Here is a 57,671-nt window from a genome sequence, read left to right on the forward strand (position 1 = left end):
CGCCGGATAGCACGCTGCGCGCCTTGTGGTTCGCCGCCACCGGCAGCCCGCGCTCGGCCACAGCTGCGGCCCTTGGCGAGCTGCCCTCGCTGGCGCACAACCATGCACATGCGCTGGAACATTTCGTCACGCGCCGGCTCGCTGGCGAACCGCTGGCCCACATCACCGGCCGCCAGCATTTCATGGGGCTGGAAATGCTGAGCTCGCCGCAGGCGCTGATACCGCGTGCGGAAACCGAGCAGCTTGCCGGCGCCAGCATCGACCTGCTGCGGTCCTCGACCTCGCCCCGTCCCGCACGAGTCGTCGACGTCTGCACCGGCAGCGGCAACCTGGCGTTCGCCATTGCCCACCACGTGGCCTATGCGGAGGTGTTCGGCAGCGACCTCAGCGCAGAAGCGATCGACTTCGCGCAGCGCAACGGACGCCACCTGGGGCTAGCGTCGCGCGTGCAGTTCCGCACCGGTGATCTGCTGGCTCCGTTCGAGACGGCGAACTTCATCGATCACACCGACCTGATCGTCTGCGCGCCGCCGTATATCCGCAGCACCAAGGTCGAGCAGATGGCCACCGAGATCGCCGGTCACGAACCACGCCTGGCCTTCGACGGCGGTCCGTTCGGCGTCACCATCTTGATGCGATTGATCGAAGATGCGCCGCGCTTTCTGCGCCACGGCGGCTGGCTGACGCTGGAAGTCGGCCTTGGCCAGGGGCCCGCATTGACCAAACGGCTGCAACGTGACGGGAACTGGCAGGAGGTCCGTGCGCTGGCCGATGCCAACGGCGACACGCGCGTACTGCTGGCCTGCCGAAGCTGAGAACCGGGCGGCAACGCCCGGCAAGAACCACTGTGGTCAAGGGGAAATCCGTGGATGAATTGAACTGGGGTGTGCTCGATCTCGACTACGCGCAGGAAGCCGAACGCATCGCCGCCCGCCTGCGTGAAGCCACCGCGCGCACGCTGCACAAGCGCGGCCTGGTGGTGGCGATTTCCGGCGGCGTGGACAGCTCGGTCTGCGCTGCACTCGCGGTCAAGGCGCTCGGTGTCGAACGCGTCTACACGCTGATCCTGCCCGAGCGCGATTCGGCCGACGCCAGCGCCGACAACGCGCACATCCTTGCCGAACACCTCGGTGTGCGCGCGGAAACCTTCGACATCGCCCCCGCGCTGGCCGCCATCGGCTGCTACCGCGCACGCGACGAAGCGGTGCGCCGCGTGCTGCCCGAGTACGCCGACGACTGGCGCATGAAGATCGCCATCGCCGGCGGACTGGATGGCCGCATCAACCATTTCAACCTGATTGCGCAGGCACCCGACGGCACGCTGCACGAAAAGCCACTGGGCCTGTCCGAATACCTGCAGATCGTGGCCGCCACCAGCTTCAAGCAACGCCTGCGCAAGACACTGGAGTACTACCACGCGGATCGCCTGAACTATGCCGTTGTCGGCACCCCCAACAGACTGGAATACGACCAGGGCTTTTTCGTGAAGAACGGTGACGGCTCCGCCGACATCAAGCCGATCGCGCACCTCTACAAAACCCAGGTCTACGGCATGGCCCGCTACCTTGCCCTACCCGAATGCGTCGCCACCGCCGCGCCCACCACCGATACCTACAGCCTTGCGCAAGGCCAGGACGAGTTCTATTTCGCCCTGCCATGGCAATCGATGGACCTGGCGTTGTGGGCGCTGGAGCAGCAGTTGCCATCCGCCAGGCTGGCGCACGCCCTGGATATTTCTCCGGCTGCCGCCGAGGCGGTATACGCCGACATTCAAAACAAGCGGCGCAGCACGCGTTACCTGCATCAGGCGCCCATCCTGCTGGACGAAGGAATGGGAGCCGCGGCGCCGTGACTGACGACACGCCCCAGGGCTCTCGCGATTACGTCGTTCACGCGGGCGACGTCACGCGCGAACGCGATGCCGTTATCGAGGTGTGGCACGGAAATCTGGGCACATCCGGCCGTCACGCGCCCAAGTTCGACTGGTTCTATCTCCACTGCCCCTATGGCGAACCCTTGGTGAAGCTGCTTCGCCACCAGCCATCCTCGCGTTGGGTGGGCGCCTGTGCCGCCGGCCCGCGCCGCATGGAGTGGCGGAGGCGTGAGCTTCGCGCCGGTGTACTGGTGGACATGGCCGTCGATGCACAGCACCGGACGCTGGGGCCGGCCATGATGCTGCAGGCCGAGCTCATCGAGACGGCGAGGGGGAAGTTCGAGTTGCTTTATGGCTTCCCCAATCGCAAGTCGTTGCCGGTCGTCAAACGGCTCGGTTACGACGTGTTGGGATACATCCCCCGCTTCTCTCGCGTGTTGCGGCACGCCCCGTACCTCGAACGGCATCTGCCGCCCTGGTTGGCACGATCGACGGGATGGTTGCTCGACACCTTTCGCGACATGTGGCGTGCACTGAGCAGGCCACATGGTGCACATCCCTCGGCCGTCTGGTCCGACCAGGTCGACCCGCGCATGGACGAGCTCTGGCAGCAGTCCAGCCACGGCGACGGGCCGATCACGGTGCGCGACACCACCTTCCTGCGTTGGCGATTCGACCAATCACCCGCGGCGGCGACGACCTATCTGCTGCTTGGCGACCAACCCGATGGCTCCTTGCAGGCCTGGTTCGCCTGTCAGGTCGACGGCGACACGCTGAGGGTGCGCGATTTCTGGTCGATGGATGCCAGCGTGGGTGTCGGACGCCGGTGGATCGAGGCATTGATCCGGTGCGCGCGACGCGATGGGCATTCCGCCGTTGCACTCGAATACGCGGCCTCTGCACGAAATCTTACCCACTGGCTCGATGCCGGCTTCAGCGAACGCGAAAGGCGACCGATCATCGGAAAATGGATGCGGGACCTACCCACCGATACGCCCGGTGCCATCGAGTGGCATCTGACGGCAGCGGACGAAGACGAGTGACTGTGCGTGCTGGCGTGCTGGCGTGCTGGCGGGTGGCGGGTGACGGGTGACGGGTGACGGGTGACGGGTGACGGAAGCTTGCTGTGCTATCGCGTCGAAGCTGCCGACCCGCCGCTCATTCGGGAAGCCGCGGCGTGCAGCCCATTGCCGAACCGAAATCGCAGTTGGCGATCATCTTCTGGCACGCCAGGTTGTCGGCCGAGGTGTCGATGTAGAACGTCGACAGCCCACGCCCGATCAGCTCGTTGATGGCGCGCTGGGTGGCGTACTTGGCCAGGCCCTGCCCCCGCGTGCCCGGGGCCGACCAGATCGGCCCGATCACCACGTCGCCCGGGCCCACCTTGTAATGGTTGCAGAACGACACGCTTACCCAGCCGCGGTGCAGGATCACCCCATCACGAAGCAGACAATAGAACATGCGCCCGCCCACGTTGATGCGAACCAGCGACTTTACCCACTCTGAGGTGGTCACCACGCGCCGCAACGGCAACGCCAGCGGCAGCAATTGCGGCAGACTGGAGACAAACCGGAACTCGACATCATCCCTGGCGGGGGCGTCGAACAGTGCAGTTCGATGCATCCGGTAAATCAACTGATACGGCAGGTTCGCGGGAATCCGCAATTCAACCAGGCGATCGGCCATGCTGGCGGCAACAGAGTTGGACAAGATCAATCTCCCAGTATCCAGCGAGCCCGATGGGGCATGAAACCGAACTTCCGCTTGAAGCGCTGCATCGTTTCGGTGGCGCCGAAATACGTACCGTATGAATAATATTTGACGTCGGGGTGATGCTTGATGACCCACTCGGCCATATCGATGATCATCATCGGCACGATGCCATCGGCCTGATGATCGGCGTGACCATAGATGGTCTCGATCGAACACAGTTCGCCCGCGATCAGGCAGCTGGCAAACGCATAAAGGTGTCCATCGCGAAGGATGCCGAAGTAAGGATAATCATGCAGCGCGGACGTGGATGGCGGATCGTTGGAAGCCACCGTCTCGCGGGTGAACAGCGCCGCCGGCATGGGTCGGCCCTGCCGCACCCGGGTCGAGCGCAGGATGGTCGTGATGTCGTCCAGATGATTGTTGTAGTCGATGCGGTCGAAGCTGTAACCCAGCCGCAGGGACTTCTTGTAGTTGCGCCGCGCCGCGCTCTCGATCGACTTGAAATAATCATTGAAGTCGTGCGTGAGGTGGCAGGCGGTGACGCCGTACTGGTAATTGCGCACCAGCGGAAACTTGCGATGGCGGCGCATCGCGTCACGATAGAACTTGCGCACGATACGCTCAAAAAAGGGATCGTTTCCGGCCGTTTCCGCACAACGAAGGTTGACCTCCAGCGGTGGCAATGCACGCAATTCGGAGATCAGTTTCGTAACGCGGTTGAACACAGTGCGATTTCCATGGGTGGTTTTGGGTACGTCCGCCTGGCTCGGCGGCCTGACGCACAAGATGGCGACCCCCTGCTCGGCACATGGTTCAAGGCTTGTAGCCCCGCGGATAGCCTTTCACCGGAAGTGAACTCACCGGTAGTCCGGTGTCGCCGCCCTCGGTAACGGTGCCGCTGGCATCCACATAAAAGTTGAGCACGCCCTGCGCGCTGCTTACGTAGGTGCCACCCGGGCTGATGCTTACGGTCTGCCCGGTGCCACCCGTGACGGTAATGTTGTAACCGGTGGCCTTGGCCAGCTCGGTAACGACATGGTGTGCCGGTCCCGGCACGGTGTATGCCACCGTGCCGCTGATCGCAGTACCCGCCGCCCCGGTACTGTTGATCACCACGCTGTCGCCGTCACTGCCGGCAATCCATGCCCCAACGACGCTTCCCTGGGTGATCGTGACCGGGCTGATCGCCGCCACATCCGACGCCTGGCTCGAAAGATCGAAAACCGTCATCCAGCGCTGGCTGACACTGGTGGTGGACGGGCGCACCTGCACCTGCCAGACCTTGGTGGTACTGCTGCTCGGATACAGCGGCACCGTGGTGATGGTTGTGTTCGCGGGCAGCAACGTGGTCATGGCACCGGCATACTGTCCGTTGTAGCTCACGTCGAGTCGCTTCTGGCCCGCAGCGGCCACGCCCGCGACCGGATTGGCGGGAAAATGCCAGGCCATGTACTGGTCGTACGAGGCGCTACCCGACGTGGTGCGGTCATAAACCACGAAGCGGTTCGGTCGCAGATAGACGATCTGTCGCGACCATGCCGCCACACCCGGGCCAGCGGAAAATTTGCGGTACATGTCCTCGAGATTGGTCGACTGCACGTAGACGTAATCGCCGCCGTCTTCGAATGCCGACACCTTCGTGCGAACGTTGTCGTCCTCGGTCGTGTAGGCGGCCTGGCCAAAACGATCGACTACCGTGCTGCCGCTCATGTTGCGCACGTAGAACACGTTGTACATCTGCCGATTGCCCAGGTACAGCGTGTTGTTGAACGAGCCGAACAGATCGCTGTACAACAGGTTTTCGTCGGCCGAACCATTCGGTTCGTGCGCCATCCAGCCAAAGGTGTTGACCAGCAACGGCACATTGCCGCGCACCAGGGCGAGGCTGCCCTGATCGAAGCCTTCCTCGCCCTGAGCCGGATTGTTGACGTAAGCGGCGGCCCGGAACGACATCCAGCTGGCGCCTGTCGTCCAGTTCGAGCGCGCGGCGACCGCACCCAAACCCTTCGCCAGGTAGGAGCGCGGCATGGTGCCTACCTCGACGGTGGGCGCCGAAGGATAGGACTGCAGGAACAGCAACCATGGCGCCGCCGGGTTGTAGCCGGAGGTCGCCGCACTGACCTCGTTGAGATACTGATGAAACACGCCGACGCGTGGCGAGCCCCAATAGTTCAGCGCGCCAAACAGCTGTTCGTACATGCCCACCGGGGTCGTCCCCACGGGAGGGTTCGCCGTGCCGCTGGCGTGGTTGGTATCGCGATCATCGAAATAGGCACGGGAAGGCCAGGTGAAGTGCATCGCGTAATCAGCGCTTTCCAGCGGGAAGCTGTACGGTGCCGCGGCGTGCACCAGATCCACGCCCGTCGCCGTTTTCACCTCACGCGCTGGCAGGCTCATGTTGAGGATGGCCAGCGGCGCGTAGTTGCCATAGCCCTCGGGCCAGCCGCCGCCGCTCAGGTGCAGCGCAAAATACGGCTGCACCCGCTGGCTGAACTGGTTGCCGTACCAATCTTCCCATTGCGCGGCGGCGCTGGAATTTTCGCCATAGGTTGCCAGCGCGATCGCCGCCTTCGCATGGAAGTAACCGGCAAAGTAATTGCTGTGCGGATGCACGTACTCGAAATTCGCACAGGCCGACGGACTGGGGTCTTCCCATGCGGTCAACCATGCATTTGCGGCGGTATAGACCTGCGTCCGCTGGGATGAGTTCAGCAGCTCATACACCCAGTCGTAGCCGAGCCCGTAACCGACACCGAAGAAGCGGATGCCGTAGCCGTTGTCCGTGCAGGGATTCTGCCCCTGGCTGCCGCTGCCGGTGTACGGCGCGGACATCTTCATCAGGATATCCACCGCCTTGGCACCATAAGGTGCTGCCGCGGCGGGGTTGCTCGATTTCAGGACCTGGTAGCACATGCCCTCGGACAGCAGGGCCGGAAGATACGACTCTCCCTGATAACCCGAACCCAGGTTGGGGAGGTTCGGATAGCCGCTCTCACTTGGATAATTGACCGTGCCGCCAATGAAGGAATCGCAGGTGCTTTTCAGCAGTTGCCATTCCGCCGTATTGGCGGCGGCATGCGCGCGCATGTCACTCAGCGTTGCGCTGTCCAGAATAAGGCGCGGGTGGGCCGCCGTGATCGCGGGCGCAACAGCGGCAGCCCGAACCGGAAGGGCGACCATCGCGTTCGCATCCAGTACCCGGCTCGGACGCGATCCGACGCTGGCGATCGGACCGGATTTCATCGGGCTTGCCCCGATCGGGCTCGCTCCGAGCGAACCGGCTTCAGTGGACGCAGGCGTTGCGCCCGCAGGGGCCGAGGCTGACAGGAACACGCCAAAGCCGGGCGTCTGGGCCCGATAGCTGCCTGCGCGTGGTGACAACGGCGTATCGGATTTTTCTTGCGAAACCGATGTGTCGGCGTTGGACGATGACGCCATCTCGGTGATGACCAACGGCGACGGCGACTCAGCAATGGAAGATGACGGGGACGGTGCCGACGAGGCCGACGCCAACCCGGCAGACGCGGAAGAAACGGGTGTGCTCACCGAAGAGACCGGCGAGCTTGACTGCGCCGCAGCCTCGGGTGCCTGAGATGGTGCCTGCAAAGCCAATGACGATGGCGTTGGCTCGATGACCTGTGCCATCGCGAATGCACCCAGCAGACAGGCTATGCCGACCATGGCGAGACGCTTGTGCAAGCTGTAGCGCGCACGTTTCGCGGGCACGCCAACGATGACATGATCGACCGTTGAACGATCATCACGCTTCAAATGTGGGTCATGGATGGGCACGTGGAGCTCTCCTGCATTGCCACGCCGGCTATCGCCGACCGACCAGTCTTCCATCAGGGACGCGAGCTTGATGCCCGCCTGAACCAAAGTTTGCAGCCAACGCATTTCCGCCGGCCCGGCCCCCACACTTCACGCCGAAGGCCTATCGGGCACCGCGACTGAACAACACGACCTCGATTGTCTGAATGAGTATCAGCAGATCGAATAACAGGTTGTGGTTTTTTACGTAGTACAAGTCGTATTTCAATTTTTCGGCGGCATCTTCATCCGATGCGCCGTAGGGGTAACGTAGTTGCGCCCAACCGGCCAAACCCGGTTTCAGGCAGTGGCGCAGGTTGTAATAGCGAATCTTGGTAGCCAGGTCGGCCACGAATTGCGGGCGTTCGGGGCGCGGACCGATAAAGCTCATTTCGCCCTTGAGCACGTTCCACAACTGCGGCAACTCGTCCAGCCGCACCTTGCGGATGAAGCGGCCGACCCGGGTCACCCGGTCGTCGTTCTTGCTGGCCCAGCGCGCCACGCCATCGATTTCCGCATCGGTGCGCATGCTGCGGAACTTGGCCAGGCGAAAGCTCTTGCCGCGCACGCCAACGCGCTCCTGGAGGTAGAAAATGGGTTGTCCGGCACCCGACTCGATGCGGATCGCCAGCGCCACCAGCAACATGAAGGGCCAGGTCAGCAAGAGCACCAGTGTGGCGATACCCAGATCGAAACAGCGCTTGCTCAACTGACGCAGCGGCGTGACGTTGAAGCCGCCGGAAAACACCAGCCATGACGGGTCGGTGAGCGAAAGTTGCACGCGACCGGACTCGCGCTCGAAAAAGGTGGTGAGATCGGTAACCGCCACGCCATGCTGGCGGCATTCCAGCAACTCTTCCATCGGCAGGCCGCCACGACGGTCGTCGACGCCCACCACGACTTCGTCGACCTGTTCGCGCTCCACCAGTTCAAACAGCGTGTCCGCCGTCAGCACCTGCTCGACAGGCACCACCAGCTGCTCGCCCGGGCGCGGCACGAAACCGACCACGGTAAACCCGCGCCGGTCGGAACGCCGACGCATGCGGCTATGGATTTGCGAGGCACGCACGCCGGCGCCGAGAATCAGTACGCGCCGCTTGAACGATTCCACTTCCACCAGGCGCAGGAACAACGCGCGCAATGCGGTCACCGCGATGAAACCGATCACCAACGCGATACCCAGCACCCCGCGTCCCACGTACGCTTGCGGTACCACGTAATACGCCACGACCAGGCCCAGACCGCCCAGCACGAATCCCACGCCCTGACGCGCAAGCAGGCCGAACCAGGTCGCCCGCATATGGGTTTGATATTGACCCAGCGCAGCCAGGCCAAGAAGCAGCATCACCGCGAAAACCAGCGAACGCTCCGGCATGTGGCGGGAGAATTCCTCCAGTTGATCCGGATACCGGAAATAACGCAGATACGTGGCCACGTTCAAGGACGCGGCCAACAGCAATGCCTCGCCCAGGCCCAGCAAAAGGAGCCAGCGCATGGCCTGCTTATGCAAAAAACGAAACATCCCTATCCCCTGCCCGATTCAGCGATGGCATTACGCGAGCCAACAGGCGAGAGTATCGCCCGTTTCAGTCGAGTTTCCACGCGCCGGTAAGTCTATGCCTTTCGATTATGTCGTGCGGATCCGGCGGAAAAAATCGCCACCGCACGTCCTGTCCAGCTTCGGACGCTGACCAGGATTTTCATTCGCCGGCGCTACCGTCCCCGGCCATTGGCCGATCAAGTATATGCAAATACCGCTTGCCCGACCCGACCGGCACAGCCAGCGCCCCCACCACCGCTGTGGGTAGCGGCAGTTCATGCACGCTGCATGGCGGGCACGCGAGCTCCGGTGGTGGAGCCACGCAAGCGCCAGGCAAGGCTTCGAACGTTGCTGGCGGCGGCCCGCTCAAGCCGGTGCCAAAGGCCTTCAGCAAGGCCTCCTTGCGCGTCCACAAGCGGAGCATGGCGTGCTCGCGCGCCGCTGCCGGGAGAGCACGCATGTCGATTGCCTCGCGCGGCGTGCAGACCGTGGACACGAGATCGTTCAAGGCACGCAACGGCGGTGAACGCTCGATGTCCACGCCCACTACGGCGGTGCAGCCCACGGCCACCGCCACCCAGCTTCCGCTGTGGCTGAGGCTGGTCGCCCAAGGCGTACCGGGCAATTGCGGCTGGCCGGTAGAGGTGCTGGTAATCCGGACCGCCGCCGCTTCACACCCGAGGCACCAACCCAGCACCGAACGCCACATGGCATGCGCCAGGACATAGGCCACACGGTCATGCGCGAACCGGAAGCGCGCCGCGCGCTGGCACTCGCCGCTATCCAGCAGGTGTTCCGCGGCAACGACCTGGTCGAGCCACGCCGCGGTGTCGAATACCAGCACTGCCACATCGTCCGCGGTGGGCGGGCTGAAACCCGCCCGTAAAAAGGCGTGCGCGGCAAGCCGTGGAAACGCCTCGCAGACCCGATCCGCCGCGCTCACAGTGACGGCGGCCTCGCCGGCAGACTCAGGCCTGGACACCTTCCCGGCTCGTGATGAAGTCCACATACCATGGCATCGCCTCGCCCAATCCCAACTGCAGGGTGTGCGTGGGCGCGTAGCCCAGGCGCGCGTGCGCACGGCCGATATCGGCCAGCGAGTGGCGCACGTCGCCGGCGCGGAAATCACGATAGACGGGCTGCTTGCCGTAGTTGACGCCCTGGCCGGCCAACTGCGTTGCCAGGCTTTCGAAAAGCTCGTTGAGGGTGGCGCGCTGGCCGACGGCAACGTTGAACACCGGCTCGCAATCGGGGTCGGCAACCAGCGCCGCCAGCAGGTTGGCCTGCACCGCGTTGGCGACGTAGCAGAAATCGCGAGTGGTTTCGCCATCGCCGTTGATGAACACGTCGTCGCCGCGGATCATTGCCGCCAGCCACTGCGGAATCACCGCCGCGTAAGCGCCGTCGGGATCCTGGCGGCGGCCAAACACGTTGAAATAGCGCAACCCGATGGCCTTGAAGTCGTAACAGCGGGCAAAGACCTCGGCATAGAGCTCGTTGAACAGCTTGGTGGCGGCATACGGCGACAGCGGGCGGCCGATCCGGTCCTCCACCTTGGGCATCGTTGGCTCGTCACCGTAAGTCGAGCTGGACGCCGCGTACGTGAAGCTGGCCACGCCCGCGTCGCGCGCCGCCACCAGCATGTTGAGGAAACCGGTGACATTGGCCGAATGAGTGTCCACCGGATCTTCGATCGAACGGGGTACCGAACCCAGCGCCGCCTGATGCAGCACGTGGCGCACGCCCGCGCAGGCCGCCTGGCAATCTTCCGGTCGACGGATATCGCCCTTGATGAAGCGGAACCGCGACCAGGCTTCTTCGCCCACCAACTGCCGCACCTCATCCAGATTGCGCTGATGGCCGGTGGCGAAGTTGTCCAGCCCGACCACGCGCTGGCCCAGCCGCAACAGTGTCTCGACCAGGTTCGAACCGATGAACCCCGCCGCGCCGGTGACCAGCCAGGGGGCGGTTTCGGCGCGCACCCGTGCCTGCAGTGTGGCCGGCAGCCCGGCTTCGATCGTGGTCATCACAGTCTCCCGTCCACGGCTTCGCGTGGCAGTACGTATTTGACGTCATAAAGCACCATGTCGGGCTTGCCGAACGCACGGATGCCCGTTTCGCCCAGCGCCACAAACTGCTTGTGGCCTACCGTCACGACAACGGCATCGTAGGTGCCATGCTGCGGCTCGGACACTGGCCGGATACCGTATTCGTGCTCCGCCTCGTCGGCGCTGACCCAGGGGTCGTGCACATCCACCTCGGCGTTGTAGCCGCGCAATGCATGCACGATGTCGACGACGCGCGTATTGCGCAGGTCCGGACAGTTTTCCTTGAACGCCAAGCCCAGCAACAGGATCCGCGCGCCCACCGGATTGATCCCCTTGCACACCATCAGCCGGATCACTTCGTTGGCGATGTACGGACCCATGCTGTCATTGGTGCGGCGGCCGGCCAGGATCACGTCGGGGTGGTGGCCCACCTCCTGCGCCTTGTGGGTGAGGTAGTACGGATCCACGCTGATGCAATGCCCGCCGACCAGGCCCGGCCGGAACGGCAGGAAATTCCACTTGGTGCCGGCTGCCTGCAGCACTTCCAGCGTGTCGATGCCCAGCTTGTTGAACAGGATCGCCAGATCGTTCACCAGTGCGATGTTGAGATCGCGCTGGGTGTTTTCGATCACCTTGGCCGCCTCGGCCACCTTGATGCAGCTGGCCTTGTGCGTGCCGGCGGTGATGATCGAGCCGTAAAGGTGATCGACGAAATCAGCCACCTCCGGCGTCGAACCGGACGTCACCTTGAGGATGCTGGTTACCCGATGCAGCTTGTCGCCGGGATTGATCCGCTCCGGGCTGTAGCCGGCGAAGAAATCCTGATTGAAGACCAGGCCGGAGCCCTTGGCCAGGATCGGCACGCACACTTCCTCGGTGCAGCCCGGATACACGGTGGATTCGTACACCACGACATCGCCACGCTTCAGTACCTTGCCCAGCGTTTCGCTGGCCTTGATCAACGGCGTGAGGTCGGGGCGTTTGGCCGAATCGATCGGCGTGGGCACGGTGACGATATAGACGTTGCAGTCGCGCAGGTCGTCCAGCTGCGAGCTGAAGCGCAAATGCGTCGCCGCAGCCAGCTCCTCGGCATCGACCTCCAGCGTGGCATCACGGCCGGCGCGCAGCGCCTCCACACGCGCTGCATTGATATCGAAACCCATCGTCCTGTAGTGCTTGCCAAACTCGACAGCCAACGGCAAACCGACGTAACCGAGCCCGACAATGGCGATCCTGGCTTCTTCAAGATTCCGCATGCATAACTTCCCGTTCTGATGTCCATCGGAAAAGACGCCACGCCCGCCAGCAGCACCGCGGGCATTGCGGGTCAACGCAACATGATAGCGCGCTGTCTACCGAGTCTCACTTTCGGACTTTCCCTGTTCACCTGCCCTGAATGCGCCGTCGGCAACCGCGACATTTCCTGGCGGCCAAGGCCAATTCGCCGCACCCCGACGGCGTGATGAAATCGTGGTGGCGGCCCCCGGCGTGGCATAATGGGCCGTCACGGTTGCGCGGCTGCGCAGCACTCGTCAGGCACCGCGGCCATGCCCGCCCTCCCCACGCGAGTTTGTCATCCGGCCTCGGCCGGACGCCACCGTATGGCACTCCTGTTCATCGACCGACGGTAAAGATCATGGTGGCAATGGCGACCGAGCACGTGATTGACGTGCACCACTGGAACGACACGCTTTTCAGTTTCCGCACCACGCGCGACCCGGGCTTCCGTTTCGACAGCGGCCATTTCGTGATGATGGGGCTGGAAGTGGATGGCCGCCCGTTGCTGCGCGCGTATTCGATCGCCAGCGCCAGCTATGAGGAGCACCTGGAGTTCTTCAGCATCAAGGTGCCGAACGGCCCGCTCACCTCGCGCCTGCAGCACCTGCAGCCGGGCGACCCGGTGATCGTCAGCCGCAAACCCACCGGCACGCTGGTGCTCAACGATCTCAAGCCGGGCAAGCATCTTTATCTGCTGGGCACGGGTACCGGCCTGGCGCCCTTCCTCAGCCTCGTCCGCGACCCCGAAACCTACGAGCGCTTCGACCGGATCGTGCTGGCGCACGGCGTGCGCACGGTCAGTGACCTCGCCTATGCCGATTACCTCGAACGCGAGCTGCCGCAGCACGAATACCTGGGCGAACTCATCCGCGAAAAGCTGATCTATTACCCCACGGTGACTCGCGAAGCCTTCGCCAACCGCGGCCGCATTACCGATGCGATCGCCGATGGCGTGATGAGCCGCGTCACCGGCCTGCCCCCGCTCAACCCTGACACCGACCGGGTGATGCTGTGCGGCAGTCCGGCGATGCTGGATGACCTTGCCACCCTGCTGGACGGTCGTGGCTTCCAGGCATCGCCGCGCACGCGCGAACCGGGCGATTACGTGATCGAGCGTGCGTTCGTCGAGAAATAAGCTGCTGCCGGCAAGCGAGGATCGGCGAAGGGCGGACGGCTCAATCGCGTACGCGGCCCTTCCCTTCGTTGTCCCAATAGCCGAAAAGACGCCGCGCAATCAACTTGTACAAGCGCTTTCCCGTGGCGCGCCATAACCGCGAATGCAGCGCGGGGGTGTCCAGGATGGCGCGCTGGCGAGCGCTCAGCGCCTGCGGGCAATAGGTCCGCTTGTGCTTGAGCAGGTGGCGCAGGTCTTCCCGCGCCAGGACGCGATAAAACGCGCCGCGGCGACCACGCGTCCAGGCGATCTGGAAATCCACCAGCGCCGGGCTGCCGTCCTCGTCCATCAGCCAGTTCGGCTCCTTCGCCGAATCGTTGTGCACGACGCCACGGCGGTGCAATTGCGACAGCAACAACAGCGCCTGGCGGTAATAATCGCGATCTGACGGCCGTGCCTGCTGCATCGGCGCGCCGGGAATGTAGCTGCGCAACAACTCCGCGCCGTCCCAGCCGAGCAATCGCGGCACACCGGCCACATCGGCAAGCCGCATCAGCGCCCGCGCCTCCCGCGCCGCCGCGCGGCGCGCCAGCGGTCGTGCCCACCAGCGGGCGGCCCGAATGTCGCGCCGGATCACCGGCACGCCTTCGTGCACCGCAATCTCGATACGACCCAGTTCATCGGCCTTGAGTACAGTGGGCTCGGGAATGTTCAAGCTGACTTCGTCGACACGTGCATCAGCCCATGATGGCGCATCGTTGGTGAAGGTTGCGGACCATCGCGCCGCATGACCAGACAGGATGACCAGACACGGAGCTTTGATGGAACTGGCGTTGTACATTCTGGCCGCCGCACTGATCGTCGGTGGACTGCTCGGCTCGATCCTGCCCGTGCTGCCGGGTATTCCGATGGTGTTCGGCGGCATCTGGCTGGCCGCGGCGGTCGACGGTTACCGGCATATTGGCGTCTGGTGGCTGGTGGTCATCGGCGCGCTCGGCGTTGCCGGCATCGCGGTCGACTTCGTCGCCAGCACGCTGGGCGCCAAACGCGTCGGCGCCAGCCGGCGGGCGTTGTGGGGCGCGGCGCTGGGTACGGTCGTCGGCATGTTTTTCGGTATCCCGGGCTTGCTGATCGGCCCCTTCGCCGGCGCCCTGATCGGCGAACTTGCCTCGGGCAACAGCGTGCTGCGGGCCACACACGTGGGTGTCGGCACCTGGCTTGGCCTGCTGTTCGGCACGCTCGTCAAGCTGGTGATTTCGTTCGTGATGGTGGGGTTGTTCGGGCTGGCCCTGCTGTTTGGTTGAACCGGGTCAGGCCACCGCATCCGGAATCACGTACAGCACCACCGCCAGAAAATGCAGCACGCTGCCGGCCAGCACGAAGACGTGCCACAAGGCGTGGTGATACGGCAACCGCCGCCACAGATAGAACGGCACGCCCAAGGTGTAGGCCAGGCCACCGCCGAGCAGCAACAGCGTGCCCCCCAGTTGCAGGTGCTCGCTCAACGGCCTGAAGGCCACCACGCCTATCCAGCCCATGCCCACATACAGCACCACTGCCCACCGGTGATAGCGTTTGAGCAGGCCCAGCTCCAGCACGCTGCCCAGCAACGCCAGCGCCCACACCGCCGCAAACAGGCGCCAGCCCCAGGGATCGGGCATCGCGATCAGGGTGAACGGCGTGTACGTGCCGGCAATCAGCAGATAGATCGCAATATGGTCGAGCGCCCGCAGCGTCGGCTTGGCGGATGCCAGCGGGATCGAGTGATAAAGCGTGGACGCGGTGTACAGCAACACCAGCGTGGCGCCATAGACCGCGCTGGCCACGACCACGCGGATATCACCGTGCAGGGCGGCAAAGGCCACCAGGATGGCCAGCCCCGCGATACTGAGCACGATGCCCACGCCGTGGATGATGCTGGCGGCCAATTCATCACCGAAGCTGTAGCCGGTGTCGGTAGCGATGCGGGGCAAGGTGGGCATGGCGGCAAGAATACTGGAGCCGGATGCGAAGCGGCGGTCCGCCCCGCCGGGCTTCCATGCGCGACGTCGCGGAAGCGGCGTTTGCGGCCGAAGACTCCGCTGCGGCCCGGAGCAAGTCCGTCAGCGGCCATGGTCGCCAGATAGCAGGCAGGGGGCCGGAGTGTGCGCAAAGTCTCAGGATCTTCGCGGATAAACACCGTTTTTACAGTATTTGAACGCTCGTTCGATATTCCGTCGGCGACACTAACTGTCGTGGATGCTTCAACCTCCCCGCATCCGCTTTCCCCGCCCCATGCGGGGATTTTTTTGTGCGCCGAAAACCCGGCTCGCCATTGCAATCAAGCCAGCGGGTAAGGTCATTTATTGCGGCGAAAATGACCGAGGCCACCGTGCGGCGACAACAGCCACCCCACGGCGATGCCGACCCCCACGCCAAGGAATTCGCACAGCACCCGAAGGCCGATGCCGTCGGGATCATGCACCATGGCCAACTTGGCCTTCAGCAACTGCAACGATTGCAGCTGGGCGTAATTGAAATAGAACAGATTCCACAGATCGCCGCTGACCGTCAGCACCGCCGCCGACAGAAAGGTCCAGCCGATCTGCGGGCCGTAGCTCCATCCGTTGCGGCGACCCAACCAGTGGAAAAACCCAAACAGGAGCGTGGCGGCCAGGGCGGCAATGGCGCCGGCTTGCAAACCACCGACGATGCCATAGCCCATCCACGTTTGGTCATACTGCATTTCGGCTCCGTTTGAATGATCGGCTGTCGCATTATGCCTGCCGGTTCACGCACCCATCGGCCAAACCAGGGACCCAAGCTAGAATCCGTGATTGTGTCCAACCATGCGACGAAACCCTTCATGCCTGCCGATACCGCGCTGATCGTCGTGGATGTGCAGCCGGACTTCATGCCCGGCGGCGCATTGGCGTGCCACCAGGGCGACGCCATCGTGCCGGGTATCGATCGACTGCTGCGGCGCGGCCTCTATCGCCACGTGGTGGCCACCCAGGATTGGCACCCTTCGGGGCACGCCTCCTTCGCCAGCTCGCATCCGGGTACCAAGGCGTTCGGCCAGATCCTGCTGCATGGCCAGCCGCAGACACTGTGGCCGGATCATTGCGTGCAGGGCACGCCGGGCGCCGCGCTGCACCCGGGCATCGACTGGTCGGCCGCCGATGTCGTGATCCGCAAGGGCAGTCATCGCGAGGTCGACTCCTACAGCGGGTTTCGCGAAAATCACGGCCCGCAGGGCGAGCGTCCCAGCACCGGGCTGGCCGGCTGGCTGCGCGACCGTGGTGTCACCGAAGTGCACGTCTGCGGACTGGCGCGCGACGTGTGCGTGTTGTGGACCGTGCAGGACGCCGTCGCGCTGGGATTCCGTGCCCGCCTGCTGTGGGATCTCAGCCGCCCGGTCACTCCGCAGAGCGATGACGCCACACGCGACGCGCTGCATGCCGGCGGTATCGGCGTTATCGACACGACGGACTGAACGGCGCGCTGTCGTTCGCTCAGGCGTCATTTTCACCGCTGACGTGGACGCTCGGCATGCCCTCCTCGTCCACGCTCACATCCAGCGTGATCGGCCGGCAACAGACCTGGCAATCCTCGATATAGCGCTGATGGGGAACCGAGGCATCGAGAAAAATATCGATCGACTCGCCGCAATACGGGCAGTCGATGGTGTGGGGAACGAGCATCGGCACATCTCTCCGGCAAGGTGCGGTTACGACACGTGATCGGGCACATGGGGCGACGGTTCAACCAGCGACCACGCGTGGGGCTGCAGGATCGCAAACCGGCAGTCGCGCTGGGCGCGGCTGGCCAGCTTCAGCAACTCCTTGTCCTTACTGAGCAGCCACCTCGCTCCCGTCTCCAGTGCCAGTTCCAGAAATTTCTGGTCGTCGGGATCGGCGCAGCGCGGCAACGAAGGCGCGACGGCGGGGGTCAGCGGCGCGGGCGTCAGGTGGCTCAAGGCGTCGAAGGCGGCGATCAGTGCCGGTCGTGCGTCGTCATCGACCGGCAAGCCCGGATAGTGCAGCACGCGCAGCCATTCATCGCGGCAATCCGGCCGGGTCATGGCGTGTACCGCGCCACGCTGCAAGGCGTCGTGCAGCGGCGTGCAGGCGGGATCGCGGAACACCAGCAGGTCCAGACACACATTGGTATCCAGCACGATGCGCGGCACGGAACAGTCATCACCAGTCATCCCGCCATGATGACGCACTGGCGGCGCGCTATACACTGCGGGTTTTCATCGGGACAGGAACCATGGCCGAACGCGAGTTCCCCAACTTCACGGTACGCTCCGGCGCCACGCTGGAAGGTTCGCGCTATACCGCCTATCTCGCGGTCACCCCGCGCAGGAGCGGTTTCCCCGCGTACTACGCCATCTGCGAAAACCGCAGTTTCCGGACCAGCGATGTGGCTGAAACCGCGGCAGCCAAGGCGTTGCAAGACATGTCGGGCCTCGAAGACGACGGTACGCCGATCTTCCCTGACGGCTATACGGGATTTGACGACGATTGACTGAAGCGGCGCCGGACCGGAAGCAGACGACAAAAGGCCCCGCGTACGGGGCCTTTTGTCTTTCAACGATGAACTTTGGCGTACTTACTGGCCGATGTGACGCAGCGGCTTGCCAGCCATCAGGTTACGCTCGATATGCTCCAGCGTGACGTTCTTGGTTTCCGGAATCAGAAAGAACGTGATCAGGATGAACACCACATTCAACGCGGCGTACAGCCAGAAGGTGGCCGCGTTGCCGATGCCGTTGAGCAAGGTCAGGAACGTGGCGCCCACGATCATGTTGGCGATCCAGTTGGTGAAGGTGGAGCAGCCGATGCCGAAATCGCGGCCCTTCAGCGGCTGCACTTCCGAGCACAGCGTCCAGATCAGCGGACCAGCCGACATCGCGAAGCCCACGATAAACATCAGCAGCATCGCCACGGTGAAGAGCTGCTCACCATGCGTGGTGATGCCCAGGTGCATCATCGTGCCCACCAGGCCCAGGCCGATCGCCATCACGGTGAAACCCGCGTACAGGATCGGCTTGCGGCCCAGACGATCGACGAAACCAATCGCAATGAACGTGGCCAGCATGTTGGTAAGGCCCACCGCTGCGGTAAACCACATCTGCGCGGCCGTGTCATAGCCCATGTCCTGGAAAATCCGCGGCGCGTAGTACATCACCACGTTGATGCCGGTGAGCTGCTGAACGACCTGCAGCAGCACGCCCAGACCCACCGAGCGGCGGAAATTGGCATTCTCCTTGAACAGGTGCCAACCCTTCTGCGGCATGCGCAACTGCTCCTCGATGTCGGCCACTTCATGGCTGACATGCTCGGCGTCACCGCGCAGTTTTTGCAGCACCTCGGTCGCCATCTGCTTGCGACCCCGCATCATCAGCCAGCGCGGGCTTTCCGGCAGGAAAAACAAGCCAAGCAGAAACAGCACGCCGGGAATCGCGATGATGCCCAGCATCCAGCGCCAGCTGCCGCTGTAGCTGAAGGCGGTGTTGGACAGGAACGCCACCAGGATGCCGGTGGTGATCATCAACTGGTACAGCGAGATCATCGAGCCGCGGATGTTCTCCGGCGCCACCTCGGCCAGGTACAGCGGCGCAGTGAAGCTGGCTATGCCGATCGCCAGGCCCAGCAGCACGCGGGCGGCAATCAGGGTTTCCGGCGACCACGCGCCGCCGCTGAGCAAGGAGCCGACGACAAACAGAACGGCAGCCAGGATCAGCGAGCGCTTGCGCCCCAGCGTGGCGGACATCCAGCCCGCGCCCAGCGCGCCGATCGCCGCGCCCAGCATCATCGAGCTGACGATCCACTCGATCACGTGGTCGGTGATCTGGAATTCCGCCTGGATGAATTGGGTGGCGCCGGAAATCACGCCGATGTCCAGGCCAAACATCAACCCGGCCAACGCGGCCAGCGCGCAGGTGAATATCACCGTGGTTTTCGGACGCGCGTTGAGCGGTTCAGCGATAGCGTTCATGTCATTCCCCGTATTCGATAAACGTTCGACTTCTATGGATTGTTCTTATGCAGGCGGCAGATGGATCTGCCGCTGCGGTCGAGCGGAAAAAGTCGCACGCCCCGCACGCGCGACTGGATGCCTCAATGGGTGGGGCAAGCCACCAGCTTGTCCACGTCCGTACCCAGTGCCACCCGGGCAATCGAAAGCGTGGCCTTGGCCGCGCTTTGCAGGCGGAACGGTACGTCAATCTTCGTCATGTCCGCTCCAGCCTCACGGAAACATTTCAGCGGAACGCCAACACGCAGCCATTCCCCCTTGGGCAGCGCCGCCAGCATGGCATCCAGCGGTACGCTGGCGCCACACTTGTCACCGCAAGCCACGGCAAGGCTGATCTTGCCCGGAGCCAGCGCATCCACCTTCATGGTGGTCACCAGCAGAACGTCGCCATTGGTCTGGCGATCCTGATCCAGCTTCGATGCCGCATGCAGTGCCACCGAAGCGGCGCCAGCGCCGGACCACTCGACACGACGGGCGTCTTCCTGCGCCTGGTAGTCGATGGCGGTGATGCGAATGCTGCCGTCGCGCGAACGTGCCGGTGCGACGACCTCGTCGACGCTGGTGCCATCGGCACCCGTCAATTGCAGGGCCAACCCGGTAACAGGCTTGCCCCGCTGCAGGTAAAGGCCCGGTGCAACGACACTGTCCTTGACGCCGGAAACTTCCGACAAGGTGCCCAGCGTGTCCTTGTCCTTGTAGGTCAGGCCATAACCGAACGCGAACTGCGGGTTGTAGTTCTTCTGGCCCACGTTGAGCGGCGTCTGCACGGCGGTACGCGGCCACGAATACGCCAGCTTGCCGTGGAAATCGTGGTCGATCGCGCCAGCGGCAGTACGCAGGATCACGTCGGCCACGCCGCCACCCTCGGAACCGGGCAGCCATGCGGCCACGAACGCGTTGGACGCATTGATTTCGGGGTTCACCCACAACGGCCGCCCGGACAGGAACACCGACACCACCGGAATCCCCTGCGCGCGCAGGCGCTTGATCATGTCCAGATTGCTGCTGTCGCCAGGCGAGAACAGCAGGTTGGGAATGTCGCCCTGGAATTCGGCGTACGGATTCTCGCCGTAGACCACGATGGCAACGTCGGGCTTCTGGGTGTACTTGCCATCCACCGACAACTGCGCCGTACCACCGGCGGCCACAACCTGCTCGTGTATGCCACCCCAGATGGATTGGCCATTCGGGAAATCGGCGTTGGTGATGCCGGTGCCCTGCCAGGTCAAGGTCCAGCCACCGGACTGCTTGGGAATGTTGTCCGCGCCATCGCCAGCCACCAGGATCCGCTGCTTCGGATTCAGCGGCAGGATGCCGTTGTGGTTTTTCAGCAGCACCAGCGTTTCACGAACCGCGCGTCGCGCGATGGCGCGATGCTCCGGGCTGCCCAGGGCATAAGACGGGTTGTCCGAAATCTGCGAGGACGGTGAGCCCTTGTCGAACAGGCCCAGGCGCATTTTTACGCGCAGGATGCGAGACACCGCGTCATCCAGCCGCGACATCGGAATCACCCCGGACTTCACTTCCGCCAGCGTGTTCTTGTACAGCCCACGCCAGCTGTCCGGCGCCATGAACATGTCCATGCCGGCATTGATCGCCTGCGGGCAATCCTCATTGGTGCAGCCCGGCACCTGGCCGTGGCCGTTCCAGTCGCCAACGACGAAGCCCTGAAAATCCATGCGCCCCTTCAGCACATCGGTCAGCAAGCCCTTGTGGCCAGACATCTTCTCGCCGTTCCAGCTGGAGAACGACGCCATGACGGTCTGCACGCCAGCGGCGATGGCCGGCGGATAGCCGGCGGAGGCCACGTCGCGCAGGTTCTCCTCGCTGACTTCGGCGTCGCCCTGGTCCTTGCCGTCCTTGGTGCTGCCGTCGCCCACGAAATGCTTGGCCGATGCAATGACGTGCGCATTGTCGAGGAAGTCGGCACTGCCGGGCTTGCCCTGCAAGCCTTCGACCACGGCGGCGGCGTAGCTCGCCACCACGGCCGGATCTTCCGAATAACCCTCGAACGCGCGGCCCCAGCGATCATCCTGCGGCACGGTGAGCGTGGGCGCGAACGTCCAGTTGATGCCCGTCGCACGCGCCTCCTCGGCGGTGGCGGCGGCGATTTCGGCAACCAGCGCGGGATCGCGCATCGCACCCAACGCGGAGTTCTGCGGGAATATCGTGGCGCCGACCACATCATTGTGGCCATGCACGGCGTCCACGCCGAACAGCACGGGAATCCCCAGGCCGCCGTCGGAAGTGTCGACGGACGCGTGATAGAACGCGTCAGACAATTCCAGCCATGCCTTGCCGCCGGACAGCTTGCCGCCGGGCTTGGAGTTGCCACCGGCCAGGATCGAGCCGAGGCGGTACTTGCGCACCTCGTCCGGGGTAACACTGGCGATGTCGGCCTGGATGATCTGGCCTACCTTGTCTTCGTCCGACATTTTCGCCAGCAGGCTTTTCACGCGCTGTTCCAGCGCCGCATCGTGCGCGAACGGCCACTTCACCTTGGGCCATGCATCCGGGTGCACTACGGCCGAGTGCACCCCATCGGTCGGTGTGGGCTTGACGTCCGCGCTGCAGGCGCTGGCCACGGTGAAAGCGCAGACCAGCGCTCCTGCCGTCGTGAAAGCCCGTTTGATCGACACCCGTCGATCACGAAAGACAAGCTGCATGGTGACTCTCCCCAGCTGTGCGCCATGGCGTGATTGCCACACGACCTCGTATCCGTTCGAGTATTTGCCGAATGTGACAGCGCTGTCAATCAACCGCGGCGCGGCGCGGCGTGTTCCGAAAAACGCCCGGGCGAACTTCCTCGCGTCAGGGGCGCACGCGTCTGGGCGCCACGCCCGTGGACTGCCGCAAGCGCAACGTATACGGCACCGACACCATCTGGCCCGGCTTTCCACTCTTGATGGTGCGCAGCAATTGCATCGCCGCGATCCGCCCCATGTCCTGGCTGGGTTGCCGCACCGTGGTCAGCGCCGGCCATACCTGGCGCGCAAGCGGAATGTCATCGAAGCCACAGACGGAAAGGTCCTTCGGCACCTTGAGCCCCCGTTCGGCCGCAGCCCAGAGAATGCCCGCGGCCGTGTCGTCATTGGCGCCGAAAATCGCCGTGGGCCGGTGTTCCAGGGCAAACAGACGACGCGCGCCCGCCACTCCCGAATCAAAAGAGAAGCGGCCTTCGACAACCAGCTCCGGATCGTAGGCAAGGTGCGCCTGCTCAAGGCCGTCGCGATAACCGCGCAAGCGCCACACGTTGCCACCATGCGTCGGGTGCCCGGTGATGTGGGCAATCCGCCGATGTCCCAGCGACGCAAGGTGCAGCACCATTTCGCAGGACGCCGAACGCTCGTCCAGCGTGGCGCCCACACCCTCGGTGTAGTTTTTGGGCGAAATACTCGCCCAGGGGACATTGCGCGTGCGGAGCATATCCAGCAACGCCGGATGGTCGCAGATAGGTGGCGTCAACAGCAGGCCATCCGGCCTGAACTGCGATATCAACACGTCCACCCGCTCGACGAAATCGGGCGCACCCGATACGAGCGGCCGAACCATCATGCTGTACTGATGCGCGTCACACGCCTCCAGCGCCCCCTGCTGCACTTCCATGACGTAATGGGGTGACGGGTTGTCGTACAACAAGGCAACCAGGAACGCGCGGTTGCTGGCGAGACTGCGCGCGGACGGGTTGGGGCGATACCCGAGCATCTCCACCGCCGCAAGAATGCGCTCGCGCATCTCATTCCGGACGTTCGGCTCATTGTTGAGCACGCGCGAAACCGTCTTCGGGGATACCCCGGCTTCCCGCGCCACGTCCTCGATGCGAGCCCTCATCGGCAACCTCCCCTGGTACCCATCAATGAATGCCCTATTCCCGGGTTCAACCGAAGCTGCCGGCATAACCATTTGGCATATGCATATATCAGCTCGGCATCATCCCCTGATCGACGCTGCCATGCGGATTCCCGAAGGCCATATTACGAAAAATTGACAGCGCTGTCACACTCATGTACACCGTCGTCATGGCAGCCGTCATGGCAGTGCATTCGCGGGGAACCCACCGGAAATGAGGCATCGCTATTCCACCCACCCTGTTGCGCCAGAGGCAGCAAGTGTCACCAGCTCCGGCAGCCTCGGCGCTGGCGTTCCGCGTGCCTCGATTGCGAGCCCCACGGCGCTGGACAGGGCATGTGGGCTGTGATAAAGATGTTAACGCTAACATCAACTGCACTCGCAACCCGTCCAACGCACATAGGCGTTCGGTGGGCGAGTCAATGGGACAAAGGGTGCCCGCGGGCGTCCGACTGAGGTTGTTCGGGGAGTCCGAGGGAGGCAGAAAAGGCGGACCAGCGTCCGCAGGCGTTTCGGGGATGGAAACGTCTATTGGTCAACCAGCAGTCACCTGAATGCCGGACCGGAATTCGGTGGCGCGAACTTGGTTGAAGGCCATGAAGTGGGTGGACCCACAACGTGGATAAGAAACTTCGCACGCACCATTGTTTGCTATTGAGTTCAATTAATTGGAAGGGGAGTGCACACGAATGAACCACAACAAGTTTAAGCATCTCAGGTCGAAGGTGATGTTCACCATCGTTGGTGGTGCCGTCATCATCAACCCGCTCTACGCGCAAGACGCGCAGCCGGCCGCACCGGCGGCACAGCAGTCGCAAAAGCCAGACTTGACCACGCTGCAGACCGTCACGGTCAGCGGCGTGCGCAACAGTCTCGAACAGTCGATGAACATCAAGCGTTACGCCATCGGCGGTGTCGATGCGGTCAGCGCCGAAGACATCGGCAAGATGCCGGACACCAACCTGGCCGAATCGCTGCAGCGCATCACCGGCGTGTCGATCGACCGCCGCAACGGCGAAGGCTCGCAGGTCACGGTTCGCGGTTTCGGCCCGAACTTCAACCTGATCACCATCGATGGCCGCACCGTTCCCGGCGCGGATGCCTTCGGTGCTGCCGGCCAGGTGCCGATCGGCGGCGTCAACGGCGGTACGCGCTCGTTCAACTTCGCCCAGCTGTCGCCCAACGGTGTCAGCTCGCTGGAGGTCTACAAGACCGGTCGTGCCGACGTCGCCAGCGGCGGTATTGGTGCCACCATCGACATCCGGACCGATCGCCCGTTCAATCACGAAGGCGGCAAGCTCATCGGCTCGGTCGGTTCTAAGGCCACGCTCGACAAGTCGCAGCCGTTCGATACCAGTATCCAGCCGGAATTCTCGGGCAACTTCAGCTACGCGAACCCGGACAAGACCTGGGGTATCGGTCTTGATGCCAGCTTCGCCAAGCGTCACGGTGGTGCGGTGGAAGCGACCGAGAACAACTGGGCCATCCAGCCGTGGACTGGGGCGGCCAACGGCTTCAACTTCGACCCCACCAAGGGTCCCGTCACCAACGTCACCAATGCACCGGCTATCGGCCAGCTCTACGGCATGCCGAACGACATTCGTTATGCGGTCAACGACTTCGAGAGCAAGCGCACCAACGCTCACGCCGTGCTGCAGCTGGCTCCGGTCGACGGCCTGACCATGACCTTGGACTACCTGTATTCGCGGTACGATCTCGACTCCAATCGCGGCGAGCAGTCGATGTGGCTGCAGCAGCAGCGCTTCAGCGACGTCACGTTCGACACCAGCGGTGCGGTAGCTACGCCAACGTACATCCGCGACGTCGTGCAGACCAAAGACTTCGGCATGGAGCAGCAGACCAACCGCCAGAAGTACAAGCTGGACGATATCGGCTTCAATGCCGAGTGGCAGGCCACCGACAGCCTCAAGCTGACGCTTGACCTGCACGATGCGAAGAGCCAGAGCCTGCCCAACGACGGGCTGACCGGTGGCGGCGCCACTGCCGTGGGCCTGGCTGGCACCAACAACTGCGCCGCCGGCCCGCAATGCGGCGGTTCGTGGGCCCAGGAATTCTTCTTCAACAACAGCCTACCCATTGCCACGCGCACCTGGTACCCGACGACGGATTCCAGCGGTCCTGGCCTGGTCAACCAGCCGTTCGGCGTCAACAACCTCGGCATTCAGCCCGTACGTATCGACGCACAGGCGCAGACCACCGAAGTCAAGGAAGCGAAGTTCGGCGGTGAGCTGGAGTTCGACAACGGTCGGTTCCAGTTCGGTGCCGACATCATGAAGACCAAGCTGCATCGCACCCAGGCGGCCCAGAACTACCAGGCGATGGGCGACTGGAGCGTGAACGATGCCGGCGCCTACCCGGATCTGGCGGACAGTCTCGTCCACCAGGTCAACACGGCCGGCCTGTTCGACGATTTCAGCACCAAGGGCATCGCGCAGAGCACCTGGATCGGCAACGCCGACGCTCTGGCCAAGTTTGCGGTCAGCCAGTACCCGGGTACCAACTACCAGGTCAGCAAGACCCTGTCGGCCGACAACACTGTGATCGAGAACACGAAGGCGGTGTACGCACAGCTCGTGCTGGAAGGCCAGTTGGGCGACCTGCCGACCACCACGCGCTTCGGCATGCGCTACGAGCAGACCGACGTGAGCTCCAACTCGCAGGTCGCGTTGCCGAGCGGGATTCTCTGGTTGTCCAACAACGACTTCCAGAACCCGAGCGGCACCACGGTGCAGCCCGTCAGCGCAAGCGGCAGCTACAGCAACCTGCTGCCCAACATCGACTTCAGCATCGACTTCACCGATTCGCTGCAGGGCCGCGCTTCGTACAGCAAGACCATTGCACGTGCGCCGTACGGCAACCTGTACGCGGGCGCTGGCGTAAACAACCCGAGCGGCTCCATCCTGGTCAATGCCGCGTCGCAGGCTACCGGTAACGACAACGATCCGAGCCTGAAGCCGCTGAGCTCCGACAACCTCGACCTTGGCCTGGGCTGGTACTTCGCACCGTCCAGCTATGTGTCGGTAACGTTCTGGGACAAGCGCGTCAACAACTTCATCGGTACCTCGGTGGTTAACGAGAGCCTGTACGGCCAGCGTGACCCGACCTCCGGACCGCGCGCGCAGCAGGCAATTGCCTTCCTGAACAGCGCCCAGTGCACCGCTCAGGCGGGCGCTCCCTGCCAGGTCAACGACACGACCTTGTTCGACGCAATCGCGTTGATCGACGCCCAGGGCAAGGGCGGCCTGGGGAACGGCGGCCTGGCCGATTTCAACGGCACCGATGCCCAGAACCTGGCCCTGGAAAGCGCTTACGACGTTACCGCCAACCCGGACGACCCGCTGTACATCTACAAGGTCTCCAAGCCGGCCAACGTGCACAGCGCCATGCTGCATGGTTGGGAGTTTGGTGGTCAGTACTTCCTGGGTGACACCGGCTTCGGCATCCTGGCGAACTACACCAAGGTCGATGGTGACGTTCACTACAACGATGGTGGCGACCCGAGCGTCGATCAGTTCGCGCTGACCGGCCTCAGTGACAGCGCCAACGCCGTGCTGATGTACGAGAAGTATGACTTCTCCGTACGTCTGGCCTACAACTGGCGTGCCCAGTTCCTGACGGCAGCCTCTGCCACCAACCCGACCTACGTCGATCAGTACCACCAGATCGACCTGAGCGTGAACTACAACTTGAATGATCACCTGTCGTTCCAGTTCGAAGGCATCAACCTGACCGGCGAAGACGTGCGCTGGCGTGGGCGTACGGCCAAGCAGTTCGTGCGAGTGGTTGACCAGAAGCCGCGTTACGGGCTTGGTGTTCGCTACAAGTTCTGATTGCGTCAGTAGCGTAGAAAACGGGGGCCACTGCTTGCAGTGGCCCCTTTTTTTGTGCCGCCTGCGGTAAGATCGAAGGCTGACAACGATTCAAAATAAGTGTGCAAAAGCAATTCCTTGGGGGAGCCGAATGGCACGTTACGAAATGCTCAACAATGTGGCGCACAAGGACCTGCGCGTTGCCACCCGCTTTGGGGCGTCCTATGGGGATGACATCGGCATGGTGCCGGCCTACCCCACTGAATATGCCGAGCTGGTGCGCGAATACCCGATCTTCTTCCGCAAGAACGAGGACGGTGAATACCAGTCAGTGGTTCTTCTTGGTTTCGGCGTCAACGAAAATCTTTTTCTCGACGGCGAACAATGGAAAGCGACCTATTTGCCCGCCCACATTGCGCGCGGCCCTTTCCTGATTGGTTTCCAGGAGCAGGACGTCGACGGCGAATTACGCCACGAAGCGGTTATCAACGTCGATCTGGACCACCCGCGCGTCAACTTTGAAGAAGGCGAAGCGGCTTTTCTTCCCCAGGGTGGCCATAGCCCATACCTCGAACACGTCACCACGATGCTGCGCGGCATTCGCGACGGCATGGAAGGCGGCAAGGCCATGTATGCAGCCTTCGATTCCCTTGACCTGATCCAGCCCCTCACGCTTGATATCAAGTTCGACAACGAGCACGGCGCCAACGTCACCGGCCTGCTCGGCATCGACCGCGAACGACTGGCCGCCCTGGACGCGGAATCGCTGCATTCGCTGCATCGCTCGGGTTATCTCGAGGGCGCCTACCTGGTGTTGGCCTCGATGCACAACATGCGCCGGCTGATGGCCGAAAAGCAGCGCCGCCTGAGCCAGGAGACAGTCGCCGCCAACGCGGGTTGATTGCCATGAGGGAATTAGTTGCCAGCGTCCGCGAGCGATCGGATGTTCGCGCCGACGCACTTCCTGTCGACGAATTGCTCGAAGCAGGACAACCCGTTGTACTGCGCGGGCTGGTGCGTGATTGGCAGCTGACGCAGGCAGGACAGCGCTCGACGAGCGACGTCACGGCCTGCCTGGCCCGTTTTTACAATCAGCGACCGATCCAATACTCCTACGGCGCGTCCGATATCGCCGGACGCGTGTTTTACAACGACGACTTCACCGCCATCAATTGCCAGGTGCTGCGCGGCACGCTTACCGAACTCATTGACGAGATCGGCGCACATCTGGACGACCCGCAGCCGCCTACCTGGTACATGGCCTCGGCGCCAGTCGACGCCTTGTTGCCGGGCCTGCGCGATACCGACGATCTGAATTTCGCGGCCAGCGGCATCGACGCCCCGCCACGCATCTGGATCGGCAACCGCACGATCGCCTCGGCACACTACGACGCGATGAACAATATCGCCTGCAACGCCGTAGGTCGCCGTCGATTCACGCTGTTCCCGCCGGAACAGATCAAGAACCTGTATCCCGGACCGCTGGAACCGACACCGGGGGGCCAGGCCGTCAGCGTCGTCGATTTTGCTGCACCCGATTACGAGAAGTACCCGCGTTTCCGTGAAGCCCTTGCCTCGGCGCAGAGCGTCGTGCTGGAGCCGGGTGATGCGATATTCATCCCGAACATGTGGTGGCACCACGTGGAAGGCCTCGAGCCATTCAACGTGCTGGTGAACTACTGGTGGAGCAGCGTGCCCCACTATGTGCCGACACCCATGCACGCGCTTTACCACGCGCTGTGGGCCATCCGCGACCGCCCCGAGCAGGAGAAACGCGCCTGGCACGAGGTCTTCGACTACTACGTTTTCGGGCCGTCGGAGCGCGCCGGCGAACACCTGCCCGAGGGGGCACGCGGTGCGCTGGGGCCGCTCGACGAAACCGGGATCCGGCGGCTGCGTGCCATGCTGATCGACCGGCTCAACCGATGAACGCCATCGATGTCGACGGGCGCTTCAAACCGCCCTAGAGCGGGCGCGGCAAAACGTCTCAAGTAATACGGATCCCCGCAAAAGCGGGGAAAATGCAGTACGACCAAATGGGGAGGGGTAGACGTGGGTGACAACAGAATTCGCAAGGTGGTTATTGCCGGCGGCGGCACGGCGGGGTGGATCGCGGCGAGCGCGCTGGCGTATCAGCTGCAGGGTCAGATCGAACTGACGCTGGTCGAATCGTCCAAGATCGCCACCGTCGGCGTGGGTGAAGCCACCGTGCCGCCGGTTCGCAATTTCCACCGGTTCATGAACATCGACGAGCAGGAATTCCTGCGCGCGGTAGCCGGCACTTTCAAGCTGGCCATCTCGTTCGAAAACTTCGTCCGGCCAGGCCATCGCTACATCCATCCCTTCGGTAACACCGGCAAAGGCACGCTGGTCGCCGGGTTCCAGCAGTACTGGCTGGAGAGCTTGCGCCGTGGCATGAAATCGGATCTGGGCAATTTCAGCCTGGAAGCGATGGCGGCACTGGAAGACAAATTCGCGCTGACCGAAAACCCGGAAATCAACTACGCATACCACATGGATGCCGCGCTCTACGTCGAGTTCCTGCGCAAGAAATTCGAGCGTTACGGGATCAACCGCATCGAGGGCATGATCAAGGAAGTGCGCCAGAATCCCGACAGTGGCTACGTCGAAGCGCTGGTGCTGGACGATGGCCAGGTCATTGAAGGCGACCTGTTCATCGATTGCACCGGCTTCCGCGGTCTGTTGATCGAGCAGACGCTGAAAACCGGCTATGAGGACTGGAACCACTGGCTGCCCTGCGACCGCGCGATTGCGGTGCAGACCCGTTCGGTCGACCCGTCGCCGGTGCCGTACACGCGCGCCATCGCCCATGAAGCGGGCTGGCGCTGGCACATCCCGGTGCAGCACCGCGTTGGCTGCGGACTGGTGTACGACAGCCGTTACATGTCCGACGACGAGGCACGCGCCAAGCTGTTGCACGATGTTGGCGCCGAGCCGGTCAGGGACCCATGGCAGGTGAAGTTCCGCACCGGTCGCCGGCTCAAGGCCTGGAACAAGAACGTGGTGGCGTTGGGCCTGGCCAGTGGTTTCATCGAGCCGCTGGAATCGACCAGCATCCACCTGGCGATGAGCGCGGTGATGCTGCTGGTTGAGCTGTTCCCGTCCGAAGGCATCCCGGATTCGCTGGTCAAGCGCTACAACGACGTTTGCCGTGGCGAACTGGAACACGTGCGTGACTTCATCACCCTGCACTACCACGCCAACCAGCGCGACGAAAAGATGTGGAAGGACTGCCGCGAGATGACCTTGCCGGATTCCCTCCAGATCCGCATCGACGCTTGGCGTGACCGCGCGCATGTCTGGAAGGACCAGGGAGAACTGTTCGCAACCACCTCGTGGATGCACGTCCTGCTGGGCCAGGAAATCATGCCGAACCAGCATCACCCGGTAACGCGGGAGATATCCGACGCCGACCTGCGCCGCCTGCTCGACAGTATCCGCGGGCCGATCGACCGCACGCTGCCGCTGCTGCCCTTGCAACAGGAGTTCATCGATCGCTACTGCAAGTCGCCGGATGGTATCTGGGACATGCACCGGTTGGGCTGAGAGGTCGGCTTTTTCAACCGCTCAACTCCGGCCATGGCAAGGCAAGGGCATGGCGAGGGCATGGATGCCCGAGTTGAGGCAACGCTTGGATGCAGTTGCCCGATGCCCGAGTTGAGGCAACGCACGGAGCAGTTGCCCGATGCCCGAGCGCGGATTGATCGCGCAAGTGACGAAATCGCGTGCACGCGTTCGGGCATGTACCGGACGCGCCATTGGAAAAAAAGCCACGGGAAGTGGCTTTTTTCACAACCTCCGGGACCTTCATCATGCTGATCGAACGCCATGCCAACATGCGCATCGAGAAACGCATCTTCGGCAACGAAGGTGCGGTCCTGCTGGTCATCGACCATCTTGTCGCTGATCCCGAACGGCTGGTCCGCAAGGCCGCGCGGCGTCCCTTCGATCTCCGGAGCAACTATTTTCCGGGCCCGCGTACGCGGGCTCCGGCCATGTATTCGCCTTTTCTCGAATCGGTACTCAATCCGCTGTTGCCCGAGCATTTCGGGATGCAACCCGGGCGCTTCAAATTCTCGATGTGCCATTACTCGCTGGTAGCCACGCCTCCGCAGGAATTGAAGTTCCTGCAACGGGTACCGCATATCGATTCGACCGGCAGCGACGGATTGGCAACCGTGCATTACCTGTTTCACGGCCATTGGGGCGGCACCGCGTTCTACCGCCACCGCCAGACCGGTTTCGAGTCCATCGACGATGGGCGCAGGGAAGCCTATTTCCGTCAGCTCGAAGCGGAAAGTCAGGGTGCCGACGCCCCTGCCCCCGGCTATATCAATGGCGACACCGCGCTGTTCGAACAGACCGCCAAGGCCGATGCCGTGTTCAACCGCATGCTGGTCTATCGGCGCAACTCGCTGCACTCGGCCTGCATCGAGAATCACGACATTCCGCCGCCCGATCCGATAGTGGGACGACTGTCGATCAACAGCTTCATCGACGTGATGTGACCACACATGCGCTGGGGTTTTTCGAGGGTCCTTGTGGGAGCGACTTCAGTCGCGATGCTCTGATGTCTGACGCAGGAGCATCGCGACTGAAGTCGCTCCCACAGGCATCTGCGAGGTGCGGCACACTTTTAAGCCCTTCGTAAGCGAAGCCCGGGATAATCCGGCGACATGTCATGCTTGCCGCGGATCGGTTCGCGGACCTGACCTCGAAGGGAACGCCGTGCACATCATTCTGGTGGAAGACGATACCCAGCTCGGCACCGCCATTGCGCGGGCGCTGGAGCGTCTGGCCTATACCGTCACCTGGCTGCGCGACGGCCGCGAGGCGCTGAGCGCGCTGCGCGACCAGACCGCCGACCTGGTGTTGCTGGATCTTGGCCTGCCCGGCAAGGACGGCATGGAGGTGCTGACCGAAGCGCGCCGCAGCCACGTCACCACGCCGGTGATGGTGATGACGGCACGCGACAGGCTGGACGACCGGGTTAGCGGTCTCGATGCCGGCGCCGACGATTACCTGGTCAAACCGTTCCATCTGGACGAGTTGGCGGCACGCATCCGCTCGTTGACCCGGCGCGCGCAAGGGCTGGCGGCCAACCGTATCGAGGCCGGTGCGCTGAGCCTCGATCTCGGTACATCCGAGGTGAGCTTTCGCGGGGAAAGGGTGGAGCTGACCAAGCGCGAATTCGCCCTGCTGCAGATCCTGATGGAGCGTGCCGGACGACTGGTGCGCCGCGAGAGCCTGGAGAATTCTCTGTACGGGCTGGACAACATCGTCGGCAGTAGTGCACTGGAAGTCCTGGTGCACACGCTGCGTCGCAAGCTCAGCTTCGACACCATCCAGACCGTACGCGGCTTCGGCTACATGATTCCGCGCGAACCCAAATGACATCGACCCGTCCACGAAAACCGGCAAGCCTGCACGGCCGACTGCGGCTGTTGATCATCCTCGTGTTGCTGGCGGTGCTGTTGCCGCTGGGCGTATTCAGCTTCCAGCGCACGATTACCGAGGTGGACGAGCTTTCCGACGGCCGGCTGGCGCAATCGGCACGTACCCTGCAGGTGCTGATCGAACACGCCGGCCTGTCCGCGCTGCAAGGCCGCGACGGCGCCGGCATGCTGGTGCCGATCGAGGTCAGCCAGACCCAACAGCCCCGGCAGCATCGAACCTACGAATCCGAAGTGGGCTTCCAGGTATTCGATCACGCCGGCCGCACCGTGCTGGCAACCACCAATATCGCGACCCTGCCACCACCGAACGATACCGACGCCGATTTCCGTGACGTGCGCCAGGGCAGCTATCGATGGCGCATATTCACCCTGCGCGACGATGTCGACCACGTGGTGATCCGCACCGGCGAGCGCTACGACAGCCGCAACGACATCATGCGTGCGGTATGGCTGGAACACAGCCTGCCGTTGCTGATCGGCCTGCCCTTGCTGGCCTGGCTGGTGGGCTGGGCGGTAAAGCGCGGGCTGCGCCCACTGGAAACCCTGACCCGCGAACTCTCGACCCGGGAACCGGGCAGCCATGCACCGATCCGTCTACCCGCCGCGCCGCAGGAATTGCAGCCGGTACTCACCGCGCTGAACGGGCAACTGGCGCGACTGGAGGACGCACTGGAACGCGAACGCCGTTTCAGCGCCGACGTGGCGCATGAACTGCGCACGCCACTGGCCAGCGCCATGATCAACCTCGAAAGCGCCATGATCGCCACCGATCCTGCCGAGCTCAAAACCGGCCTGAGCAGCGCCCAGCACGGCATCGCGCGGCTGGCGCGGCGGATTGAACAACTGCTGGCGCTGGCCCGGCTGGAAGCCGGCGCGGCATCGGGTCAACGCAACAACGTCGACCTGGTCGCCGTGGCCATGGACGTGATCGAGGAGTTGTCGGCCGTGATCGCCGACAGCGGGGTGGATCTCAGCTTTGCGCGGCTGACACCGCGCGTGCCCGTGCAAGGCTACGAGGCCGCACTGGCGGCGCTGCTGCGCAACCTGGTCGAGAACGCGCTGCGCCACGTCCCGCGCGGCGGCCAGGTGCAGCTGGCGATCGAACAGGGCCCGGGCATGGCACTGATCGACGTCATCGACGACGGCCCCGGCATCCCCGCCGAACGCCGCGCCAGCGTATTCGCCCGCTTCCATCGCGAAGCCGGCAGCCACGGCGACGGCTTCGGACTGGGCCTGTCGATCGTGCAGCGCGCCGCCCAGTTGCATGGCGCCACCATCGAACTGCTCGACTCGCCATTTGGCAGCGGCCTGCGCGTCCACGTGGCGATTCCGCTGCGGTAGCCCCCGCCGCCATGGTCACTGTCGAAAGCGCCGCTACGACGATCTTGACCGGCGGAAAAAACGGCGCCCGCCTGACCTGCCGCTGACCACCCTCGACGATCTTTATTGAGCCCGATGCCATCCATTGGTTAAGCTCCGTGGGCTTTACCGCCTGTTGCGCAGGCTTTCTCCGGGGTTTTTCTTTGAGCGCCAACGCAGCAAAGCAGCACAGCCGGTTTCCGTTGCTCTCCGCCGTGGTGCTGGCGCTGATCGTGGCGTCAATGAACATCGGGTTGTGGTGGTGGGGCAACCTGCCGCACGGGCCGGAGGATTGGCACGGCAAGATCGGCGGTTTCGCGCTGTCGGCCTTCCAGCGCTACCAGAGCCCGCTGAAGAGCGATTTCCCCAGCGACGAGGAGATCGACAGCGACCTCAAGCTGGTCAGCAAGTACACCTCGCGCGTGCGCACCTACTCGATGCTGCAGAACCCGCAGGTGCCGCGGCTGGCCGAGCGCGAGGGGCTGAAGGTGATGGCCGGCGCCTGGATCGACCGGCGGCTGGACAACAACGAGAAGGAAATCGACACCCTGATCGCCCAGGCCCGGCATTACCCGGGCACGATCAATCGGGTGATCGTGGGCAACGAGGTACTGCTGCGCAACGACATCAGCCCCGAGCAGCTGATGACCTATCTGGATCGCGTGCGCGCGTCGCTGCACCAGCCGGTGTCGACTGCCGAGCCGTGGCACATCTGGGAGAAGTATCCCGAGCTGGTGCAGCACGTCGACTTCATCACCGTGCACCTGTTCCCGTACTGGAACGGCATCGACCGCAAGGATGCGCTGGCCGACGCGCTGTCACGCTACAACCACCTGCGCCAGCTGTATCCGAACAAGCCGGTGGTGGTGGGCGAGATCGGCTGGCCGTCCAACGGCGACCGTTTCCAGTACGCCACGCCGTCGGTGTCGAACGAGGCGATCTTCCTGCGCCAGTGGTTCAACGCGGCGCGCGAGCAGAACATCGACTACTACGTGATGGAAGCGTTCGACCAGCCGTGGAAGGAAGGCCTGGGCGAAGGCCGCACCGGCGCGTACTGGGGCATGTTCAACGCCGACCGGCAGCTGAAATTCCCGTTCACCGGCCCGGTCACCGAGGACACCGCCTGGCCATGGAAGGCATTGGCGGCCAGCCTGTTGGCGCTGCTGCCGATGATCCTGTTCGCGCGCCGCTTCAGCCGCTTCAAGCTGATGGGGCGGCTGTTCTTCTGCATGCTGATCCAGCTGGCCTGCGGCTTGATCACCTGGTCCGCCACGCTGCCGTTCAACTTCTATCTCAGTTGGGTCGACTGGACCATGCTGGTGCTGTTGTTCCCGGCGCAGATCGCGATCCTGGCGATCCTGCTGATCAACGGTTTCGAGTTCACCGAGGTGCTGTGGCGGCGGAAATGGATGCGTCATGCCGGCATGCTGCGGCCCGATCCGCCGGAAAAGCAGCCGTTCGTGTCGATCCACCTGGCCTGCTACAACGAGCCGCCGGAGATGGTGATCGTCACCCTCGATTCGCTGGCCGCGCTGGATTACGCCAACTTCGAAGTGCTGGTGATCGACAACAACACCAAGAACCCGGACGTGTGGAAGCCGGTGCAGGCGTACTGCGAGAAGCTGGGCAAGCGCTTCCGCTTCTTCCATCTGGAGCCGTGGCCCGGCTACAAGGCCGGCGCGCTGAACTTCGGCCTCAAGGAAACCGACCCGGCCGCCGACGTGGTGGCGGTGATCGACGCCGACTATGAAGTGCGCGCCGACTGGCTGGCCTCGCTCACCGGTTATTTCCATGATCCGAAGGTGGCCGTGGTGCAGTGCCCGCAGGCGCACCGCGAGTTCGAGAACAACACCTTCCGCCGCATGACCGCGTGGGAATACGACGGTTTCTTCCGCATCGGCATGCATCACCGCAACGAACGCAACGCGATCATCCAGCACGGCACCATGACGATGGTCCGGCGCAACGCGCTGGAAGGCACGGGCGGCTGGTCGGAATGGACCATCTGCGAGGACGCCGAGCTGGGCCTGCGCCTGATGCACGCCGGCTACGAACTGGTCTACGTCGACGAACTGATGGGCAAGGGTCTGACCCCGGCCGACTTCAAGGCGTACAAGAGCCAGCGCTATCGCTGGGCGTTCGGCGCCATGCAGATCCTCAAGGGTCGCTGGAACTGGATGACGCAGCGCGGCCCGCTCACGGCCGGCCAGCGCTTCCACTTCCTCACCGGCTGGTTCAGCTGGTTTGCCGATGCGCTGCACCTGATCTTCACCCTGATGGCGATTTTCTGGACCGCCGGCATGGTGGCGTTCCCGCAGTTGTTCAGCCTGCCGATGCAGCTGTTCCTGATCCCGGTGATCGGCTTCTTCTTCGCCAAGGCGATCTTCGGCATCGTGCTGTATCGCGCCCGCGTGCCGTGCAGCTGGTACGACACCTTGATGGCCTCGCTGGCCAGCATGGGCCTTTCGCACTCGATCGCCCGCGGCATCCTGCACGGGCTGACGCGCGAAAAGACATCCTTCGTGGTGACCGCCAAGAGCCGCCGGCTGGGCGAATCGGGCTTCGCCGCGTTCGCGCCGGTACGCGAGGAACTGCTGATGGCGATCGCGCTGGTGCTGTGCGTGATCGGCATGGCCACGGGCTTCGGTACGCGCTACATCGAAGGCACGTTGTGGATCTTCATCCTCAGCGCGCAGTCGATCCCGTACTTCTCGGCGGTGATCGGTGCGTGGATCGCGCACAAGGCTGGCGACAAGGCCGGCTGATCACCGCTGCCCCACGTCGTGCGCCACCTTCATGCGCGCCCCACCCGCATGTGGGTAAGCTCGACCGACCCACGCACACGCCCCGAGGATGGCACCCCCCACGCATGCGCCGCGCCCTCCGACGCCTGAGCCTGTTGTTGCTACTGCTGAGCCCGCTGGCGCATGCCGGCGTGCAACTGGCGGTGGACGGCGTCGAGGAGCCACTGAAGGCCGCCGTGATCTCCGCCGTGGAGCTGTCGCAGTACGCCACGCGCGATGTCAGTGACGCGCAAGTGCGCCGCCTGTACGAGCGCGCGCAAAGCCAGGCGGCCACGGCACTGGAGCCCTATGGCTACTACGACGCCACGGTCAGCGGCGAGCTGAAGCAGGCCGGCGAGAACTGGCGCGTCACCCTGCACGTGAAACCCGGTGCACCGGTCAAGGTCACCACGGTTGCGGTGCAACTGGACAAGACCGCGCTGGCGCTCGGCCCGATCCATCGCGCCGAGCGCGCCATCGAACGGCTGAAGGGCAAGCCGCTGGACCATGGTGCGTACGACGCCGCGCGCGACGCGCTGAGCGCGCAGCTCACCGCCAACGGCTTCCTCGATGCGCGGCTGGTCACCCACCGGGTCGAGGTGACCCGCGCCAATCACAGCGCCGCGATCAAGCTGGCGTGGACGGCCGGCCCGCGCTATCGCTACGGCAAGGTGCACTTCGAGGGTTCGCAGTTCAACGACGGCTTCCTCGACCGCTACGTGCCGTTCAAGTCGGGGGACTATTTCTCGCAGAATCAGTTGCTGACCCTGCAGCAGGCCCTGAACGGCGCGGACTATTTCGCCGTGGTCAACGTGCTGCCCGACGTGGACGAGGCCCGCGACGGCGTGATCGACATCAATGTGCAGTTGGCCCCGGCAAAACGCTCGATCTACACCGGCGGCCCGTTCATCGGTACCGATACCGGCGTGGGCCTGCGCGCCGGGATGGAGCGGCGCTGGGTGAACCGGCGCGGGCACAAGTGGAAGAACGAGCTGGTGGCGGCGCAGAGACTGAAAACGCTGTCCACGCTGTACTCGATCCCGATGCCCGGCGACAACCAGCGCAGCTACAACGTGGGCGCCAACTTCCGCGATGCCGACACCGCCACCTCGCAATCGCGCACGCTGGAACTGGTCGGCAACGAAACCCGCCAGTGGCATGGCTGGACGCGCACCGTTGGCGTGCACGCGCTGTCCGGCACCTTCACCGTCGGCAAGCGCGGCAACGAGCCGGACAACACGCCCGGCATCGAGCGCGGCCAAAGCACCCTGGTGTTCGCCGAGGGGTCGCTGTCGCGCAAGCAGGCGGACAACGTCACCTTCGTGCGCCACGGCTGGTCGGCCAGCCTGACCGTGCGCAGCACCGCCGGCACCTTGTTGTCCGACACGCGCTTCAGCGACCTCATCGCCGACGCGAAATGGATCCGCGCCTTCGGCACGCGCCAACGCAACCGATTGATCCTGCGCGGCAGCGCCGGGATGACCTGGACCGACGACTTCGCCGCCCTGCCGCCGCAACTGCGCTTCTTCGCCGGCGGCGACCGCTCAGTGCGCGGCTACGGCTACCAGTCGATCGGGCCGCGCAATGCCGACGATCGCGTGATCGGCGGCAAGAACCTGCTGGTCGCCAGCAGCGAGGTCGAGCATTACTTCACCCGCAACTGGGGCATGGCCGCCTTCGTCGACGCCGGCAATGCGTTCAGCGGCACCGACTACCGCCCGAAGATCGGCGCCGGCCTCGGCCTGCGCTGGCGCTCGCCGGTGGGCATGATCCGCGTCGACCTGGGCACGCCGATCCGTGACGATCGTGCGCACGGCATCGAGTTGCATCTGGTGATCGGGCCGGATCTATGAGTTCGGGATTTGGAATTCGAGATTCGGGATTCGCAAGAGCGGCGCCGACGTCGCTCTCGCTGAGCGTAGTGCGAAAGCCAGTCGTCGGTGGCGGCCTTTCGACTTCGGCCCTTTGGGCCTACGCTCAGGGCGATCAGTGGCGGGCTTGCGGTTCATGCTTCAGCCTTTCCCGAATCTCGAATCCCGAATCCCGAATCCCGACTGACCCATGAAGTGGTTCAAGCGCATCGCCATCGCATTCGCCGCATTGCTGCTGATCGTGGCGGCGCTGCTGTGGTGGCTGCTCGGCACCGGCGCCGGCCTGCGCTTCGCGCTGACGCGGGCGCAAGCCGCCACCGATGGCGCGCTGCGCGTGCAGCAGGCGCAGGGCCGGTTGATCGGCCCACTGGACCTGGCCGGCGTGCGCTTCGACGACGGCAAGGGCACCGTGGTGAAGGTGGCGAAGGCCCACCTCGACCTGCGCGTCTGGCCGTTGCTGGCCAAGCGCCTGCACGTGCTGGCGCTGGACGTCGATGGCGTCGACGTAGCGCTGCCCAGGCCCACGGATGAAGCCACCAGCTCCGGCGGCCTGTCGCTGCAACCGCCGATTGAACTGATCCTCGACCGCGTCCACGTCGGCACGGTGAAGGTGACGCAGAACGGCCAGCCGCTGTTCGCCTCGAACACCCTCGACCTGGCCGGCAGTTGGACCAACAACGGCATCGAGCTGCGCCAGCTGACGTTGCGGGCGCCCGATGGCCACGCCAACCTCGACGGCAAACTGGCGATCGGCGAAAACTATCAGGGCAACGGCAAGGCCGCGTTCGGCTGGAAAGTCGGCGATACCGAATATGCCGGCAGCGTCGACGCCCACAGCGACGGCAGGCAGGCGCAGCTCGCGCTCAAGCTCAGCGCACCCACCGTGGTGCAACTGCAGTTGCAACTCTCCCAAAGCGGCGATTACGCCTGGACCGGCAAACTCGACGCACCACGCTTCGATCCCAAACCGATCCTTGGCAACAGCTCGCTGAAGGCGCTGGCGATCGCCGTGCAAGGCCACGGCGATCGTTACAGCGGCACGCTCGACGGTCGCCTCGACCTCAATGATTACCAACTCCTGCTGCAGCCGTTGCGCGCGTCTTTCAGCCACGACTTCGACACCCTGACCCTGCAGCAACTCACCCTCGGCTCGCCGCAGATCAAGGGCCGCGTGCAAGCCAGCGGCACGATGCATCTGGCGGCAAAGCCGCTCAGCGCCGAACTGGACATTCGCTGGAACGACCTGCTGTTGCCGGCGGACCTGGCCGGTCAGGAGCTGGCCAGCCACGGCCAACTCAAGGCCAGCGGCAGCGCCGAGAAGTACCACGCCACCGGCGATGTCGACATCGGCCCGCCCGGCAAACTGGCCAAGCTGACGCTGGATCTGGACGGCACCACGCAGTTGATCACCCTGCATACGCTGGCGCTGAAACAGGCGCAAGGCGGCCTGCAGGCGAACGGCACGCTGACCCTGCAACCGACCTTTGCCTGGCAGGCCGAGGCGACGGCCAACAAACTCGACCCCGGCCAGTTGTTCGCCGGCTGGAACGGCGCGCTGGATTTCGACATTGCCAGTCACGGCACCCTGCCCGCCAACGGCCCGGACGCCACGCTGGATATCCGCAAGCTGGCCGGCACGTTGCGCGAGCGGGCCGTCAGTGGCTCGGGCAAATTGCACCTGTCGTCGAACGAAGTCGTCGACGGCCAGCTCGAGCTCGCTTCCGGCGGCAGCACGGTGAAACTGGATGCCCAGCCCGGCGCCAGCAACGACATCGACCTGCAGTTGGCGATCGCCTCGCTGGGCGACTGGCTGCCGAATGCGAGCGGCCGTATGGACGGCCATTTCACTATTCGCGGCAAGCAGCCGGAGCTCAGCATCAACGGCCAGCTGCATGGCCAGTCGGTGGCCTGGGAGCAGCAGAAGGCGGATACGCTGCAACTGATCGTCGGCATCCCCGACATCAGTCACCCTGCCGGCAAGCTGGACCTGCAGACCCGCAACGTCTACCTGCAAGGCCTGCTGTTCCAGCAATTCAACCTGCTTGCCGAGGGCAGCCAGGGCGATCATCGCCTTGACGTGGACGCGCTTGGTACTCAGCTGTCCGGCAAACTTGCCGTGCATGGCGCACTTAAAGGCTCCGCATGGAGCGGCACGCTTTCCACGCTCAACCTGGAGCCGCAGGGCATGCCGGGCTGGCGTCTGTTGCAACCGTCGAAGCTGAGCTACAACGACGGCGCGATGAGCCTGTCCGAAACATGCCTGACCGCCGGAGACCCGCAACTGTGCGTGGCCGCCAAGCAGGACAAGGTCGGCAATCTCGACGCCAGCTATCGGCTGCAGGCGTTGCCGCTGGCCCTGCTGCTGAATGCCAGTGGCAACGCCGACCTGCCGATGCGCGCCGACGGCATGCTGGACGGCAGCGGCAAGATCCGCCGCAGCGCGGCGGGCGCGCTCAGCGGCAACGCCTCGATCCAGTCCGCACAAGGCAGCATCACCTATACCGATCGTCCCGATGAACCCCTGCTGCGTTACGACCAGTTGCGCCTGGCGGCCGAACTCGCTGCCGCCGGCCAGCGCGTCGAGGTGCATGCCGGGCTCGACGACGGCGGCCGTCTGGATGGCCAAATCACGATCCGCGGCGCGCAGCAGTCGCTGGGCGGCCAGCTCGACATGCGACTGAACAATCTCGCTTTCATCGAGCTGTTCAGCACCGAGGTGGCCAACGTCAAGGGCGGTGTCGACGGCAACTTCCGTTTCGCCGGCACGCTCAAGCAACCGGCGATCACCGGCCAGGCCCAGGTGCGCGATTTCGCCGCCGAAGTGCCCTCGGCCGGGCTCAAGCTGAGCAAGGGCCAGCTCACGCTCAGCACCACCGATGCGCAGCAGTTCCTGATCCACGGCCAGGTGACATCGGGCGCCGGCACGCTGGCCATCAATGGCAACGCCGGCCTCGGCACCAACGCGCAGACGCATTTGACGCTCAAGGGCAGCCAGTTCACCGCTGCCGACATCCCCGCCGCCAGGGTGGTGATCTCACCCGACCTGACGGTGAAGCAGGATGCCAGTGGCATCAACATCGGCGGCGCGCTCAGCATCGACAGTGCCGATATCAACGCGGAAAAATTGCCCGGCTCCGGCGCCACCCAGGCGTCGCCCGACGTGGTGGTGGTCGATGAAAAGCAGCAACAGGAGGCGGCCAGCAAGTTGCCGATCAACGCCCGGGTGAAGGTGGATCTGGGCCGCAAGACGCACGTCGTCGGCATGGGCCTGGACGGTCGCGTCGGCGGTGTGCTGACGGTCAGCGAACGCCCCGGCCGCGCTACCACCGGGCAGGGCCAGCTCGCCGTCAACGGCACCTACAAGGCCTATGGCCAGAACCTGCAGATTCAGCGCGGCCAGCTGCTGTTCGCCAGCACGCCGATCGACAACCCCGGGCTGAACATCCGCGCCGTGCGCAAGCTCAACCCCAACGCCACCATCGACGAAGGCCAGGAAGTCGGCCTGCTGGTTTCCGGTACCGCGCAGCGGCCGATCCTCACCGTGTTCTCCAACCCGGTGATGGAGCAATCCGATGCGTTGTCCTACCTGGTCACCGGCAAGCCGCTGTCGCAGGTGAAGGGTGGCGAAGGCGACATGGTCGGCGCGGCCGCGCAGGCGCTTGGTTCGGCGGCCGGTGACCTGCTGGCCAAGAGCATCGGCTCCAGGATCGGCGTGGATGACATCGGCGTCTCCAGCAACGAGGCACTCGGCGGCAGCTCCGCGTTCACCGTCGGCAAATACCTCTCGCCGCGGCTGTACCTCAGCTACGGCGTGGGCCTGTTCGAGCCTGGCGAAGTGATCACCCTGCGCTACCGCCTCAGCCGACGCTGGAACTTCGAGGCGCAGCAAGCCACCGAATTCAGCCGCGCCAGCCTGAACTACCGCATCGAGAAATGACCCAGTTCAACCCTCGCCGCTGCCGAGATAGAGCGGCGGCGTTGCCGCGAAACCGGCCCTGACATAGCGCGCCGTGTCGTCGGCCAGCACTTCGGATGCACCCGCCTCGATACCGTCGAGCACGGCCTGCGCGATGTCCTCGGCGCGCGACTTGGGGCTGTCGACGTCTTTCACCATGTCGGTATCGATATAGCCAGCGTGCACGCCGATCACCAGCGTGCCTTGTCCGCGCAGTTCGTTGCGCAATCCGTTGGTCAACGACCACGCCGCGGCTTTGGCTACCGAGTCCGCCGAACTTCCCGGCAGGCTGATCCAGCTGAGGGCTGAAAGCATGTTGACCAGCACGCCGCCGCCATTGGCACGCAACACCGGTGCGAACGCGCGGCTGGTCGCGAGCACGCCATGTAGATTGGTATCAAGCACCTCGCGCAGTGCCATCGCGCCACGCGCGCCAAGCAATGGTTCGTCAACGGTAATGCCTGCGTTGTTGATCACCACATCCACATCGGTGCACCGGGCAACTGCGGCGGCGATGTCCCCCGCGTCATTGACGTCGAATTTCACGGCCACCAGCCCGTGCAACGCAGGCACGGAGGTTGGATCGCGTGCGCCGGCATAGACCTTGCGTGCGCCGGCGGCGAGCAGTGCCTTGGCATAAGCGAACCCAAGTCCGCGATTGGCGCCGGTGACGAAAGCCGTGCTGTCCAGGATCTTCATGGATGGATACCTCTTGCGAAGGGATATGGCGCGCCAACGGCGCGCGGCAGTCACTTTCACAGGCTCCTGAAACCAATACTTGCCGGATTCGGACGGGGCACTTCGAAGAAAGAGGGGGAGGGGGGCGCAGCCTGCTCCGTTGCGGTAATGCGGCCGCCCCCTCACGGACTGCTGGCAGTCAGGCCGACCGGCACGGTCAACTCTCGAACGACGCCATGCTGGAAGCGCTCGGTGAGCGCCGCCAGCGACAACCGGGGCGACGCCGTGGATCAGCTTTACGTGAAGCCACGTCGCGGCTCGTCCCGGGCGGAAGTGCAACCGTTGGTGGAAATCTGATCGCCGCCTTCAACGACCACATCGACACGCTGTACTGGATAACGTCGGCACGTGCCAGAAGGCCAAGCTCGCCACCGGATTCAGCCGCGCCGCCCTGAACTGCCGCATCGAGAAGTAGCGTCGCCCTACCCGGGGCGACCTCAGCACGGAGACGGCGCCGGCCTTCAGCACCCGGGTCGGCGCCCGGTCGACGAACTGAAAGTACGCGACGACGCGCCCCGGTGGAATACCCGCCGGCGAGACGCGACGGAGCGTGGCCCGGCGACCTGTTGACGTCGATGAGGCATCGCTCGTATATTCACCCATATGGATGAATATAGTGCCCACCACCTCGATGACCTCTTTGGCGCCATGTCCGATGCCACGCGCCGCGCGATTCTGGCGCGGCTGGCGCAGTCGGATGCACGCGTGACCGAGCTGGCCAGCGCGTTCACGATTTCGCTGAACTCCACCTCCAAGCACATCCGCGTGCTCGAACGCGCCGGGCTCGTCACACGCTCGGTGCAGGGCCGCGAACACGTGCTGTCGCTCAACGCCGGCCCGATGGCGGAAGCCGCCGGCTGGCTGGAGTTTTATCGCCAGTTCTGGACTGACCGGCTGGCCGCACTGGAGGACTTCGTCGTCAAGAAACGCCACTTGGACAAACACGGGAGCAAGCAATGACACCAGCGCAAACCACCGTCGCCAGCGAAGGCGGCAAGATCGTGGTCAAGCGGACCATTCCCGCCACCGTCGACGAGTTGTTCGACGCCTGGCTCGACCCCGAAAGCCTGGCGCAGTGGATGCGGCCAGGCACCGACGCGCTCAGCACGGCCACGGTGGATGCGCGCGTGGGCGGCACTTTCGAGGTGGTGATGCACTACCCCGACGGGCCAAAGCGCCACCACGGCGAATACCGCGTGATCGACCGTAACCGCAAGCTGGTCTTCACCTGGATTTCCGACGCCACGCACCACGCCGAGACGCTGGTGACGGTGGACTTCCATCCGGCCCTCTCCAGCACCGAGATCGTGCTCACGCATGAGCGCATGCCGGATCACGAAGCCGCCCTCAGCCACAGCCATGGCTGGACCGCTGCGCTGCAGCTGCTGGAAACCCTGCTCGCCCGCTGAGCACCACGCACGAAGAGGAAACGAGATGACTACCGACACGAGCCCGATTACCGTCACCGCCTATCCCTGGGTACCCGCCTTCGCGCGAGGCCTGGTGCGCGACCTGCGCGTGCGCTGGGCGCTGGAAGAAGCCGGCCTGCCTTATCGCGTCAAGCTGATCGACCTCAAGCAAAAGGACAGCGCGGAGTACCTCGCCTGGCAGCCGTTTGGCCAAGTGCCCGCCTACGAACAGGAAGGCACAAAGCTGTTTGAATCCGGCGCCATCGTGCTGCACATCGCCGAGCAGTCGGACGTCTTGATGCCGCCCGACGCCGCCGGCCGCGCTCGCGTGCGGACATGGCTGTTCGCCGCGCTCAATACGATCGAGCCCTCGGTGCAGGAACTGGTAGGCATGGATCTGTTCCACGGCGACGAAGCATGGGTCGAACAGCGCCGCCCGCAGGTGGAAAGCTTTGTCAAAAAGCGGCTCGGCGCGCTCGCCGCCTGGCTGGGCGAACGCGAATATCTGGAGGCACGCTACACCGCCGCCGACTTGTTGATGGTCACCGTGCTGCGCAACCTGCGCCATACCGATCTGCTGGCGCAGTACCCGACGCTGAAAGCGTATGGCGAACGCTGCGAGGCACGTCCGGCATTCCAGAAGGCCTTGCGCGACCAGATGGCGGATTTCGTGCAGGACCCGGTCGCCGCCTAGTACCGTCGTTGCGGGTCACCTGACGTCGGGCCAACACGATGTTTCCGGTTTATGGAGAGGAGTAACCAGCGCGCTCGGCGCGGGGTTCAGCGCATTGCATCCAACCGGCTGGTACGTATAACATACGTTATAACTTGCCCGAGGCCACCCATGAAACTGAAGATCACCACCATCGGCAACTCCGCCGGCGTCATCCTGCCCCGCGAACTGCTGGCCCGCCTGCGTCTGGAAAAAGGCGACGAACTGTTCGCGCTGGAGACGCCCGACGGCGTGCGGCTCACCACCTATGACCCTACCTTGGCACAACAGATGGGAGTCGCCGAGGAGGTCATGCGCAAGCGGCGCACCCTTCTGCACAAACTGGCGCAGTAGGTAGATGAGCATGATCATCTGGATCGGGAAGGCATTCGCCATCGCCATCCACGAACGTCAATTGGCCGAACATGGCGGCAGCGACGGCGTACGCGATGAAAGCCTGCTGGATTCCGCCCTCGCCCGCCCACAGCAAAAGCATGCCTACGGCGACCCCCCGCCAGATCTTGCCGACCTCGCCGCCAGTCTTACCTTCGGCCTGGCTCGCAATCACCCCTTCGTCGATGGCAACAAACGTACGGCGGCCGTGGCTTGCGAAGTCTTCGTCATGCTCAACGGCGGCGTGATCAACGCTGACGATCTCGAACTGTATCCGCGCTACGTCGCCCTCGCCGAAGGCACCCTGCCCGAAGCCGACTTCGCCCATTGGCTGCGCGAGCACATCCGGTTCGATGCCGGCAAACGCGTGAACGAGCCTCGCGCGCGTTACGTCCGCTGACAGCAGCCGTCCCTGACAGCCGGGCAAACGAACGGGCCGCAATCCGAGGGATCGCGGCCCGCATCGCTCAGCCATCCATGGCGCGCTCAGGCAGCTCGACCGAGCCGCGCGCAGCTCGGCTCGCCCGCCTTACTGCACGCTGATCGAACCCTTCATCAGCGCCGAATGCCCCGGGAAGCTGCAGAAGAACGTGTACGGGCCGCCGTCCTTGATCTTGCTGACCGGGAAGCTGACCGAAGTGGTCTCGCCGCCGCCGATCAGCTTGGTGTGGGCGATGATTCGCGGGTCGTCGGCTTTCACGTAGCCGTTATCCTGACCGGCAGCGCGACCATCGGCATCCACCGCTTCCATGTCGGAGGTCTTGGTGATCACCACGTCGTGCCCCATCGCCGCTACCGGCAGCTTGCCGGTGTGTTTCAGGGTGATCTTGAAGTCCGTGCACGAGGCCGGCACCACGATCGACGAGATGCTGTACTGCATCGCATCCGTACCCTCGAATTCGGTCGAGCAATCCGTGACCTGCGCGGTCGGCTTGCCGTTCGCCGCGGCGGCGGGAGTGGCCGGAGCGGGAGATGCGGCCGGGGTCATCGCCTGCATTGAATCCTGCGGCGCCGCTTCGGTCGGTGCCGGTGCCGGGGTTGCGGCGGTGGGTGCGGCTTCTGGCGCCTCCGCGGGTTGTTTGTCGCTGCATGCAGCCAGCGCAAACGCGCAGGCGGCGGCGAGAATGCCGAGCTTGGTATTGATCATCGTCTCTTCTCCGTGGCCAAAGCGACATCATCGGGCGGCGATGCTGTCGGCGACGTGAAGATGGGTTTTCCCATCCGCAACGAATCGCTCGCATGCCGCTCGCTTGACAGCATTGGGCGCTCGGTTGATGGTGGCGCGACCATTTACAGGGGATCCGCATGAAACGTCTTGCCCTATTCGCTGCATGCCTGTTGTTCGCCTGCGCCGCGTCCGCGCAGGAGCGCTTCCCGCTCTGGCAGGGCGGCGTGCCGGGCTTCGAGGCGCGCGCCTCCATTCCCGAAGTCTCGAAGGATTACTGGACCAAGCACGTCAACAACCCCAGCGTCACCGCCTACCTGCCCGAGGCAGCCAAGGCCAACGGCACCGCGGTGCTGGTCGTTCCGGGCGGCGGGCACACCTTGCTGGTGACGACGAGCGAGGGTTCGGCGGTGGCCGAATGGCTCAATCAACGCGGTGTCGCCGCGTTCGTGCTGCGCTACCGCCTGTTTCGTGAGAAGGGTTCTCCCTACAAACTCGACGATGCCCGCGCGGATACCGAGCGCGGCATGCGCTTCATTCGCGCGCACGCCGGACAGTTCCATGTCGATCCGCAGCGTGTCGGCATCATCGGATTCTCCGCCGGTGGCGAACTGGCGCGCATGGTGACCTTGAGCCCGCCCGTCGCGGCGCGCGGCAAGGGCGACAGCATCGACAAATTGAGCGCGCGTCCGGACTTTTCGATCCTGATCTTCCCCGGGCCGCTGCACGCCGCCGAGCACGTCACTCCCGACTCGCCGCCGATCTTCCTGGCCGCCGCCAATGACGACGAGTGCTGCTCGCAACCACCGATCGACCTGCTCAACGCCTATCGCAAGGGCGGCGCGTCAGCCGAGCTGCACATCTACCGGGCCGGCGGCCACGCCTACAACCTGGGCGAGCGCACGGATCTGGTGTCGCTGAAACATTCACCGCAGCAGATCGAGGACTGGCTCAGCGACAGCGGCTTCCTGGGCCATCCCGCACCGTCGACGTCGCCGCACCTCGATCCGCAGCCAAAAGCCAAATGACGACACGCGATGCACTCCCGCCGCTTCGGGTGCGGGAAGGTTGCAGATCCGGGGAGGCTCAGTCGCGCGGACTTCCCTCGATACCCAGCCCGTCAATGCTGGCAATGTTTGCCGCATCAAAGCCGGCCAGCGCACTGAAGCGGCGTCCGCGTTCCGCGTAGTCCTTGAACTGGTCGAAACTCGGTGCACCGGGTGACAGCAGGATCACCCCGTGCGCGGGCGTGTGCATCTTGGCAGCCTCGACCGCGCTGGCCAGATCGCCGACCAGCAGGATCGGACAGGCGGCGCTGGCGACGCGCAGCGCGCTTTCGATGCGTGCCCCGTTGCTGCCCATGCAGATGATCGCGTGCGCCGGCGCTTGGCGCATCGCATCGACGAACGGCGTCCAGTCCAGTCCGCGATCGTGCCCGCCGACCAGCACGGTCACCGTGCGACCGTGCAGGCTTTCCAGCGCGGCCAGGGTGGCCAGCGGGGTGGTGCTGATCGAGTCGTTGACCCAGTGCCAGCCGTCGTGGGCGCCCAGCGGCTGCAGCCGGTGCGGCAGTGGGCGAAAGCTGGCCAGTGCCGGCGCGGCAGCCCGCGCATCCATGCCCAATGCTTCCAGCGCGGCCAGCGCGGCGCAGGCGTTCAGCGCATTGTGCAAACCCGGCGCGGCCAGTTGCGCGATCGGGAATACCTGCTGCGTGCCGCGGCAAATGAAATCACCGGCCACGTGCCAGCCTTCCGGCCCGCCGAACAACAGGCGATGGGGATGCTGCCGCGTGCGCTGCAGCAGGGCCGGCTGCAAGGCGTTCACCAGCCAGTGGCGCGACACGTCGGCCAGGCGCAATTTGTCGATGACGTATTGCTCGCGCGAGCCGTGCCAGTCCAGGTGCTCCTCGTACAGGCTGGTGATCACGCCCAGTTCCAGCGGGCCGGCCTCGCCGGTCTGGAAGCTGGACAGTTCGATTACCCACAGGTCGGCGTGTTGCTCCAGCAATTCCAGCAGCGGCAAACCGATGTTGCCGGCCAGCGCGGTGCGTACACCCAATGCACGCGCCAGGTGCGCGATCAAGGCGCTGGTGGTGCTCTTGCCCTTGGTGCCGGTGACGGCGATCACGCGTGCCGCCGGATGCTCGCCGAACCACAACGCCGTGCCCGAGGTGAATCGCGTGCCCTGCGCCTGCGCGGCGAGCAGGGCCGGCTTGTACGCGGAAATGCCGGGCGACTTCACCACGATGTCGAACCGCGCCAGCGTGGCGGCATCCGGTTCGCCCGCGATCACCTCCAGCGCCGCGTCGAACGCATGCACGGCCTCGACCTCGGCGACGCTGCAGAACACGGTGAAATGCTGGTCGGGGCAGCGCTGGCGCAGCGCGCGGAGGGCGGCGCGCCCTTCGCGGCCGAAGCCCCAGATGGCGACGCGGCGGCCGCCTAGATCAGCGATGCGCATGCGCGCCGACCCCGTACCCCTGCACCGCCGATCCCTGTGGGGGCGACTTCAGTCGCGAAAGCTTCTCGGCCGCGCGCGAAGGAGCATCGCGACTGAAGTCGCTCCCACAGAAATGCGGGCCGATGCGGGGCAACTCCATCAACCGATGGTCGCCAACGCAGGTTGCAACCGGGCCGGCACGCGATGTTCGCCCAGCGGCTGCAACCAGGGTTCCAGCGCCAGTTGCGCGACATCGAGCTGGGGCAGGATGGTGCTGCTGAAGCGGGCGACCAGGGCATCTTCCTGCCATTCCGGCCGTTGGCTCAGGGCGTACATAGCGGCGCGCGCCTCGGCGCCCTCGCCCACGCATTCGAACGGCTTGTGATCCTGGTATTCCAGCAGCGCATCGAAGCCGGCCGTCTGTGTTTCGTCATCCAGCAGGTTGCGCCCGAAGATCGACAGCAACCGCGGCTTGGGCAGGAACGGCGCCAGCGCCAGGAACACGAAATGGCATTTCGGGCACTGCCCGCACCAACGATCCACCGGCTTGGGGCCAAGAATCCTGAAGTTGCGGTTGCAGCTGGAGAACACGTCGAAATACGGCGTCAGCTTCGCGAACGCGCGCGTGATCGCCAGCTCGGAATACGGACGCAGCAACGAGCAGTAATCGAGATCCGCGGCGACATGGCTGTGCAGCCAGTCGTTGAGCAAGGTCTCGAACAGGTAGCCCTTGCTCCATTGGTGGTTCACCTGCTGGCCTTCGTATTCCAACGTGGCCACCGAGGCCGAACGCTCGTTGGCGAAGGCGATGGCATCGTGGCCGTACAGGATCGCCGCCACCGCCAGGATCGCCGAGTTCACCGCGGTCACCGGGATATGGCCGTTCCACGCGCCGCGCTGGTTCAGCTCGAACAGACCCGGCGCCAGTTCACGCTGGATGTTCAGCATGGGCAGGCCGGTGCGTTCGGCGCAGGCGGCGATCAGCGGCGAATTGCCCACCCATACGGCGGTGGCTTCACCGCCGATGGCCTTGATTGCCTCTACCGCCACCACGGAATCCTTGCCGCCGCCGATGGGGACAAGGGTGTGCTGGGGGAGTCCCAATGATGGAGCTTGGGGCGAAGACGTGCCCTCTCCCCCGGCCCCTCTCCCGCCAGCGGTAGAGGGGGGAGAAGCGCGCGGGAACGCGATGCGGCCGCGCAGGTCCAGCCCGTTGCGGTAGGCGAACTCGGCCAGGCCGTGCAGGTACAAGGTGTCGAGCAGGTCGGCGGTGGCGTCGTCGAGCGGGCCATTGGCCAGCTCGATCTTCGGCGGTACGCCGGCCTTGTAGTAGCTGATGCCGGCGACCAGGTGCAGCAGCGTCAGCGCCGCCTCGAACGCGGCGGCGCGGGCGGCAGGAACGGCCGGTGCGTCGGGAAAGCTGATCCGCTCGACCAGCTCCTCGCCATCGTCGAACGCGTACGCCAGCTCGGCCACGCCATCGGCGTAGTTGCAGCGCACGAAGCGGAAAACCTGGGTCAGGCGGGGTTGGGTTGTCGTTGTCACTCTTCACTCTCCGGCATGCCAGGCCCCCTCTCCCCGGTGGGGAGAGGGCTGGGGTGAGGGGCCGGGCTTGCCACGGCATCCAGAATCACCTCAAGCACGCTCTCGATATTGGCCAACACATCATTGTTCCAGAAACGCAGCACGCGGTAACCCATGGATTGCAGATATTGGGTCCGATGCTCGTCGTAATCCGTCTGCTCCGCATGCTGACCACCATCCAGCTCAACAACCAGCATGGTCTCCGTACAGACGAAATCGACGATGTAACGGCCTACTTCGTGTTGCCGTCGGAACTTCCATCCCGACAGGTGGCGGTTGCGCAGGTGTCGCCACAACAACTGTTCCACATCCGTCATCGAACGACGCAATCCGCGCGCGCGATCCACATTGTGGCGTTTCATCCTTGAACGCTCCTTCGTTGCTGGCCTATCGCGGCGTGGCCCCTCACCTCAATCCTCTCCCCCGAGGGGAGAGGAGGCAGAAGCGCTACTCGATCACCACCTCTTCCGCCTCGTCGCGCATGTTGTACGGCGACGACATCACCTTGCCGTAGGCGCCCACCTGGGCGATCAGCATCACGTCGCCCTCGTTGGCCTCGGGCAGGCGGCGGTCGGTGCCCAGCACGTCGCCGCTTTCGCAGATCGGGCCTACCACCTGGTACAGCGCGGTGGCGGGCGCGTCGAGCTGGGTGAGGTTGACGATCTGGTGCCAGGCGTCGTACAGCGCGGGGCGGATCAGGCTGTTCATGCCGGTGTCGATGCCGAGGTAGCGGAACGCGCCCTTGCCCTTCTGCTGGGTGGTGCGCGCCAGCAACACGCCGGCATCGGCCACCAGATAGCGGCCCGGTTCCATCCACAACTGGTAATGCGGGTAGGCCGTCTTCACCTCGCGCAGCACGCGGTCCAGCCCGGCGATGTCCAGCGCCGCCTCGCCCGGGTGCGATGGCACGCCCAGGCCGCCGCCGATGTCGATGAAGCTGACGCTGCCGATGCGCTCGGCGAGGCTGGCCAGCTGGCCGTAGACCTCACCCCAGTGGCTGTCGTCGAGAATGCCCGAGCCCAGGTGCGCATGCAGCCCGCGCACGATCACGCCGTGGGCGTCGGCCAGGCGCAGGAAGCTGTCGAGCTGGTCCACCGGCAAACCGAACTTGCTGCCGCTGCCGCCGGTGCGCACTTTCTCGTGGTGTCCCAGGCCGCGACCCAGATCGACCCGCAGCACGATCTCCTTGTCGCGGAACAGTTCACCCCAGTACTGCAGCGGGTGCAGCGCGTCCAGCGACACGGTGGCGCGGGTGGTCAGCGCAAATTCGTAATCCCCGCGCGGCGCGAAGTTGGGCGTGAACAGCAGCGGCGCGGATTCCGGCACCGCAGCGATGACGGCACGCAGCTCGCCTGGGGATACGCACTCGAAGCCGAAACCTTCCTCGGCCAGCGCGCCCAGGATCGCCGGGTGCGTGTTGGCCTTCACCGCGTAATGCAGGCGGTCCACCGCGGCCAGTTTTTTCAGCTCGCGCGCCTGCTGGCGCACCGTGGGCAGATGGTAGACATAGCGCGGCGTCGCCTTGGCGGCGATGTCCAGCAGCCGCTGCCGCTCGTCGGTGCGCCACCACGATGCCGCCGCGGGGGCCACGTCGCCGCGGCCATAAAGCGCTTCCCAGCTGGGGCCGAACAGCGCGCTGTCGTCGGTGCGCAGCGCGCCGGCGCCGATCAGCAGGTCGTGCAGGTGCGGCACCAGCGCATCGACCACTTCCTCGTCCACCACGAAGGTGAGGTTGAGGTTGTTGGACGATTGTGAGATCAGGTGCACGCGCAACTGGCCGAACTCCGCCAGCACACCCGACAGCGTGTGCAGGATCGAGCGCATGCCGCGGCCCACCAGCGAAATCGCGGCGCAGGGCGCGATCACCTTGACCCGGCACACCTTGGCCAGGTCGGTGGCCAGCGCGGCGATGGCGTCGGAATCGAGCAGGTTCTCCGCCGGGTCCAGCGACACGGTGACGTTGGTTTCGGCCGAGCCGATCAGATCCACCGACAGCCCGTGCTGCTTGAAATAGGCAAACACGTCCGACAGGAAACCCACCTCCTGCCACATGCCCACCGATTCCATCGAGATCAGCGTGATGCCCTTGCGCGCGCTGATCGCCTTGATGCTGGGCGCGTGCTCGCGCACCTCGGGGCCGATCACGGTGCCTTCCAGCTCGGGCCGGTTGGTGTCCTTGATCAGCAGCGGCACGCGCGGCTCGCGCAGCGGCGACAGGCAGCGAGGGTGCAGCACCTTGGCGCCAGTGGAGGCGATTTCCTGCGCCTCTTCGTAATCCAGCCGCTGCAGCAGCCGCGCGCCGGTGACCTGGCGCGGGTTGGCGGTAAACATGCCGGCCACGTCGGTCCAGATCTCCACCCGCTGCGCCTTCAGCAGCGCACCCAGATAGGCGGCCGAGGTGTCGGAACCGCCACGCCCCAGCAGCACGGTGCGCCCGGCGATGCCGTCATCGCGGCCTTCGCGGGCGATGAAGCCCTGGGTGATGAAAACTTCGCCCAGGCCGGCCAGCCGTGCCGTCAGCACGGGATCGGGCCGCGCCTCCACCATCGCCGAGAGCAGGCGGGTGCGCTCGTTCTGGTTCGGTAGGGCGATTGCGGTGAGGCATTCACGTGCGTCCAGCCACTGCGTGGCCACGCCGGTGGCGCTCAGGAAAGCCGCACCCAGCGTGCTGGACAGCAGCTCGCCGTGCGCCTGCACCTGCGCCTGCCACGCCAGCTCGCCGAGCACGCGCGGACCGTCCTCGGCCAATTGCGCCAGATCGTCCAGCCGCGCCAGCAAGCCTTCGGGCGGCGCCAGCTGCATCTGCTCCAGCAGCTCGTGGTGACGCTGTTTTATCGCCGCGGCCGCTTCGATCCGTTTGCTCTTGTCACCCTGCGCGCACAGTTGTTTCAACGCGTCGGTGATGCCGGACAGCGCGGAAACGACGATCAGCACGCGTGCGCCTTCGGCACGGCGGCTGGCCACCAGTTCGCGGATGTTCTGCCAGCGCGGCAGCGTGGCCACGCTGGTACCGCCGAACTTCATCACGATCCAGGGGGCGTGGGAGGGCAAAGCTTGGGAAACGGAAGCGGTCACGGTCGGTCGCCGTTGTTGGAGGGATTGGGAAGTCTCATGCGCTGGCGCGTCATGCCGCGCCGGGGTCGAATCAGTGTTGCAACGCGTCATGATGAATGAACGAGCGGGGAACGGCAACCCGTTTGGACGTCCAAAGCGGGTGGTCCCTCTTCAGGTAGCTGGCGGGAGAGCCGGCGTTTGCCCTCCTCCCTCCCTGCGTCGGCGCTTCCCCTCCCCTCGCCGCGTCGGTGCCTTTCTCCCTCCCCTCGCCGCGTCGGCGCCATGCTCCCTCCCCTGCTCGCAGGGGAGGGCTGGGGTGGGGTGCTTTTTGACTTTGGCGTGTTTTGGATCGGCTTCGATGGATGGGTGAGGCTACCCTGCGCTCCCCTCCTCAATCCTCCCCCAGGGGGGAGGAGGCGATGGTGTGCGCTGCGCGCACTGCTTTTATTGGATAACCACGGGGATCTTTCCGATCCTTGCCTGCCATTCGCGGGGCCCGGTCTGGTGCACCGAGCTGCCGGCGGAATCGACGGCCACGGTCACCGGCATGTCTTCCACGGTGAATTCGTAGATCGCCTCCATGCCCAGATCGGCGAAGCCGACCACGCGCGAGGCCTTGATCGCTTTCGACACCAGGTACGCGGCACCGCCGACGGCCATCAGGTACACCGACTGGTGTTTCTTGATCGCCTCGATCGCCGTCGGGCCACGCTCGGCCTTGCCGACCATGCCCAGCAGCCCCGTCTGCGCCAGTACCTGCTCGGTGAACTTGTCCATGCGGGTGGCGGTGGTGGGGCCGGCGGGGCCGACCACTTCCTCGCGCACCGGGTCGACCGGGCCCACGTAATAGATGAAGCGGCCGCTGAAATCGACCGGCAGCGGCTCGCCCTTGTTGAGCATCTCGACCATGCGCTTGTGCGCGGCATCGCGACCGGTGAGCAGCTTGCCGCTGAGCAGCAGGGTTTCGCCGGGTTTCCAGCTGGCCACATCGTCTTTCGTCACCGTATCCAGATTCACCCGACGCCCCTTCGAGGCGTCGTAGGTGAGCTTGGGCCAGTCTTCCAGCGACGGCGGATCGAGCATCACCGGACCGCTGCCATCCAGCACGAAATGCGCGTGGCGGGTGGCGGCGCAGTTGGGGATCATCGCCACCGGCAGGTTGGCCGCGTGGGTCGGGAAATCCTTCACCTTGACGTCGAGCACGGTGGTGAGGCCACCCAGGCCCTGCGCGCCTATCCCCAATGCGTTGACCTTCTCGAACAGCTCGATGCGCAGTTCCTCCGCGCGATTGCTCGGGCCGCGGGCGATCAATTCCTGGATGTCGATCGACTCCATCAGCGCTTCCTTCGCCATCAGCATCGCCTTCTCCGCGGTGCCGCCGATGCCGATGCCCAGCATGCCCGGCGGGCACCAGCCGGCGCCCATCGTGGGCACGGTTTTCAGCACCCAGTCGACGATCGAATCGGACGGGTTGAGCATGGCGAATTTGGACTTCGCCTCGGAGCCGCCGCCCTTCGCGGCCACGATCACTTCCACCGTGTCGCCAGGCACGATCGACATGTTGACCACCGACGGCGTGTTGTCCTTGGTGTTGATGCGCTTGCCGGCGGGGTCGGCCAACACGCTGGCGCGCAGCTTGTTGTCCGGGTCCAGGTAGGCGCGGCGCACGCCTTCGTTGGCCATGTCCTCCAGGCTCATCGTGGCGTCGTCCCAGCGCACGTTCATGCCCACTTTCAGGAACACGGTAACGATGCCGGTGTCCTGGCACAGCGGCCGGTGGCCTTCGGCGGCCATGCGCGAATTGATCAGGATCTGCGCCATCGCATCCTTGGCGGCGGGGCTTTCCTCGCGCTCGTAGGCGGCGGCGAGGGCCTTGATGTAATCGACCGGGTGGTAATAGCTGATGTACTGCAGCGCGTCGGCGACGGACTGGATCAGGTCGGCTTGCTTGATGGTGGTCATGGGCGGCTTTCGATGGGTGGATAGCGGGCGCGTGCGGGCGCGTTTCGGGGCGCCAAACCTGCTTATTGTGCCGCAAGCGCGCGGCCCGGATCAGCGGCGGTCCGCGGCTGCGCGCCGCTATCATGGTTTTCCCACTCCGCCAGTGCCGCCTTCGCCATGCCCGACTCCCGCCGTTTCCTGCAACTGGATGTCTTCGCCAGCTACCTGTTCGACGGCAATCCGCTCGCCGTGGTGATCGACGCGGACGGGTTGGATGGCGACACCATGCAGCGCATCGCACGCTGGACCAATTTGTCCGAAACCGCTTTCCTGCTGCCGCCCACGCAACCGCAGGCGGACTACCGGGTACGCATTTTCACGCCGCGGCAGGAGCTACCGTTTGCCGGCCATCCCAGCGTGGGCAGCGCGTATGCGGCAATCGAGGCCGGGCTGGTCGATGCGGGCAAGCACGCGCTGGTGCAGGAATGCGCGGCCGGCCTGTTGCCGGTGCAGGTGGTCGGACACGGCGCGGCGCGGGTCATCCATGTACAGGCACCACCGGCGCGGCTCAGCGAGGCCGACGAAGCGCTGCGCGCCCCGCTCGCCGCCGCATTGCATATCGACCTTGCACGCGACCAGGTCATCCACGCCCACAACGGCCCGCACTGGATCCTGTGCAACCTGGCAGCGGCCGCCACGGTCCGCGCCGCGCAGCCGGACATGCAGGCTGTCGCCGCGCTCTGCATGCGGCAGCAGGCCGTGGGTGTCAGCGTGTTCGGGCGCGAATCCTCCGGCGCGGCGGCGATGGCCGTGCGCGCGTTCTGCCCCGCCGACGGCATCCCCGAAGACCCCGTCACCGGCAGCGCCAACGCCGCGATCATGGCCTGGCTGGCCGCGCGCGGCGATCGCGATGGCTACGGCCTGCGCTACCGCGCCAGCCAGGGCCGCGAGGTGGGCCGCGATGGCTACGTGGACGTGGCCCGCGACGACACCAGCGGCGCGATCACGATCGGCGGCAACTGCGTGATCGGTGTGCGTGGACAGCTGCAGTTGGCACCATTGCACTGAAAGGCTGAAAGCAAAGCGCTCCTCCCCCTGCATCGCAGGGGGAGGTTGGGAGGGGGTGCGCTTTTGATGTTGCTTCGACGAAGAGCAACCCCTCCCCAGCCCTCCCCTGCGATGCAGGGGAGGGAGCAGAGCCGGCCACCGGGCGCTTGCCCGCTGCGGTGGTGCCCGCCATGCTGCGCGCCTCTCTTTTGCGATCGACGCCATGCCGACACCACCCTCCAGCGATTACGTCCGCAGCCTGCGCCCCTGGGATGCCGCGCTGATCGTGGTGGGCGGCATCATCGGCGGCGGCATTTTCCTCAGCCCGGGCGTTGCCGCGCAGCGTACGGAGTCGGGGCTGGCGCTGCTGCTGGTGTGGGCTGGAGCGGGCGTGCTGACCCTGATCGGGGCGCTGTGCTACGCCGAGCTGGGTGCACGCCGGCCGCACGCCGGCGGCACCTACGTTTACTTGCGCGAGGCGTTCGGGCCGCTGGCCGGGTTTCTGTTCGGCTGGACCATGCTGCTGGTGATCTATTCCGGCTCCAGTGCGGCGGTGGCGACCATCTTTGCCAGCTACGCCGCGTCGCTATTCGGCCTGCCGCCGACGTGGTCGCTGCCGTTGACGGTGGGCGCGCTGGTATTCGTCGCCGGATTGAACCTGTTCG

Annotated in this window: 47 protein-coding genes (2 of these 47 cut by a window edge); 25 read left to right on the top strand and 22 right to left on the bottom strand. The window is 64.7% G+C overall.

Annotation, left to right across the window (positions count from 1 at the left end):
- The 3 genes in view from prmC to UU9_RS04290 are tightly spaced (at most 50 nt apart) and all read left to right on the top strand, a layout consistent with a single transcriptional unit that may run on beyond the window.
- On the top strand, positions 1–815 hold the 3' portion of the coding sequence (gene prmC, locus UU9_RS04280; RefSeq protein WP_007080491.1) for a peptide chain release factor N(5)-glutamine methyltransferase. The gene continues 76 nt to the left of window position 1, outside the view; 815 of the gene's 891 nt are visible here — the last part of the coding sequence; its start codon lies beyond the left edge, outside the window; it ends in the stop codon at positions 813–815.
- Between the two features lie 50 nt (positions 816–865).
- Positions 866–1,852, top strand: a complete 987-nt coding sequence (nadE, locus tag UU9_RS04285) for an NAD(+) synthase (protein ID WP_007080492.1) — start codon at positions 866–868, stop codon at positions 1,850–1,852.
- Positions 1,849–2,916 (top strand): hypothetical protein, encoded by a 1,068-nt coding sequence (locus tag UU9_RS04290; RefSeq protein WP_007080493.1) that lies wholly within the window; start codon positions 1,849–1,851, stop codon positions 2,914–2,916. Before nadE ends, UU9_RS04290 begins: the two co-directional genes overlap by 4 nt.
- A gap of 115 nt (positions 2,917–3,031) precedes the next feature.
- On the opposite strand, the gene UU9_RS04295 is transcribed toward UU9_RS04290, so the two are convergent.
- The 7 genes from UU9_RS04295 to tviB form a co-directional block, all read right to left on the bottom strand.
- A complete protein-coding gene (locus UU9_RS04295; protein WP_156804181.1) occupies positions 3,032–3,583 on the bottom strand; it encodes a GNAT family N-acetyltransferase in 552 nt (183 codons plus the stop codon).
- Positions 3,584–3,585: 2 nt separating this feature from the next.
- Entirely contained in the window at positions 3,586–4,269 is a 684-nt protein-coding gene (locus UU9_RS04300; RefSeq protein ID WP_162098766.1) for a hypothetical protein, read from the bottom strand.
- Between the two features lie 130 nt (positions 4,270–4,399).
- A complete protein-coding gene (locus UU9_RS04305; protein ID WP_156804183.1) occupies positions 4,400–7,483 on the bottom strand; it encodes a hypothetical protein in 3,084 nt (1,027 codons plus the stop codon).
- Positions 7,484–7,520: 37 nt separating this feature from the next.
- Positions 7,521–8,891, bottom strand: coding sequence for a TIGR03013 family XrtA/PEP-CTERM system glycosyltransferase (locus tag UU9_RS04315; protein ID WP_156804184.1), 1,371 nt, complete (start codon positions 8,889–8,891; stop codon positions 7,521–7,523).
- Positions 8,892–9,096: 205 nt separating this feature from the next.
- Positions 9,097–9,879: a 4'-phosphopantetheinyl transferase family protein gene (locus tag UU9_RS17255; RefSeq protein ID WP_162098767.1), complete on the bottom strand. Its 783-nt coding sequence runs from the start codon at positions 9,877–9,879 to the stop codon at positions 9,097–9,099.
- Positions 9,880–9,904: 25 nt separating this feature from the next.
- Positions 9,905–10,963, bottom strand: coding sequence for an SDR family oxidoreductase (locus tag UU9_RS04325; RefSeq protein WP_007080499.1), 1,059 nt, complete (start codon positions 10,961–10,963; stop codon positions 9,905–9,907).
- Positions 10,963–12,240, bottom strand: coding sequence for a Vi polysaccharide biosynthesis UDP-N-acetylglucosamine C-6 dehydrogenase TviB (gene tviB, locus UU9_RS04330; protein ID WP_007080500.1), 1,278 nt, complete (start codon positions 12,238–12,240; stop codon positions 10,963–10,965). Before tviB ends, UU9_RS04325 begins: the two co-directional genes overlap by 1 nt.
- Positions 12,241–12,620: 380 nt before the next feature.
- Between tviB and UU9_RS04335 the strand changes: the two genes are divergently transcribed.
- Positions 12,621–13,397: a ferredoxin--NADP reductase gene (locus UU9_RS04335; RefSeq protein ID WP_007080501.1), complete on the top strand. Its 777-nt coding sequence runs from the start codon at positions 12,621–12,623 to the stop codon at positions 13,395–13,397.
- Positions 13,398–13,437: 40 nt separating this feature from the next.
- On the opposite strand, the gene UU9_RS04340 is transcribed toward UU9_RS04335, so the two are convergent.
- Positions 13,438–14,085: an RIO1 family regulatory kinase/ATPase domain-containing protein gene (locus UU9_RS04340; RefSeq protein ID WP_425476836.1), complete on the bottom strand. Its 648-nt coding sequence runs from the start codon at positions 14,083–14,085 to the stop codon at positions 13,438–13,440.
- A 112-nt stretch (positions 14,086–14,197) separates the two neighbouring features.
- Between UU9_RS04340 and UU9_RS04345 the strand changes: the two genes are divergently transcribed.
- Entirely contained in the window at positions 14,198–14,680 is a 483-nt protein-coding gene (locus UU9_RS04345) for a DUF456 domain-containing protein (RefSeq protein ID WP_007080503.1), read from the top strand.
- Between the two features lie 6 nt (positions 14,681–14,686).
- On the opposite strand, the gene trhA is transcribed toward UU9_RS04345, so the two are convergent.
- Both trhA and UU9_RS04355 read right to left on the bottom strand, forming a co-directional pair.
- Positions 14,687–15,358: a PAQR family membrane homeostasis protein TrhA gene (gene trhA / locus UU9_RS04350; RefSeq protein WP_007080504.1), complete on the bottom strand. Its 672-nt coding sequence runs from the start codon at positions 15,356–15,358 to the stop codon at positions 14,687–14,689.
- Positions 15,359–15,714: 356 nt separating this feature from the next.
- Positions 15,715–16,101, bottom strand: a complete 387-nt coding sequence (locus UU9_RS04355; protein ID WP_007080505.1) for a hypothetical protein — start codon at positions 16,099–16,101, stop codon at positions 15,715–15,717.
- 120 nt (positions 16,102–16,221) lie between these two features.
- Between UU9_RS04355 and pncA the strand changes: the two genes are divergently transcribed.
- On the top strand, positions 16,222–16,851 hold the full coding sequence (gene pncA, locus UU9_RS04360; RefSeq protein WP_007080506.1) for a bifunctional nicotinamidase/pyrazinamidase: 630 nt from the start codon (positions 16,222–16,224) through the stop codon (positions 16,849–16,851).
- Between the two features lie 19 nt (positions 16,852–16,870).
- On the opposite strand, the gene UU9_RS04365 is transcribed toward pncA, so the two are convergent.
- Together UU9_RS04365 and UU9_RS04370 are read right to left on the bottom strand one after the other, a co-directional pair.
- On the bottom strand, positions 16,871–17,059 hold the full coding sequence (locus tag UU9_RS04365) for a CPXCG motif-containing cysteine-rich protein (protein WP_007080507.1): 189 nt from the start codon (positions 17,057–17,059) through the stop codon (positions 16,871–16,873).
- Between the two features lie 26 nt (positions 17,060–17,085).
- Positions 17,086–17,568, bottom strand: a complete 483-nt coding sequence (locus tag UU9_RS04370; RefSeq protein WP_040670232.1) for a putative toxin-antitoxin system toxin component, PIN family — start codon at positions 17,566–17,568, stop codon at positions 17,086–17,088.
- 62 nt (positions 17,569–17,630) lie between these two features.
- On the opposite strand from UU9_RS04370, the gene UU9_RS04375 reads away from it, so the two are divergent.
- Positions 17,631–17,888, top strand: coding sequence for a hypothetical protein (locus UU9_RS04375; protein ID WP_007080509.1), 258 nt, complete (start codon positions 17,631–17,633; stop codon positions 17,886–17,888).
- 84 nt (positions 17,889–17,972) lie between these two features.
- Here the strand turns inward: UU9_RS04375 and UU9_RS04380 are convergent, their stop codons facing one another.
- The 3 genes from UU9_RS04380 to UU9_RS04390 all read right to left on the bottom strand — a co-directional run bounded on the left by UU9_RS04380 (position 17,973) and on the right by UU9_RS04390 (position 23,231).
- Positions 17,973–19,361 (bottom strand): sugar porter family MFS transporter, encoded by a 1,389-nt coding sequence (locus UU9_RS04380; protein WP_007080510.1) that lies wholly within the window; start codon positions 19,359–19,361, stop codon positions 17,973–17,975.
- A 122-nt stretch (positions 19,362–19,483) separates the two neighbouring features.
- Entirely contained in the window at positions 19,484–22,066 is a 2,583-nt protein-coding gene (locus tag UU9_RS04385; protein ID WP_007080511.1) for a glycoside hydrolase family 3 protein, read from the bottom strand.
- Positions 22,067–22,211: 145 nt separating this feature from the next.
- A complete protein-coding gene (locus UU9_RS04390) occupies positions 22,212–23,231 on the bottom strand; it encodes a LacI family DNA-binding transcriptional regulator (protein ID WP_040670234.1) in 1,020 nt (339 codons plus the stop codon).
- A 746-nt stretch (positions 23,232–23,977) separates the two neighbouring features.
- On the opposite strand from UU9_RS04390, the gene UU9_RS04395 reads away from it, so the two are divergent.
- The 10 genes from UU9_RS04395 (at position 23,978) to UU9_RS04440 (ending at position 42,506) form a co-directional block, all read left to right on the top strand.
- Positions 23,978–27,100 (top strand): TonB-dependent receptor, encoded by a 3,123-nt coding sequence (locus tag UU9_RS04395; protein WP_156804185.1) that lies wholly within the window; start codon positions 23,978–23,980, stop codon positions 27,098–27,100.
- 130 nt (positions 27,101–27,230) lie between these two features.
- On the top strand, positions 27,231–27,980 hold the full coding sequence (locus tag UU9_RS04400; protein ID WP_007080514.1) for a SapC family protein: 750 nt from the start codon (positions 27,231–27,233) through the stop codon (positions 27,978–27,980).
- Positions 27,981–27,985: 5 nt separating this feature from the next.
- Positions 27,986–29,008 carry a cupin-like domain-containing protein gene (locus tag UU9_RS04405; protein WP_040670235.1) on the top strand — a complete coding sequence of 341 codons (1,023 nt, stop codon included), beginning with the start codon at positions 27,986–27,988 and terminating at the stop codon, positions 29,006–29,008.
- Between the two features lie 123 nt (positions 29,009–29,131).
- Complete coding sequence (locus tag UU9_RS04410; RefSeq protein ID WP_007080516.1) at positions 29,132–30,646, top strand: tryptophan halogenase family protein; 1,515 nt, start codon at positions 29,132–29,134, stop codon at positions 30,644–30,646.
- Between the two features lie 266 nt (positions 30,647–30,912).
- Positions 30,913–31,608: a DUF6445 family protein gene (locus UU9_RS04415; RefSeq protein ID WP_040670236.1), complete on the top strand. Its 696-nt coding sequence runs from the start codon at positions 30,913–30,915 to the stop codon at positions 31,606–31,608.
- 220 nt (positions 31,609–31,828) lie between these two features.
- Positions 31,829–32,494 (top strand): response regulator, encoded by a 666-nt coding sequence (locus tag UU9_RS04420; RefSeq protein WP_007080518.1) that lies wholly within the window; start codon positions 31,829–31,831, stop codon positions 32,492–32,494.
- Positions 32,491–33,897, top strand: a complete 1,407-nt coding sequence (locus UU9_RS04425) for a sensor histidine kinase (RefSeq protein ID WP_007080519.1) — start codon at positions 32,491–32,493, stop codon at positions 33,895–33,897. Before UU9_RS04420 ends, UU9_RS04425 begins: the two co-directional genes overlap by 4 nt.
- 182 nt (positions 33,898–34,079) lie before the next feature.
- Positions 34,080–36,680, top strand: coding sequence for a glycosyltransferase (locus UU9_RS04430; protein ID WP_007080520.1), 2,601 nt, complete (start codon positions 34,080–34,082; stop codon positions 36,678–36,680).
- Positions 36,681–36,784: 104 nt separating this feature from the next.
- A complete protein-coding gene (locus tag UU9_RS04435; protein ID WP_007080521.1) occupies positions 36,785–38,551 on the top strand; it encodes an autotransporter assembly complex protein TamA in 1,767 nt (588 codons plus the stop codon).
- A gap of 208 nt (positions 38,552–38,759) precedes the next feature.
- Positions 38,760–42,506, top strand: a complete 3,747-nt coding sequence (locus UU9_RS04440; RefSeq protein ID WP_007080522.1) for a translocation/assembly module TamB domain-containing protein — start codon at positions 38,760–38,762, stop codon at positions 42,504–42,506.
- 6 nt (positions 42,507–42,512) lie between these two features.
- On the opposite strand, the gene UU9_RS04445 is transcribed toward UU9_RS04440, so the two are convergent.
- Positions 42,513–43,223 (bottom strand): SDR family oxidoreductase, encoded by a 711-nt coding sequence (locus UU9_RS04445; protein ID WP_007080523.1) that lies wholly within the window; start codon positions 43,221–43,223, stop codon positions 42,513–42,515.
- 642 nt (positions 43,224–43,865) lie between these two features.
- Here UU9_RS04445 and UU9_RS04450 point away from each other — a divergent pair.
- From UU9_RS04450 to UU9_RS04470, 5 genes are all read left to right on the top strand, one after another.
- Positions 43,866–44,222: an ArsR/SmtB family transcription factor gene (locus tag UU9_RS04450; protein WP_007080524.1), complete on the top strand. Its 357-nt coding sequence runs from the start codon at positions 43,866–43,868 to the stop codon at positions 44,220–44,222.
- Complete coding sequence (locus UU9_RS04455; protein WP_007080525.1) at positions 44,219–44,671, top strand: SRPBCC family protein; 453 nt, start codon at positions 44,219–44,221, stop codon at positions 44,669–44,671. The genes UU9_RS04450 and UU9_RS04455 overlap by 4 nt, the downstream gene beginning before the upstream one ends.
- 25 nt (positions 44,672–44,696) lie before the next feature.
- Positions 44,697–45,365, top strand: a complete 669-nt coding sequence (locus UU9_RS04460) for a glutathione S-transferase family protein (RefSeq protein ID WP_007080526.1) — start codon at positions 44,697–44,699, stop codon at positions 45,363–45,365.
- 150 nt (positions 45,366–45,515) lie between these two features.
- Entirely contained in the window at positions 45,516–45,737 is a 222-nt protein-coding gene (locus UU9_RS04465; protein WP_007080527.1) for an AbrB/MazE/SpoVT family DNA-binding domain-containing protein, read from the top strand.
- 10 nt (positions 45,738–45,747) lie between these two features.
- Entirely contained in the window at positions 45,748–46,176 is a 429-nt protein-coding gene (locus tag UU9_RS04470) for a type II toxin-antitoxin system death-on-curing family toxin (RefSeq protein WP_040670268.1), read from the top strand.
- A 129-nt stretch (positions 46,177–46,305) separates the two neighbouring features.
- Here the strand turns inward: UU9_RS04470 and azu are convergent, their stop codons facing one another.
- Positions 46,306–46,923, bottom strand: coding sequence for an azurin (gene azu, locus UU9_RS04475; protein ID WP_007080529.1), 618 nt, complete (start codon positions 46,921–46,923; stop codon positions 46,306–46,308).
- Positions 46,924–47,081: 158 nt separating this feature from the next.
- On the opposite strand from azu, the gene UU9_RS04480 reads away from it, so the two are divergent.
- Positions 47,082–47,969, top strand: a complete 888-nt coding sequence (locus UU9_RS04480) for an alpha/beta hydrolase (protein ID WP_007080530.1) — start codon at positions 47,082–47,084, stop codon at positions 47,967–47,969.
- Between the two features lie 58 nt (positions 47,970–48,027).
- Here UU9_RS04480 and murD read toward each other — a convergent pair whose 3' ends face one another.
- The 5 genes from murD to UU9_RS04505 all read right to left on the bottom strand — a co-directional run bounded on the left by murD (position 48,028) and on the right by UU9_RS04505 (position 55,980).
- Positions 48,028–49,401 carry a UDP-N-acetylmuramoyl-L-alanine--D-glutamate ligase gene (gene murD / locus UU9_RS04485; protein WP_007080531.1) on the bottom strand — a complete coding sequence of 458 codons (1,374 nt, stop codon included), beginning with the start codon at positions 49,399–49,401 and terminating at the stop codon, positions 48,028–48,030.
- 138 nt (positions 49,402–49,539) lie between these two features.
- Positions 49,540–50,925, bottom strand: coding sequence for a UDP-N-acetyl-alpha-D-muramoyl-L-alanyl-L-glutamate epimerase (gene murL / locus UU9_RS04490; protein WP_007080532.1), 1,386 nt, complete (start codon positions 50,923–50,925; stop codon positions 49,540–49,542).
- Positions 50,922–51,326, bottom strand: a complete 405-nt coding sequence (locus UU9_RS04495) for an endonuclease domain-containing protein (RefSeq protein WP_040670237.1) — start codon at positions 51,324–51,326, stop codon at positions 50,922–50,924. Before UU9_RS04495 ends, murL begins: the two co-directional genes overlap by 4 nt.
- Before the next feature lie 85 nt (positions 51,327–51,411).
- Positions 51,412–54,039: a bifunctional aspartate kinase/diaminopimelate decarboxylase gene (locus tag UU9_RS04500; protein WP_272941972.1), complete on the bottom strand. Its 2,628-nt coding sequence runs from the start codon at positions 54,037–54,039 to the stop codon at positions 51,412–51,414.
- A gap of 423 nt (positions 54,040–54,462) precedes the next feature.
- Positions 54,463–55,980 carry a fumarate hydratase gene (locus UU9_RS04505; RefSeq protein WP_007080535.1) on the bottom strand — a complete coding sequence of 506 codons (1,518 nt, stop codon included), beginning with the start codon at positions 55,978–55,980 and terminating at the stop codon, positions 54,463–54,465.
- Positions 55,981–56,136: 156 nt separating this feature from the next.
- Between UU9_RS04505 and UU9_RS04510 the strand changes: the two genes are divergently transcribed.
- Together UU9_RS04510 and UU9_RS04515 are read left to right on the top strand one after the other, a co-directional pair.
- A complete protein-coding gene (locus UU9_RS04510) occupies positions 56,137–57,027 on the top strand; it encodes a PhzF family phenazine biosynthesis protein (protein ID WP_007080536.1) in 891 nt (296 codons plus the stop codon).
- 202 nt (positions 57,028–57,229) lie between these two features.
- Positions 57,230–57,671, top strand: the start of a protein-coding gene (locus tag UU9_RS04515; protein ID WP_007080537.1) for an APC family permease. The gene runs 881 nt beyond the window's last position; the window shows 442 of its 1,323 coding nt (coding positions 1–442); the start codon lies at positions 57,230–57,232; its stop codon lies beyond the right edge, outside the window.

Origin of the sequence: Rhodanobacter fulvus Jip2 (assembly GCF_000264315.1) — a bacterium.
Lineage (GTDB): Bacteria > Pseudomonadota > Gammaproteobacteria > Xanthomonadales > Rhodanobacteraceae > Rhodanobacter > Rhodanobacter fulvus.

Coding starts and splice junctions, on each gene's coding strand:
- murD (WP_007080531.1), bottom strand. CDS start 49,401: ATGCGCATCGCTGATCTAGGCGGCCGCCGCGTCGCCATCTGGGGCTTC.
- UU9_RS04400 (WP_007080514.1), top strand. CDS start 27,231: ATGGCACGTTACGAAATGCTCAACAATGTGGCGCACAAGGACCTGCGC.
- UU9_RS04435 (WP_007080521.1), top strand. CDS start 36,785: ATGCGCCGCGCCCTCCGACGCCTGAGCCTGTTGTTGCTACTGCTGAGC.
- tviB (WP_007080500.1), bottom strand. CDS start 12,240: ATGCGGAATCTTGAAGAAGCCAGGATCGCCATTGTCGGGCTCGGTTAC.
- UU9_RS04375 (WP_007080509.1), top strand. CDS start 17,631: ATGGCCGAACGCGAGTTCCCCAACTTCACGGTACGCTCCGGCGCCACG.
- UU9_RS04385 (WP_007080511.1), bottom strand. CDS start 22,066: ATGCAGCTTGTCTTTCGTGATCGACGGGTGTCGATCAAACGGGCTTTC.
- UU9_RS04345 (WP_007080503.1), top strand. CDS start 14,198: ATGGAACTGGCGTTGTACATTCTGGCCGCCGCACTGATCGTCGGTGGA.
- UU9_RS04510 (WP_007080536.1), top strand. CDS start 56,137: ATGCCCGACTCCCGCCGTTTCCTGCAACTGGATGTCTTCGCCAGCTAC.
- UU9_RS04395 (WP_156804185.1), top strand. CDS start 23,978: ATGTTCACCATCGTTGGTGGTGCCGTCATCATCAACCCGCTCTACGCG.
- UU9_RS04365 (WP_007080507.1), bottom strand. CDS start 17,059: ATGCTCGTTCCCCACACCATCGACTGCCCGTATTGCGGCGAGTCGATC.
- UU9_RS04495 (WP_040670237.1), bottom strand. CDS start 51,326: ATGAAACGCCACAATGTGGATCGCGCGCGCGGATTGCGTCGTTCGATG.
- trhA (WP_007080504.1), bottom strand. CDS start 15,358: ATGCCCACCTTGCCCCGCATCGCTACCGACACCGGCTACAGCTTCGGT.
- azu (WP_007080529.1), bottom strand. CDS start 46,923: ATGATCAATACCAAGCTCGGCATTCTCGCCGCCGCCTGCGCGTTTGCG.
- UU9_RS04505 (WP_007080535.1), bottom strand. CDS start 55,980: ATGACCACCATCAAGCAAGCCGACCTGATCCAGTCCGTCGCCGACGCG.
- UU9_RS04335 (WP_007080501.1), top strand. CDS start 12,621: ATGGTGGCAATGGCGACCGAGCACGTGATTGACGTGCACCACTGGAAC.
- UU9_RS04445 (WP_007080523.1), bottom strand. CDS start 43,223: ATGAAGATCCTGGACAGCACGGCTTTCGTCACCGGCGCCAATCGCGGA.
- UU9_RS04380 (WP_007080510.1), bottom strand. CDS start 19,361: ATGAACGCTATCGCTGAACCGCTCAACGCGCGTCCGAAAACCACGGTG.
- UU9_RS04425 (WP_007080519.1), top strand. CDS start 32,491: ATGACATCGACCCGTCCACGAAAACCGGCAAGCCTGCACGGCCGACTG.
- UU9_RS04460 (WP_007080526.1), top strand. CDS start 44,697: ATGACTACCGACACGAGCCCGATTACCGTCACCGCCTATCCCTGGGTA.
- UU9_RS04415 (WP_040670236.1), top strand. CDS start 30,913: ATGCTGATCGAACGCCATGCCAACATGCGCATCGAGAAACGCATCTTC.
- UU9_RS04440 (WP_007080522.1), top strand. CDS start 38,760: ATGAAGTGGTTCAAGCGCATCGCCATCGCATTCGCCGCATTGCTGCTG.
- UU9_RS04465 (WP_007080527.1), top strand. CDS start 45,516: ATGAAACTGAAGATCACCACCATCGGCAACTCCGCCGGCGTCATCCTG.
- UU9_RS04325 (WP_007080499.1), bottom strand. CDS start 10,963: ATGACCACGATCGAAGCCGGGCTGCCGGCCACACTGCAGGCACGGGTG.
- UU9_RS04450 (WP_007080524.1), top strand. CDS start 43,866: ATGGATGAATATAGTGCCCACCACCTCGATGACCTCTTTGGCGCCATG.
- UU9_RS04470 (WP_040670268.1), top strand. CDS start 45,748: ATGATCATCTGGATCGGGAAGGCATTCGCCATCGCCATCCACGAACGT.
- UU9_RS04405 (WP_040670235.1), top strand. CDS start 27,986: ATGAGGGAATTAGTTGCCAGCGTCCGCGAGCGATCGGATGTTCGCGCC.
- UU9_RS04355 (WP_007080505.1), bottom strand. CDS start 16,101: ATGCAGTATGACCAAACGTGGATGGGCTATGGCATCGTCGGTGGTTTG.
- UU9_RS04315 (WP_156804184.1), bottom strand. CDS start 8,891: ATGCGCTGGCTCCTTTTGCTGGGCCTGGGCGAGGCATTGCTGTTGGCC.
- UU9_RS04370 (WP_040670232.1), bottom strand. CDS start 17,568: ATGACTGGTGATGACTGTTCCGTGCCGCGCATCGTGCTGGATACCAAT.
- pncA (WP_007080506.1), top strand. CDS start 16,222: ATGCCTGCCGATACCGCGCTGATCGTCGTGGATGTGCAGCCGGACTTC.
- UU9_RS04305 (WP_156804183.1), bottom strand. CDS start 7,483: ATGCGTTGGCTGCAAACTTTGGTTCAGGCGGGCATCAAGCTCGCGTCC.
- UU9_RS04390 (WP_040670234.1), bottom strand. CDS start 23,231: ATGAGGGCTCGCATCGAGGACGTGGCGCGGGAAGCCGGGGTATCCCCG.
- UU9_RS04480 (WP_007080530.1), top strand. CDS start 47,082: ATGAAACGTCTTGCCCTATTCGCTGCATGCCTGTTGTTCGCCTGCGCC.
- UU9_RS04455 (WP_007080525.1), top strand. CDS start 44,219: ATGACACCAGCGCAAACCACCGTCGCCAGCGAAGGCGGCAAGATCGTG.